This window comes from Secundilactobacillus malefermentans, from assembly GCF_008033155.1.
GTDB classification, from domain to species: Bacteria; Bacillota; Bacilli; order Lactobacillales; family Lactobacillaceae; genus Secundilactobacillus; species Secundilactobacillus malefermentans.
Genome location: NZ_CP042371.1, coordinates 749,728 through 807,398 on the forward strand (window position 1 = coordinate 749,728; position 57,671 = coordinate 807,398).

The 57,671-nt window shown below is 41.1% G+C and carries 56 protein-coding genes and 1 pseudogene (1 of these 57 running past the window's edge); 16 read left to right on the top strand and 41 right to left on the bottom strand.

Translation table 11 applies throughout. The annotated features are described in order from the left end of the window. Positions 1–179 precede the first annotated feature (179 nt). Entirely contained in the window at positions 180–1,127 is a 948-nt protein-coding gene (locus tag FGL90_RS03695; protein WP_010619231.1) for a sugar-binding transcriptional regulator, read from the top strand. Between the two features lie 43 nt (positions 1,128–1,170). On the opposite strand, the gene FGL90_RS03700 is transcribed toward FGL90_RS03695, so the two are convergent. The 8 genes from FGL90_RS03700 to FGL90_RS03735 form a co-directional block, all read right to left on the bottom strand. Next, positions 1,171–1,956 carry an alpha/beta fold hydrolase gene (locus FGL90_RS03700; protein WP_010619230.1) on the bottom strand — a complete coding sequence of 262 codons (786 nt, stop codon included), beginning with the start codon at positions 1,954–1,956 and terminating at the stop codon, positions 1,171–1,173. Between the two features lie 67 nt (positions 1,957–2,023). After that, the gene (locus FGL90_RS03705; RefSeq protein WP_010619229.1) at positions 2,024–3,445 is read right to left on the bottom strand and encodes an anion permease; all 1,422 of its coding nucleotides are present in this window, start codon (positions 3,443–3,445) and stop codon (positions 2,024–2,026) included. Positions 3,446–3,540: 95 nt separating this feature from the next. Then, positions 3,541–4,470 carry an L-lactate dehydrogenase gene (locus tag FGL90_RS03710; RefSeq protein WP_010619228.1) on the bottom strand — a complete coding sequence of 310 codons (930 nt, stop codon included), beginning with the start codon at positions 4,468–4,470 and terminating at the stop codon, positions 3,541–3,543. 278 nt (positions 4,471–4,748) lie between these two features. Then, a complete protein-coding gene (locus FGL90_RS03715) occupies positions 4,749–5,633 on the bottom strand; it encodes a LysR family transcriptional regulator (protein ID WP_010619227.1) in 885 nt (294 codons plus the stop codon). Between the two features lie 52 nt (positions 5,634–5,685). Continuing rightward, a complete protein-coding gene (locus FGL90_RS03720) occupies positions 5,686–7,104 on the bottom strand; it encodes an anion permease (protein ID WP_010619226.1) in 1,419 nt (472 codons plus the stop codon). Positions 7,105–7,143: 39 nt separating this feature from the next. Then, entirely contained in the window at positions 7,144–8,538 is a 1,395-nt protein-coding gene (locus FGL90_RS03725; RefSeq protein ID WP_010619225.1) for a flavocytochrome c, read from the bottom strand. A gap of 16 nt (positions 8,539–8,554) precedes the next feature. Continuing rightward, complete coding sequence (locus FGL90_RS03730; RefSeq protein WP_010619224.1) at positions 8,555–9,124, bottom strand: NADPH-dependent FMN reductase; 570 nt, start codon at positions 9,122–9,124, stop codon at positions 8,555–8,557. Between the two features lie 120 nt (positions 9,125–9,244). Further along, a complete protein-coding gene (locus FGL90_RS03735) occupies positions 9,245–10,633 on the bottom strand; it encodes a class II fumarate hydratase (protein ID WP_147656919.1) in 1,389 nt (462 codons plus the stop codon). A gap of 357 nt (positions 10,634–10,990) precedes the next feature. On the opposite strand from FGL90_RS03735, the gene FGL90_RS03740 reads away from it, so the two are divergent. Beyond that, on the top strand, positions 10,991–11,437 hold the full coding sequence (locus FGL90_RS03740) for a DUF2188 domain-containing protein (RefSeq protein WP_010619222.1): 447 nt from the start codon (positions 10,991–10,993) through the stop codon (positions 11,435–11,437). Positions 11,438–11,481: 44 nt separating this feature from the next. Here the strand turns inward: FGL90_RS03740 and budA are convergent, their stop codons facing one another. From budA to FGL90_RS03765, 5 genes are all read right to left on the bottom strand, one after another. After that, entirely contained in the window at positions 11,482–12,195 is a 714-nt protein-coding gene (gene budA, locus FGL90_RS03745; protein WP_010619221.1) for an acetolactate decarboxylase, read from the bottom strand. Positions 12,196–12,280: 85 nt separating this feature from the next. Further along, on the bottom strand, positions 12,281–13,465 hold the full coding sequence (locus tag FGL90_RS03750; protein WP_147656921.1) for a hypothetical protein: 1,185 nt from the start codon (positions 13,463–13,465) through the stop codon (positions 12,281–12,283). 15 nt (positions 13,466–13,480) lie between these two features. Further along, positions 13,481–14,428 carry a hypothetical protein gene (locus FGL90_RS03755; RefSeq protein WP_147656923.1) on the bottom strand — a complete coding sequence of 316 codons (948 nt, stop codon included), beginning with the start codon at positions 14,426–14,428 and terminating at the stop codon, positions 13,481–13,483. A 22-nt stretch (positions 14,429–14,450) separates the two neighbouring features. After that, complete coding sequence (locus FGL90_RS03760) at positions 14,451–14,897, bottom strand: hypothetical protein (RefSeq protein ID WP_010619217.1); 447 nt, start codon at positions 14,895–14,897, stop codon at positions 14,451–14,453. A gap of 144 nt (positions 14,898–15,041) precedes the next feature. Next, complete coding sequence (locus FGL90_RS03765) at positions 15,042–15,779, bottom strand: glucose 1-dehydrogenase (RefSeq protein ID WP_010619216.1); 738 nt, start codon at positions 15,777–15,779, stop codon at positions 15,042–15,044. A 158-nt stretch (positions 15,780–15,937) separates the two neighbouring features. Here FGL90_RS03765 and FGL90_RS03770 point away from each other — a divergent pair, with 158 nt between their 5' ends. Then, entirely contained in the window at positions 15,938–16,258 is a 321-nt protein-coding gene (locus FGL90_RS03770; RefSeq protein ID WP_147656925.1) for a type II toxin-antitoxin system RelB/DinJ family antitoxin, read from the top strand. Continuing rightward, positions 16,245–16,553, top strand: a complete 309-nt coding sequence (locus FGL90_RS10655) for a type II toxin-antitoxin system RelE/ParE family toxin (protein ID WP_147656927.1) — start codon at positions 16,245–16,247, stop codon at positions 16,551–16,553. The genes FGL90_RS03770 and FGL90_RS10655 overlap by 14 nt, the downstream gene beginning before the upstream one ends. Positions 16,554–16,609: 56 nt before the next feature. On the opposite strand, the gene FGL90_RS03780 is transcribed toward FGL90_RS10655, so the two are convergent. Together FGL90_RS03780 and argF are read right to left on the bottom strand one after the other, a co-directional pair. Continuing rightward, complete coding sequence (locus tag FGL90_RS03780) at positions 16,610–18,187, bottom strand: YfcC family protein (protein WP_147656929.1); 1,578 nt, start codon at positions 18,185–18,187, stop codon at positions 16,610–16,612. A gap of 102 nt (positions 18,188–18,289) precedes the next feature. After that, a complete protein-coding gene (argF, locus tag FGL90_RS03785) occupies positions 18,290–19,288 on the bottom strand; it encodes an ornithine carbamoyltransferase (RefSeq protein WP_147656931.1) in 999 nt (332 codons plus the stop codon). A 101-nt stretch (positions 19,289–19,389) separates the two neighbouring features. Here argF and FGL90_RS03790 point away from each other — a divergent pair, with 101 nt between their 5' ends. Both FGL90_RS03790 and FGL90_RS03795 read left to right on the top strand, forming a co-directional pair. Then, a complete protein-coding gene (locus tag FGL90_RS03790; RefSeq protein ID WP_010619211.1) occupies positions 19,390–20,688 on the top strand; it encodes a sensor histidine kinase in 1,299 nt (432 codons plus the stop codon). Further along, complete coding sequence (locus FGL90_RS03795; protein ID WP_147656933.1) at positions 20,685–21,518, top strand: DNA-binding domain-containing protein; 834 nt, start codon at positions 20,685–20,687, stop codon at positions 21,516–21,518. The genes FGL90_RS03790 and FGL90_RS03795 overlap by 4 nt, the downstream gene beginning before the upstream one ends. 47 nt (positions 21,519–21,565) lie before the next feature. On the opposite strand, the gene FGL90_RS03800 is transcribed toward FGL90_RS03795, so the two are convergent. Further along, positions 21,566–22,102, bottom strand: a complete 537-nt coding sequence (locus FGL90_RS03800) for a phenolic acid decarboxylase (protein ID WP_010619209.1) — start codon at positions 22,100–22,102, stop codon at positions 21,566–21,568. 101 nt (positions 22,103–22,203) lie between these two features. Between FGL90_RS03800 and FGL90_RS03805 the strand changes: the two genes are divergently transcribed. After that, positions 22,204–22,749: a PadR family transcriptional regulator gene (locus FGL90_RS03805; RefSeq protein WP_010619208.1), complete on the top strand. Its 546-nt coding sequence runs from the start codon at positions 22,204–22,206 to the stop codon at positions 22,747–22,749. A 48-nt stretch (positions 22,750–22,797) separates the two neighbouring features. On the opposite strand, the gene FGL90_RS03810 is transcribed toward FGL90_RS03805, so the two are convergent. The 10 genes and pseudogenes from FGL90_RS03810 to FGL90_RS03855 all read right to left on the bottom strand — a co-directional run bounded on the left by FGL90_RS03810 (position 22,798) and on the right by FGL90_RS03855 (position 33,764). Beyond that, positions 22,798–24,492, bottom strand: a complete 1,695-nt coding sequence (locus FGL90_RS03810; RefSeq protein ID WP_010619207.1) for an oleate hydratase — start codon at positions 24,490–24,492, stop codon at positions 22,798–22,800. Between the two features lie 166 nt (positions 24,493–24,658). Further along, a complete protein-coding gene (locus tag FGL90_RS10395) occupies positions 24,659–24,826 on the bottom strand; it encodes a hypothetical protein (RefSeq protein WP_155801530.1) in 168 nt (55 codons plus the stop codon). A gap of 36 nt (positions 24,827–24,862) precedes the next feature. Next, entirely contained in the window at positions 24,863–25,852 is a 990-nt protein-coding gene (locus FGL90_RS03815) for an MFS transporter (protein WP_147656935.1), read from the bottom strand. A gap of 210 nt (positions 25,853–26,062) precedes the next feature. Next, positions 26,063–26,847, bottom strand: a pseudogene (locus tag FGL90_RS10480) (GGDEF domain-containing protein). 387 nt (positions 26,848–27,234) lie between these two features. Then, positions 27,235–28,593, bottom strand: coding sequence for an FAD-dependent oxidoreductase (locus tag FGL90_RS03830; protein WP_147656939.1), 1,359 nt, complete (start codon positions 28,591–28,593; stop codon positions 27,235–27,237). A 24-nt stretch (positions 28,594–28,617) separates the two neighbouring features. Next, positions 28,618–29,298: an EAL domain-containing protein gene (locus FGL90_RS03835; RefSeq protein ID WP_147656942.1), complete on the bottom strand. Its 681-nt coding sequence runs from the start codon at positions 29,296–29,298 to the stop codon at positions 28,618–28,620. A gap of 64 nt (positions 29,299–29,362) precedes the next feature. Next, complete coding sequence (locus FGL90_RS03840) at positions 29,363–30,676, bottom strand: glycosyltransferase family 2 protein (RefSeq protein WP_147657883.1); 1,314 nt, start codon at positions 30,674–30,676, stop codon at positions 29,363–29,365. Continuing rightward, a complete protein-coding gene (locus FGL90_RS03845; RefSeq protein WP_147656945.1) occupies positions 30,669–31,178 on the bottom strand; it encodes an exosortase/archaeosortase family protein in 510 nt (169 codons plus the stop codon). The genes FGL90_RS03840 and FGL90_RS03845 overlap by 8 nt, the downstream gene beginning before the upstream one ends. A 12-nt stretch (positions 31,179–31,190) precedes the next feature. Next, positions 31,191–31,952: an EAL domain-containing protein gene (locus tag FGL90_RS03850; protein ID WP_187240455.1), complete on the bottom strand. Its 762-nt coding sequence runs from the start codon at positions 31,950–31,952 to the stop codon at positions 31,191–31,193. Positions 31,953–32,120: 168 nt separating this feature from the next. Then, entirely contained in the window at positions 32,121–33,764 is a 1,644-nt protein-coding gene (locus FGL90_RS03855) for a malolactic enzyme (RefSeq protein WP_404814663.1), read from the bottom strand. A 112-nt stretch (positions 33,765–33,876) separates the two neighbouring features. Between FGL90_RS03855 and FGL90_RS03860 the strand changes: the two genes are divergently transcribed. From FGL90_RS03860 to FGL90_RS03870, 3 genes are all read left to right on the top strand, one after another. Continuing rightward, entirely contained in the window at positions 33,877–34,749 is an 873-nt protein-coding gene (locus FGL90_RS03860) for a LysR family transcriptional regulator (RefSeq protein ID WP_147656951.1), read from the top strand. Between the two features lie 114 nt (positions 34,750–34,863). Continuing rightward, positions 34,864–35,133: a 30S ribosomal protein S14 gene (gene rpsN, locus FGL90_RS03865; RefSeq protein ID WP_010619196.1), complete on the top strand. Its 270-nt coding sequence runs from the start codon at positions 34,864–34,866 to the stop codon at positions 35,131–35,133. A gap of 354 nt (positions 35,134–35,487) precedes the next feature. Beyond that, positions 35,488–36,771, top strand: coding sequence for an ISL3 family transposase (locus tag FGL90_RS03870; protein ID WP_147656504.1), 1,284 nt, complete (start codon positions 35,488–35,490; stop codon positions 36,769–36,771). Here FGL90_RS03870 and FGL90_RS03875 read toward each other — a convergent pair. Beyond that, on the bottom strand, positions 36,713–37,099 hold the full coding sequence (locus FGL90_RS03875; protein WP_187240438.1) for a type II toxin-antitoxin system RelE family toxin: 387 nt from the start codon (positions 37,097–37,099) through the stop codon (positions 36,713–36,715). The two genes, FGL90_RS03870 and FGL90_RS03875, sit on opposite strands and share 59 nt — an antisense overlap. Next, positions 37,089–37,313: a type II toxin-antitoxin system RelB family antitoxin gene (relB, locus tag FGL90_RS03880; protein WP_147656953.1), complete on the bottom strand. Its 225-nt coding sequence runs from the start codon at positions 37,311–37,313 to the stop codon at positions 37,089–37,091. Before relB ends, FGL90_RS03875 begins: the two co-directional genes overlap by 11 nt. 208 nt (positions 37,314–37,521) lie before the next feature. Between relB and FGL90_RS03885 the strand changes: the two genes are divergently transcribed. Continuing rightward, the gene (locus tag FGL90_RS03885) at positions 37,522–37,791 is read left to right on the top strand and encodes a hypothetical protein (RefSeq protein WP_010619195.1); all 270 of its coding nucleotides are present in this window, start codon (positions 37,522–37,524) and stop codon (positions 37,789–37,791) included. 377 nt (positions 37,792–38,168) lie between these two features. Beyond that, entirely contained in the window at positions 38,169–39,545 is a 1,377-nt protein-coding gene (brnQ, locus tag FGL90_RS03890; RefSeq protein WP_147656955.1) for a branched-chain amino acid transport system II carrier protein, read from the top strand. A gap of 69 nt (positions 39,546–39,614) precedes the next feature. Here the strand turns inward: brnQ and FGL90_RS03895 are convergent, their stop codons facing one another. Then, positions 39,615–40,376 (bottom strand): acetoin reductase, encoded by a 762-nt coding sequence (locus FGL90_RS03895; protein WP_010619193.1) that lies wholly within the window; start codon positions 40,374–40,376, stop codon positions 39,615–39,617. A gap of 234 nt (positions 40,377–40,610) precedes the next feature. Continuing rightward, positions 40,611–41,132 carry a restriction endonuclease subunit S domain-containing protein gene (locus FGL90_RS03900; RefSeq protein ID WP_147656956.1) on the bottom strand — a complete coding sequence of 174 codons (522 nt, stop codon included), beginning with the start codon at positions 41,130–41,132 and terminating at the stop codon, positions 40,611–40,613. 50 nt (positions 41,133–41,182) lie between these two features. Between FGL90_RS03900 and FGL90_RS03905 the strand changes: the two genes are divergently transcribed. Next, complete coding sequence (locus FGL90_RS03905) at positions 41,183–41,737, top strand: restriction endonuclease subunit S (RefSeq protein ID WP_147656958.1); 555 nt, start codon at positions 41,183–41,185, stop codon at positions 41,735–41,737. Here the strand turns inward: FGL90_RS03905 and FGL90_RS03910 are convergent. The 4 genes from FGL90_RS03910 to FGL90_RS03925 all read right to left on the bottom strand — a co-directional run bounded on the left by FGL90_RS03910 (position 41,724) and on the right by FGL90_RS03925 (position 48,461). After that, the gene (locus FGL90_RS03910; protein ID WP_147656960.1) at positions 41,724–42,641 is read right to left on the bottom strand and encodes a site-specific integrase; all 918 of its coding nucleotides are present in this window, start codon (positions 42,639–42,641) and stop codon (positions 41,724–41,726) included. The two genes, FGL90_RS03905 and FGL90_RS03910, sit on opposite strands and share 14 nt — an antisense overlap. Before the next feature lie 144 nt (positions 42,642–42,785). After that, the gene (locus FGL90_RS03915) at positions 42,786–43,988 is read right to left on the bottom strand and encodes a restriction endonuclease subunit S (RefSeq protein ID WP_147656962.1); all 1,203 of its coding nucleotides are present in this window, start codon (positions 43,986–43,988) and stop codon (positions 42,786–42,788) included. Then, complete coding sequence (locus tag FGL90_RS03920; RefSeq protein WP_147656964.1) at positions 43,988–45,577, bottom strand: type I restriction-modification system subunit M; 1,590 nt, start codon at positions 45,575–45,577, stop codon at positions 43,988–43,990. Before FGL90_RS03920 ends, FGL90_RS03915 begins: the two co-directional genes overlap by 1 nt. A 16-nt stretch (positions 45,578–45,593) precedes the next feature. Beyond that, on the bottom strand, positions 45,594–48,461 hold the full coding sequence (locus tag FGL90_RS03925; RefSeq protein ID WP_147656966.1) for a type I restriction endonuclease subunit R: 2,868 nt from the start codon (positions 48,459–48,461) through the stop codon (positions 45,594–45,596). A 237-nt stretch (positions 48,462–48,698) separates the two neighbouring features. Here FGL90_RS03925 and FGL90_RS03930 point away from each other — a divergent pair, with 237 nt between their 5' ends. Together FGL90_RS03930 and FGL90_RS03935 are read left to right on the top strand one after the other, a co-directional pair. After that, a complete protein-coding gene (locus tag FGL90_RS03930) occupies positions 48,699–49,472 on the top strand; it encodes an SDR family NAD(P)-dependent oxidoreductase (protein ID WP_147656968.1) in 774 nt (257 codons plus the stop codon). A gap of 241 nt (positions 49,473–49,713) precedes the next feature. After that, positions 49,714–50,823 carry an NAD(P)-dependent alcohol dehydrogenase gene (locus FGL90_RS03935; protein ID WP_147656970.1) on the top strand — a complete coding sequence of 370 codons (1,110 nt, stop codon included), beginning with the start codon at positions 49,714–49,716 and terminating at the stop codon, positions 50,821–50,823. Here FGL90_RS03935 and FGL90_RS03940 read toward each other — a convergent pair. The 5 genes from FGL90_RS03940 to FGL90_RS03960 form a co-directional block, all read right to left on the bottom strand. Next, positions 50,820–51,359, bottom strand: a complete 540-nt coding sequence (locus FGL90_RS03940; protein WP_010619178.1) for a TetR/AcrR family transcriptional regulator — start codon at positions 51,357–51,359, stop codon at positions 50,820–50,822. The two genes, FGL90_RS03935 and FGL90_RS03940, sit on opposite strands and share 4 nt — an antisense overlap. A gap of 364 nt (positions 51,360–51,723) precedes the next feature. Next, the gene (locus FGL90_RS03945; RefSeq protein WP_010619177.1) at positions 51,724–52,203 is read right to left on the bottom strand and encodes a PTS system mannose/fructose/N-acetylgalactosamine-transporter subunit IIB; all 480 of its coding nucleotides are present in this window, start codon (positions 52,201–52,203) and stop codon (positions 51,724–51,726) included. Then, positions 52,175–52,606, bottom strand: a complete 432-nt coding sequence (locus FGL90_RS03950) for a PTS sugar transporter subunit IIA (protein ID WP_010619176.1) — start codon at positions 52,604–52,606, stop codon at positions 52,175–52,177. Before FGL90_RS03950 ends, FGL90_RS03945 begins: the two co-directional genes overlap by 29 nt. A 28-nt stretch (positions 52,607–52,634) precedes the next feature. Beyond that, on the bottom strand, positions 52,635–54,317 hold the full coding sequence (locus FGL90_RS03955) for a PTS system mannose/fructose/sorbose family transporter subunit IID (RefSeq protein ID WP_010619175.1): 1,683 nt from the start codon (positions 54,315–54,317) through the stop codon (positions 52,635–52,637). A 17-nt stretch (positions 54,318–54,334) separates the two neighbouring features. Then, a complete protein-coding gene (locus tag FGL90_RS03960; protein ID WP_147656972.1) occupies positions 54,335–55,045 on the bottom strand; it encodes a transaldolase in 711 nt (236 codons plus the stop codon). Positions 55,046–55,243: 198 nt separating this feature from the next. Between FGL90_RS03960 and FGL90_RS03965 the strand changes: the two genes are divergently transcribed. Then, positions 55,244–56,272: a LacI family DNA-binding transcriptional regulator gene (locus FGL90_RS03965; RefSeq protein ID WP_147656974.1), complete on the top strand. Its 1,029-nt coding sequence runs from the start codon at positions 55,244–55,246 to the stop codon at positions 56,270–56,272. Between the two features lie 75 nt (positions 56,273–56,347). On the opposite strand, the gene FGL90_RS03970 is transcribed toward FGL90_RS03965, so the two are convergent. Both FGL90_RS03970 and FGL90_RS03975 read right to left on the bottom strand, forming a co-directional pair. Then, positions 56,348–57,274 carry an IS3 family transposase gene (locus FGL90_RS03970; protein WP_147656976.1) on the bottom strand — a complete coding sequence of 309 codons (927 nt, stop codon included), beginning with the start codon at positions 57,272–57,274 and terminating at the stop codon, positions 56,348–56,350. Then, positions 57,217–57,671 carry the 3' portion of a helix-turn-helix domain-containing protein gene (locus FGL90_RS03975; RefSeq protein ID WP_033445309.1) on the bottom strand. It continues 34 nt past the right edge of the window, so 455 of the gene's 489 nt are visible here — the last part of the coding sequence; the start codon falls outside the window, past its right edge — the gene reads right to left on this strand; the stop codon is at positions 57,217–57,219. Before FGL90_RS03975 ends, FGL90_RS03970 begins: the two co-directional genes overlap by 58 nt.

The following is a 57,671-nucleotide window of genomic DNA, read 5'->3' on the forward strand; positions in this document are numbered from 1 at the left end:
ATGTATTTGCTCATTTATATTCAATCTTCTCAACGTCTTAAGTGTACAACTATTTTTAATATTTTTCAAATTTTCATTTATTTTTTTATAATTTTAAAAAATCTTTTTAGTTATTCCAACTCGATTCACATTTGGTGTATGATTGAGGTAACTAATATTTATTTATCGGAGGTGTCACAATGGCCACAGCTAAGGATCGTGAACAATTAGCTAACGTTGCGCGAGATTACTACTTATCGAAGCTCACAATTGCAGAAATTTCAAAGAAATATAATTTAAGCCGCTATTTAATTACCAAGGCATTAGATGATGCCCTTGAAAGTGGTCTTGTAAAAATTAACATCAATGCCCCCATTGATCGAAATCTTGAACTAGAAGCCAAATTCAAAAAAATGTTTAATCTCCAAAATGCCTTTATTATTAAGGATTCAGACACATCGGATGAAGATAACGAGAACATCGTCGAATTTGCAGCCGAAACAATTGAAGAAAAGATTAATCAAAACCGAATTATCGGTGTTTCATGGGGTGGAACGGTTTTAAGCACCATCAATCATATTCAGCCCAAAGTAAAAGATGACCTCATATTCACTCAATTTATGGGTGACAACCTGAAATATGATTCTGCGTCTGGATCAACACCCCTTGTTCAAAAAGCGGCCGCTAAATTTGGTGCAAAGTACTTAACGGTTCCCGGACCGCTCTACATTTTAAACGATGATGTGCGGAAATCTCTCGCAACTGAGCCCGCTCTTATTCCCGCCTTTAATATGATGTCAAAAATGGATTTAATTTTCAGTGGTATTGGCACAATGGCATCCATTGATTCAATTGCGACATGGCGCCAACATAAGCAAGAAATTTTCAAAGGAATTGATTTAAGTCAGGTTGCTGGAATGCTCTATGGCCGCCCATTTGATATTGATGGAAATTTATTGACATCGGGTAATGATAAATTCTTCGGTGCCTCAATTGATACAATCTTGGCAGTTCCTTCTAGAATCGGAATCGTAAAGAGCCGCTTCAAGGGTCGCGCACTTTTAGGTGCCTTACGTGGTGGACTACTCACGGACTTCGTTACAAATGAAGCAGTTGCCAACCGAGTCTTGGTAGAAATGAATGCATAAAAATAATCCTTCCGAGTGGTAAGCACACCGGAAGGATTATTTTTTAACTATTTTCATTTAAAAATTTTAAAAGCCGTTGGTTAAATTCATTCGGTTGCTCAACCATGACCAGATGCCCACAGTTTCCAATAACCGTTGACTCGCCTTTCTTTGCAATGCTTGCAGTCACTTCAGCAAATTTTGCATCAAAGTAAGGTGAGTTTTCACCAGCCATGACTAAAAATGGCACATCAAGTGATTGGACGACATCACGCCAATCTTGCGCCGTATGATCCACGCGTAATGGAAAATTGAGTTCGCGGTCATAAGGGTGGGCTTCCCTCGCCTTGTTTACTAGCTCATACGTTTCATCATCTACTGGATTGACGTTTGCTTTATCGAGTGGCAACTTTAACGCCTGGGGGTAATCAGCCCAGCCAAGTCCCTTAAAGCCAAATTTCCAGGTGTCATCGCTGATCATCTTGGGACTTTGATCAATATCAATTAATGCAGCAAGCTTTGCGGTTCCCACTAGCGAAACGTAGGAAAATAACGTTGCGGCACCCATTGAATTTCCCACACCAACAAACTGTTTAATTTGTAAATGACTCATCAGTTCATTTAGATCCATTCCGTGTCGGCTAATTCTACGACCATGAATCGTATGCTCAGAACTTCCTTGATTTCGTTCATCCAAACAAATAACGCGATATCCATTTTGCAGAAGGAACCTTTTAGTTAAATTCCAAATTTCCTTATAACTGCCAAGTCCCGATAAAAGCACAATTGGTTGTCCTGTTCCTTCATCAGTGTAGTCTAATCTGACATTGTCGCTTGTCACAAACTTCATGCTTATTCTCCAATTCTTATTATTGATTCTAAAAAAGCAGTCCGCATAATCCGGACTGCTTTCTATTTTACCAGAGACCTATAATCTTCATCCAAAGTGATCCAAATCCGATCCAAATAATCAGATAAACAATCCCTAAAATAAAGTTCATCTTCCACCAGTCTTTTTGGTCAATAAATCCTGAACCAAACATTGCTGAGGCTGAACCACTAGCGTAATGAGTGGTTGAACTAAATAGTGAAGCCGTGTAGCCAAGCATTAGTGCTGACATTGTAGCTGGCGCACCAGCTGCAATCGCAACACCCAGCAAAGCACCATACATAGCGGAAACATGTGCAGTTCCACTAGCAAATAGGTAGTGAATGTAGAAATAGAATACACAGAGAATTGCTAAAACAAGTCCCCAACTTAAGCCGTGAAGTGAAGTCGCAATCGTATGTGATAACCAAGGAATAAAACCAAGTTTAGTTAATTCGTTAGCCATGAAAATTAAAATTGAGAACCAAACAACAACGTTCCAGGCCCCTTTTTCATTTAGGACATCATTAATCGTAATGACTCCTGTTAAAAGAAGAAGTGAAACAGCGATAAAGGCAACCAGGGTTGCTTCCATACCAATGAAGCTAGATAAAATCCAAAGAACAAGCGCAATGACGAAAATACCAGCCATCAACTTTTCAGCTAACGACATCTTTCCCATTTTGGCTAATTCATCTTCAGCCCATTGCTTTGCATTTGGCGTATCTTTAATTTCTGGTGGATACATTTTATAAATAATAAATGGCACAATCAGGAAGCTAAGAATACCAGGAACAATACTTGCTGCAAGCCAGCTGAACCACGTAATGTGAACATGGAAAGCAGTTGCTAAAGCAACGGATACAAGGTTTGGCGCCATCGCTGTTAAGAAAATAGCACTATCAATGACGTTACCATGAAAGGCCGTATAAACTAAAAACGAACCAATTTTTCGACCAGTACCATCATTTGCATGAGAGCCAAATGAATCAGCAATTGAGTCAATAATAGGAAGAACAATTCCTCCAGAACGTGCTGTATTACTTGGAGTAGCTGGTGAAAGAACTAAATCGACACCCATTAGTGCATAGGCCAAGCCAAGCGTCCTCTTACCAAACAATTTAACGAATGTAAGTCCAATTCTTTTACCAAAACCAGTTTTGATAAAACCACGAGATAGAATGTAAGCCATCGCGATCATCCAAACCGTTCCATTACCAAATGCCAACATCGCATCATCTAATGGAACAATTCCGAATAGAATTGTTAGCGTAATTCCTATTAGTGATACTCCCGCAATGGGTAGCGGCTGAGTAATACAGCCCAAGATAGTTGCAACGAAAATTGCTAAGATATGCCAACCAGCCATTGAAACGCTAGCCGGTTTAATTGGTGATGCAAACCAGATTATTAAGCCAACAACAACGGGCAAAATAAACTTTTTGTAATCAACTTTTGAAAGTTGTGACATGATTTTCACTCCCTGATTTTTTGTTTTATTTAGTAAAGCATTTAAGCACTTGTTACTTATTTAACATGCATCTTCAAATTTTTTATTTTTTTAACTTATTTAACTGCCATTAACACTTCGTTCATCTTTTCAGCAGAATTCGTCATCTTATGTGACTCCTCTTCTGATAAAGGAACCTCAATAACTTGTTGAATTCCGTTGCCATCAATAATTGCTAAAGTACCTAAATATAAATCGTTGATTCCATATTCACCAGTTAATGGTGCGGAAATTGGAAGTGCAACATCTTCATTATTCAAAATTGCCTTACAAATCTTAGACAAACTCATTGCGACGCCGTAGAAAGTTGCGCCCTTCAATCCAATGATTTGACCGCCCTTTTTCTTGACGCTTTCTTCAATTTCGGCGAGGCTGTCTGCACTTAACGCAGAGTATTCGCTAAGTGGTTTACCTGAAACCGTTGCTTCATCGTAATTAGCAAACGAACTATCACCGTGTTCACCAAAGACATAAGCGTTAACTTCATTGACATCCACATTTAATTTGTGGGCAAGCGCTACTTGTAACCTTGCGGAGTCTAAAGAAGTACCCGTTCCAATAACCCGTTCCTTAGGAAATCCAGAAAGTCTCTGAGTGATCGTGGTTAAAATATCCACTGGGTTAGCTGAAACAACGAAGCACCCATCAAACCCGCTCTTTACAACTGGCTGAACGATTGAATCGAGAATCTTCGTATTCTTATTTACTAAGTCTAAGCGACTTTCACCTGGTTTGCGGGGAATTCCTGCAGTAATCACAACGATATCTGCATCGGCTGCATCTTCATACTCCCCAGTGTGAATCTTAGCAGGACCAGCAAAAGGTGTGACATCCTCTAAATCCAAGGCATCCCCTTCAGTATGATCTTTTTTTATATCAACAATAACGAGTTCAGTCGCGCTGACATTTTGTAGTAATGAAAACGCAAATGATGAGCCAACAGCTCCATCGCCAACTAAAACGACCTTACGATTACTTTCTGACATATAAGCACTCTCCTAACATATATACTATAAAAGCAGTTTATTTGCTTTTAATATCACATAAAGTATAACAGGTTTTTCACAAAAATGTTTAACTTTTTAAAATTTTAATCTATTTTTTGATATATTTTAAAAATATGATTGATTAATTTATAAAAAAACGTTTTCATTTATTAATTATAAATCCTAAACTCAGAATTTTTTTGATAATTTGTTCACTAGTTGCTGCGACCAAAATAAATAGCCACCTAATCAACAATTTTTAGGTGACTACTAAGTAACTAATCTATTTGCATTTCACTCATCACATTAATGAATTGATCTTCCAACTCGGTCAGTGGATAGCCTTTTCTAATGACGATTGAAATGTTGAACCGCTCAGGCACTGGGTCACTAACTGGTATCGTCACCAATCGATCATCAGTGTTAACAACATCTTTCACGATTAGACTGATTCCTAAATTGGCCTCTACTAAACTCTTTACCCAAGCGATATCCGGCGTACTATATATTGTTTCTGGGCTAATTCCAGCAAACTCACTAAATGCCTTAAAAGCGATTGGGTGGACATATTTACCATCTAGTCCAATAAATTTCTCATCCTTTAATTCAGAAAAGGCAATCTGCTTTTTCCTCGATATCGGATTATCAGGACTCGCGATAATATTGAATGGCCGACTTCCCAAATGAATCGCAGTAACGTCATCATAATTGATTGGTCGAACAGAGCCTAAAAGGGCGATATCAATATCGCCCTTCCTTAAATCAGATAGTAATTTACCAGAACCAGTTTCATTAACACTCGTTTTTTGAAGAATTCCCTCTTGCAGCAGTTTGCCCGCAATTTGGGGGAAATAAAGAGTGCCAATTATTGGCGGTAATCCAAATTTAATCTTTTCTTGTTTTGCATCCTCAATTTCAAGGTGCGCCAAATTTAAATTCTCTTGTATATGCTGGGCATTTTTATAGAGCAACCGTCCAGCTCGGGTAATGATGGTTTGCTGATGAACCCGGTCCTGTTCTACCAAACTAACACCAAATTCGCGTTCTAACCGCTGAATTGCTTGAGTTACGGAAGGTTGGGACACCGAAAAAGCCGCAGCAACCCGCGTATATTTTCGAAATTCTACTAACGCCATAAAGTACTCAAGATCTCGTGTATTCATCGGTAGCACCCATCCTAGTCAATGTAATTGCAACTATTATACCATTGACCCCTTACCACATACCGAGTAATTTCATCCAAATCGAACCTGCACCTAACCAAATAACGAGGTACACGACACCAAGAATTGCGTTCATCTTCCACCACTCACCTTGGGTAACGTAACCAGATCCAAATAGAATTGGGGCTGGCCCGTTACCATAGTGTGTCGTTGAACCAAATAGGTTACCAAAGAATGCAAGCATCAATGCAGCTAACATCGTTGGAACACCAGCTGAAATTGCGACTGCCAATAATGCGCTGTACATTGCACTAATATGGGCCGTTGCACTCGCAAACAAGTAATGACTGTAGAAGTATGCCAAAATGACAACAACTAATACAATCACCCAATTAAGCCCTTGTAGTGAGCTAGCAATTGTCTTACTCAACCAAGGGATAAACCCAAGTTCGTTCAGTTGACCAGCCATCATCACGAGAACTGAGAACCAAACTAACGTGTTCCACGCACCAGTTTCGTGCGTCACATCACTCCATGAGAGTACCCCAGTAATTAACAGTAAAGCCAATGCAATAAATGCAGTTAACGTTGCGTCCACATTAATAATTGAACCCGTAATCCACAAAAGCAATGCAATCACAAATACACCAGCCATGAATTTTTCCGATAAGCTAAGTGGTCCCATTTTTTTAAGGCCATCCTCAGCCCACTTTTTGGCATGAGGCGTTTCCTTAACTTCTGGTGGATACATTTTATAAATGATAAATGGAACAAGAATTAATGAAATTAAACCAGGGACAATTCCCGCCATGAACCATTTCATCCACGTAATATGGATACCAAGGCTTGCGGCAAGGGATTGAGCAAGGGGGTTACCAGCCATTGCTGTCATGAACATAGCGGCGGTAATGATGTCCCCCTGGAACTCAGCGAATACCAAGAACGACCCAATTTTGCGCTGCGTACCGTCCTTCGGTGATGATCCAAATGATTCGGCTAACGAATTAATGATTGGGTACATAATTCCACCAGCACGTGCCGTGTTACTTGGCGTGGCGGGCGCGAGAATTAAATCGACACCAATTAGTGAATAAGCTAGCCCCAAGGTTCGCTTACCAAATAACCGGACAAATATTAATGCAATTCTGTGTCCAAGACCCGTTTTAATGAATCCCCTAGAAATAAAGAAAGCCATGGCGATTAGCCAGATACTATTGTTACCAAAACCTGTAATAGCAGTTTCCATTGGCACTTCTTTAGTCAAAACTGTTGTTGCAAATCCAATAATAGCAACACCACCAATTGGTAGTGGTTGAGTAATACAGCCAATAATCGTTGCAACGAAGATGGCAAACATATGCCACGCTACGAGCGATACCCCGACCGGCTTGATTGGTGATAAGAACCAAATAATGAGCCCAACTAATATGGGAGCGATAAACTTTTTATACTTAACGTTCTCTAAGGCCATAGTTTTCTCCTCTAGAATCCCTATTTAGATATTCAATTTTTAGTTATTTAGATACTTAAAGACTTGTTGTCCAGCTTGACGACCAAAGATAACTGTTTCAGCAATTGAGTTCCCACCAATTCGGTTATTTCCGTGTAAGCCACCAACAATTTCTCCAGCTGCATAAAGGCCAGGAATTACTTGACCGTCTTCTTTGAGAACTTGAGTGTCCTTGTTGATTGAAACGCCACCCATTGTGTAGTGAACGGCTGGTGCAATGTGGATTGTGTAGAATGGGCCGGTAACAACGCTACGTTCCATCCCAGTTGTTCTGCCAAATTCACTATCATCATGATCGTCAACAGCTTTGTTCCAAGTTGCGACCGTTTGCTTCAAGTTGTCAGCATCTAATCCAGTTTCTTTGGCGACGTCTTCAAGTGTTTCACCCGTCTTAACCAAACCAACGTGATCGTAGAATTCAATGGCCTTTACTCGGTCACGAATGCCGCGGTCAAAGACAAGGTAGGCACCTGTGCCGCCGAGACCGTCGATAGCTGCTGTAACATTCTTACGAGTGTCTAATTCATTGACGAAACGCTTGCCTTCGTTGTTCACGAGGATTGCGCCTTCACCACGAACAGCTTCACCAATCAAGAATACGTGATCAAAGTCTTGTTGAACCGTTGGGTGAACTTGGACTTGATCCATGTCGACAACGCCGGCACCAATTGCAGTTGCTAAGTTGATTCCATCACCAGTAGCACCTGGTTGGTTTGTCGTCTTGTAGCCCTTTAAATCAGGACGATACTTCGTCAATAAGTCTTGGTTAGCACCAAAACCACCAGAAGCTAAGACAACGGCATCTGCGTTGAGCGTCTTTTCGTTACCGGCAACAGTTGCCTTCAAGCCAGTGACTTTGCCATCTGCAGCGGTTAATAATTCCGTTACTTTAACATCGTTGAACACTGGAATTTCGAGTTTTTGGACAAGCTTCAATAATTCAGTGACCAAAAATGCACCAATTGGGGCCATTGAGCTAGGACGGTGAGTTCGCATCTTACTCATCCCACCAGTAATGGTAATGTCATCCAAAATAATGTTGTGGTCAGCTAACCAATCAATTGCTAAAGCAGCATGTTGGGTAAAGTACTTGAGCAATTCAGTATTGTTGCGTTCCCCGCCACCCTTGTAGGTTTCAGCGTAGAATTCATCAAAACTATCAACAATCTTATGGTTTAATTGAACATCCGTTTCGGCGGCGTTCATCCCTGAAGAAGCTCGATTAGTGTTACCACCTAAGTTGTCCATTTTTTCTAAAATAACTGGGTTCAAGCCTAATTCGTGGGCTTGGATGGCAGCAGTCATTCCTGCACCACCAGATCCAACAACGATTAAATCGTAGTTGTCTTTCAATTCACTAGCATCTTTTGGTTCAAATCTAAATTTTTCTGCCATGATTAATCTCCTATTTTTAGTGAAGGACTGCGTTGGCGTCATTACCAATTTTTGAGTAGGTCAGGAAGTTGTTCATGCAACTATCCAAGAACTTGATGGTTCCCTCATCAGTAATTTCACCGTTTTCGTTAAATTTATCTTTTACGTTTGAAAGCATGAACTCATTTCCAGGTAAAACATTTGCGTTAACCCCTGGTGGATCAAGAACTTGGCGTAAATTCATTTGGGATCTAACGGTTCCCTGAATACCATATGAAGCGCCCACAATCATCACGTGCTGATCGTTAAATGGGTGCCGTGCACTTGATAGCCATTCAATAACGCTCTTTAATGCAGCTGGAATTGCATGGTCATATTCTGGTGCAGCAATGATTACACCGTCTGCATCTTCAATCTTATCCGCCATTTCGTTCACAATTGCGGGTGGTGTCTTCATTTCATTTTCACAGAATAGTGGCACACCATTAATTTCTTGAATCTCAATGTCCACTGTTTCTGCAAAGTGACGCTTCATATACTGTAATAAAATTCTGTTGAAGGAGAAGTCGGCATTACTGCCAACGATCCCAATTAGTTTTGGTCTCATGCTGTTGTCCTCTTCCTATTCTTCGTCTTCTTTTTCTCTTAAAAAAATCAATAAACACCCAGTTGCTAATCCGATGAAACATAGTCCTAGAAGTAATAGTGATTCCATAAGTGTGCCTCGTTACTTTCCTTGATCGATGTTTGTCATCTTAAGTGGATCAACCCATTCGTCAAATTGCTCAGCGGTTACTTTGCCAGAATCAACTGCGGCTTCCTTGAGCTTCAGTCCGCGTTTGTCAGCATCTTGCGCAATTAGGGCACTGTCATGGTAACCAATGTGTGGTGAAAGGGCCGTAACCGTCATCAATGAGTTATCAACCAATTCTTCCATTCGATCGGCGTTAACCGTCAAACCATGAATCATCTTGTCGGCAAATCCAGTAATGGTTCCTTGAAGCAAGTCAGCTGATTCCAAGAAGGCATCAATCATCACTGGCTTGAACACGTTCAATTGGAAATTACCTTGTGATGACGCCATTGTGACAACAACGTCGTTACCCATTACTCGAACGGCTGCCATCGTAAGGGATTCCGTTTGCGTTGGGTTAACTTTACCAGGCATGATTGATGAACCAGGTTCGTTAGCTGGAATGTTTAATTCGTCGTAACCGGCACGGGGGCCGCTAGCTAAGAATCGAACATCGTTACCAATCTTCATCACGTCAGCTGCCAATGCCTTCATAGCACCGTGGACAGCGTTCATACCTGAGTGAGCTTCCAAGCCGTAGAACTTGTTAGTGTCAGCGTTAAATGTAATGCCATATTCTTTTGAAATTCGTTTGGCAATTTCAACATCAAAACCTGGTGCAGCATTTAAGCCAGTACCAACTGCAGTTCCGCCCATTGGAAATTCAGCAACTGATTCGTCCAACGCCTTTAATGAAGTTAAATCATGTTCAAGCATGCTGACCCAGCCACTCACTTCTTGACCAAATGTCAATGGAGTTGCATCTTGCAAGTGGGTCCGGCCGATTTTAACAACGCGCCAGTACTTTTCTTGCTTAACTTTTAATTCATCGATTAAATGTTGGATTGCTTTTTCGAGCTTCTTAACCGCAACGCTTGCCGTAATGTTCATGGCCGTTGGGAAGATATCATTCGAACTTTGACCTTTGTTAACGTCATCGTTTGGTAAAATTTCGATATCTGAATTTAATTTGGCTGCTTCGTGAGAAACAACTTCGTTAACGTTCATGTTTGTTTGAGTTCCTGAACCAGTTTGGTAAACCTTTAATGGGAAGTCTTTACGCAAGTCTTCGTCAGAAAGCTTCAATAATTCATCAATTGCGTCCACAATGAGTGAACCCTTTTCCTTGCTGATTTGATCGAGCTCTTGGTTCGCTTGAGCTGCAGCTTTCTTGATTTGAAGTAACGCACGGATAACGTCGATAGGCATGAATTGCCCGGTTGGAAAGTTGTTACGGCTCCGTTCTGTTTGTGGTCCCCACAAAGCAGTTGATGGAATCTTTACGTCTCCGATGGTGTCAGCTTCAATACGATAGTCTTGCATAATTATTCCCTCCAATTAATATAAAGCGTTATCACGAAATGTGAAAATAGTAACATATGGTGACAAATAAATACTTACAACGGCAGTTTATGATGAATAGAGGCTTATAGTCAAATAGTGGGATACCTATAACGCTTGCTTATTTACCCTGATATATCAGCATTCTTTTCGCTATATTTTGAAATGGTCCTTATTAAAATAATTCAAGTAACAAAAGTTTGTACATTCACGTTCAATGTTTTTGAGTGACTAATTATGAAAAGTTCGGCAGATAAGCACTTTTCTTTCCCCGCAACCCCATTTCTCGTTACACTTATCCCAATGACAGTCCCCATCAATTTGCAGGAGGTTGCCCTTATGCCATGGAATATGCAAGATTATCCAAATTCAATGAAGAACATGCCCCATTTGGAACGCAAAAAGGCCATTGATATGGCAAACGCAATGGTCGCAGACGGTTATCCGGAAGACCGGGCAATTCCAATCGCCATGTCGCAAGCCGGAAAATGGTATGAAAATGCTACTGACAAAGAAATTCGGGAATTGCGACGGGAAGGTAATCCTGGTAAGCACGACCAGCATGACGGTGATCCCGAGCATAGCCGATTGATCGATGCTGACGAAATCGTTCAGCACCAAGAAGATGGCTGGGCAGTTATGGCAAAAGGTGCCAAGCAGGCAAGTCACATTTTCGATACGAAAAAAGAAGCCGTCAAACGTGCACGCGAGATTGCGGACAATAAAGACTCTAGCGTCAGAGTTTATCGCAAAAACGGCACGTTGCAGGAAGTTGTGACGCCATAACGAAGAAGTGGCCAGACAATCACCCTTGTCTGACCGCTTCTTTTTTAATTTTCTGCTTTTTTGATATCCGAAAGGACGGCTTCATCATCTAAATCAGCCTTCAGAAATTCACTATTTTCATCGGGCAGATGTAACTGCAATTGATTTAGTGGTTGAATCGCCAGCTCGCCATCAGTCAGCTGACAATCTAACACATGACCGCCCATTTCGTGAGTATCGCTTAAGAAATGTAAATGGAAACCAGGTGACGTCACCCCAGCATACAATGCTGGAGAATAATACCCCGTTAAGGTCCCAGTAACATTAGCCGCGTCAAAGATTTCTTGTTGCGAAGCAGTCTCAGTCAAGGTTGGATACGGTGGTTGCTGACCATGAACAACCCGCGTCTTCATACTCGAAAAAGTGCCATGAACGCTCAGGTAGCTGAACAAGTTCTGTGACTTCAGCCGCTTAGTGGCAACGTCTTTCAGTTCTAGATAGGTTAAATTTGCTATGGGTGTTGACTCCTCCAAGTGAACAAAATGCACGTTCGCAAATGGCACCTTGGCATCCCCATCTACTTTCACAACCTCACCACTCGCCGTTGCCTGATAAACAACGCCATTTAAAATAATGAGTTCGCCGTTCAACCCATCCATCGTTCCGATTCCGGTATCGCCATGCTTAAGTAGCTCATTGACGGTAAGGGTTCCTGCAAATAAACCTGGAACTAAAGCGGCGAGGGTTCCGTGTTGATAAAGTGACTGATTGTTCTCCATTTGATGACTTCCCTTCAAACTACCTCTTTAGTTTAAATCAGAATATCGCAAAAACACATCCTAGATTTAGGATGTGCCAAGATGATTATTCGGAATAAGAATCGGAAACAACTGACCAGCCATTCAAGTCATTTTCTAGTTCACCGCTACCGTTAATTCGGTAATGGGCTATTGTCGGATTAACGCTTGGATCACCACCAGCTGCTTTCATTCTCGCTGTACTATGATTCTCTTTTACATCAACATACAAAAGACCATCTGCTGTTCGTGTATCAAATATAAAGTCACTCATTTTAAAATCTTTTCCTTCATAAATAGTGGCCATCAAATCTGACCACACCCACGCCTTTACCTGCTGCTTTGTTAAGTTCGTCGTATCTACTGCACCGGAATTTGGCACGACATAGTCTTGGCCAGCATTAACTTTTTTCAAAGAAATAGGGACAGTTCCAAAGTTCATTTGGATTTCTCGGCTATTGATATATTGAACTTTATACACACCAAACAACGAGTTACCAGAATACGACTTCAGCAAATAGGTGTTGGTGGCAACCTTTTTGGACATTAAACCTTCATTTATGCCCCAACCGCTACCTTCTACCTTTGTCTGCTTATCGCGCTTGTATTCAATATTACCGCCTTCCAAACTACCCGGCTTGATGCTGAAGGTCACTTTTGTATACGGATAATCTGAATTCTGATTGCCCACGATATCTTCCGTTTTCTCGAAGCCTGACCGCCAGCTTGCCTGTAACTTTGCGGGTGCACTGTCAGTCCATTTACCATCCGTATCACCAACGATATACGTCCCTTTAATATCTTTGTAACTTGTTTGCACGGTATAATATTCGCCCACAACTGTGAGTTTCAGCGAATAAGAATCACCAGTTGAGCTCGTCAACTTTAGGATGTCTGGATTTCCATTTTTGCCGTTAGAAATGGCAGACACTTTGCCGTTCGCAATTGTCCCGCGTTTAACTGAAGTCAATGCCCAGTGCCAAGCTTTCCCTTTCCAATAAAAATTTGAATAGGTTAGTTCGCCACCATTGGTTCTTGTTTGCTGATCCTCCGCAAATTTACCCTTAAGACCGTCTAGAGTCGTTGTGATCGAAGACGGCACTGGTGCATTTACTTTGGATTTTTTAGTCGTTTTCGTGACACTGGCTGATGAAGATTCTTTTATGCTCGCTTTATCCTGCGTTTTGGCATGACAGCCCCCCAAGATGAGCACCACCATTAGTCCAGTAATGAGTAAAACTTTCTTTTTCATAAGGCTCCCCCAAAATTAAAACTGATAAGTTCCGTTCACTGATTGGAAATTAGTCTTTAAGTTATAATCCCCATTTGAAATTGCCGTATTAATGGTGATTGTAAATTCATCATTGTAATCCGGATACCCCATATTTTGTGCGGTTAACGTCACAAAGGTTCCATCATGACTCACCGTTCCAGAGATAATTTGGGCGCTAATAACCGTTCCCCGTTTGGAAGAATCTAAATCCCAGAACCAGTCTCCTGCATAGTATTCAAAATGTGAGCCAGTCACATCGCCACCATTGGTTCGAGTCTCTGGAATTTCCATTGCCTCACCGTCAACATTCTCCTTCAACCAGTCGTAATAGTTGCCCGACGTGGATGTGGAAACATCATTGGCACTGCTGTAACTACTGAGGGCGTCATTTCCAAACGTATAGTCTCCATTTATACTTTTAAAACTCGTATTAAAATTGTAATTGGTATGATCTGAATTATTCCAATGAATTTTGGCTTCATAACTCGTACCTGATTCGTATTTTTCACTGATCAATTGGACCACATAGTCAGCGCTATCTCGCTTAACACTCGTGGCTCTAGCGTTCTCAATTTGGCCTCGCTTGTCAGAACTAAAGCTCCAGTACCAATTATTATCGCTATCCAAATAAAACTGCGAATACGTCACATCCCCGCCATTAGTTCTGGTATCCGGATCCTCAACCGCACTCTGTGAAAAATTGGCGAGCTGCCCAATTCCTGCAGTTGCATGATGAACTTGGACTGTCGCCTGCTTTGTCGAAGACGATGAGGATGCTTTAGATGATTCAACGCTTGTTTTATCAGCATCATCCGTCTTACTGCGACTTTGATTAACAACGATTACTGCAAGCAACACTAAAATAACTGCCGCTAGTACAGAAATAATGATTTTGTTCAGGTTAGATTTGTGTGGTCCCTGGTGCTTTCCCCTAGTCATCATGATTACAACCTACTCCCCTATTTTATCGAGCGCCTCTATACAAATAGCTCCACTTTGATTGAAAATGGGCTTTGCCATGCTCATAATAGCCCGCATTTATACCAAGTTTATTCTTGCTAATCTTCTTGATTTTTAAAGGAACTTTCTCATAATTAGGATCAAATTTACCGACAACATAGTAGTGATGCTTTGACGTCGTTTTATATTTAAAATTGTGTAGACCATGATATGGAAATCTAAATTTCACTGTTTTAGAATACGTATTCCACCCACTAATTCTCGTCATATACGAATGCCGGCCAATAACAAAAGTATTGGTCTTATTATGCCATTTTCCCTTTATCGTCTTGGGTAAGACATTTTTGTGCCAAGTAGCAGCTTTGGCACTATCTACTGAGCTTATTTCTAAACTAAACATAGCCAACAAAGCAATCCCAATTCCTAGTAAAAAGCGATTAATTTTTCCCATAATATCCTCCAAATATTATCGATTATTTTTATAACAATTCTAATGAAAGCATAACATAATTACCCTGCCAATTATAGATAAGAGAGGACTTAAGCCCACAAAAAATACGTGATGAAATTTGCCATCACGCATCCTTATAATTGGTTATTGTGCCGTAATTCCGCCATCAACCACGAACTCTGATCCCGTGGAGTAACTGGCTTCATCAGATGCCAGATAAAGGACCATGTTTGCGACCTCTTCTGGTTCCGCAATTCGTTGCAATGGAATTGATTTGGCAAACTGCTTAATTAAATCTTCTGAATCACCCTGATGAATCATTGGGGTTGAAATAACGCCCGGGTGAACTGAATTGACCCGAATGCCATAGCGAGCAAGTTCAAGAGCAGTGGCTTTTGTCATTCCTCGTACCGCAAACTTGGTATCAGTATAGCCAATGGCGCCACCCACTAGCCCGTTAATGGAAGAAACGTTGACGATACTTCCTTTGCCGTCCTTCTTCATTTCGGTGGCTGCATACTTCGTTCCTAAGAAGACGCTAAGTTGGTTAATTCCAACAATTTTCAAATATTCCTCGGTTGTCATCGTTAGGACCGATTGGGCAACTGAAATACCAGCATTATTGACCAAGACATCAATCTTATCGAATTTATCCAGTGTCGCCTTAATAACCGCTTTCCAATCGTCCTCACTCGAAACATCCTGTTTGACGAAAATAGCGTTGTCACCAAGCTCATCAGCCAGTGCTTGACCTTTTTCAACATCGATATCCGTGATGACCACTTTGGCCCCTTCAGCAACAAATAACCTTGCGTGAGCAGCACCCATTCCTTGTGAGCCACCAGTAATAATTGCAACCTTGTCTTTGAGTCGATTTGTCATGTCAAACACTCCCTCGTGAATTATTGAACTAGTGTAAGTATAACATGCTGACTTTTAATTTATGAGGAAAATAAAATCGTATTTAAGACTGTACAGTGCCTAAACGACACCATATCGATGTATAATGAGCACAGATACGCGCAGAAAGGATGATTCTTATGTCTAAACAACTATCAAAAACACGAATTTCCGAAACAATTGATCCTAAGTTAAAAGAGGATGCCACCAAGGTTCTATCATCATTACAGTTAGACATGTCGACCGCAATCAATGTGTTTTTAGCACAAGTCGTCAAACAAAATAAAATTCCATTTGAGATTACGAATGAAACGGCAGAAGAAAGAAGAACGAGAGAAATAAAAGAATCAATTGCAAGAGGGTTATCACAAGCAAAGCATGGTGAAGGTGCTGATGTATCGATATTAATAAAAGAAGCGCAGGCACAAGAACAAAAATTACTAAGGGATGAGAATTTATAAAGTACAGATTAGTGATGAGGCCCTTCAAGAAATTGAATCAACAGCAAACTACATTAGAGTAACCTTTAAAAATTCAATTTTAGCTAATCGCTTTCGTATCAAAGTTTTCCAGACTATCAGCTCCTTATCAATGAATCCCAACCGCTTTACAATTCTTGACGCCAAGTATGATTCTCCTAAAACAGATAAGCTTCGAAAATTGATCATCGATCATTATGTCGCCGTTTATTGGGTAGATGAACCTTCAAACTCCGTACACATCTTAGCTTTTTACAACCAATTACAAAATTATTAGCTTTCACGCAAAAGCACCTCAACCGCCCACTTAAGGCCATTGAGGTGCTCATTATTTTAATAAATTAACACTTGCGCAACTAAAATACTGCCACCAAATACCAGAACGAAGACGACAACTGGCCAAACAAACTTCAACCAATGGGAATACTTCATGTCCAACATTTGTAGGGTTGCCATTACTAAGCCGGTTGGGGCCAGAAATAGCATTGCGTATTGTCCAAATTGATAGGCGGTAACGACCACGAAACGTGGAATATTCACGCTATCAGCAAGTGGTGCCAGGATTGGCATTGAAAGAACTGCTAAACCAGATGACGATGGCACGATAAAACCAAGAATGAAGAAAATGAACAGCATCACTAGAATGAAGAAGGGTCCGTTCATGTTAGCAACAAGTGATGATGAGAACTGAAGCATTGTATCAGAAATCATCCCTTCGTTTAAAACAAGGTTAATCCCTCGAGCTAACCCGATGATGAGTGAAACGCCGACTAGACTTGATGCCCCATTGACGAAGGCATCCACAACGCCCTTTTCACCGATACCAAATTCTCCCGTCCCAGTTAGGAACATGATGATGATGGCAAATAATAGGAATGATGAGGCCATGGTTGGGAACCACCAGCCTTGCGACATAACTCCCCAGACCATAATTGGAAATGTGACAACGAACAGCACTAGAATCAGCTTTTTCCGAACCGTAAAGGCGGCCTTCTTAATCTTAACTTCGTTTGATTCTCCAGAGAATTTTTCTTCTGCAGAAACTGACCACATTTTGTCGAAAGATTTTTTATCTTCGTATGAGTAGGAAAATTCTGGATTGGCTTTAACCTTTTTGCTATACCAGTGCAGGTAGAAGATGACAAATATCGCAGCGACCGCACAACCGAAGATCCGCCAATCGAGTCCCTGCGTGAAATTAGTCCCTGCAGCATTTGACGCGATTACGACTGAGAACGGATTAATCGTTGAAAATGAAGTTCCGACCGAACTTGCGAGGAATATGGCTCCGACACAGACAATCGAGTCGTAACCCATCGCAATGAAAATCGGTACCAAAATTGGGTAAAAGGCCACCGCCTCTTCCTCAATCCCACAAAGCGTTCCACCAAGAACCATTAAAATGGCGACAAAGAAAATGAGCAAAAATTCGTGACCCTTAGTTTTCTTCGTCAACGCAAGCAAGCCGGACTCAAACGCCCCACTCGCCTTCACAACTCCAATCAAACCACCAAGAACAAAAATGAATACCATGATATCAACCGCTTGAATTGTCCCACGAACCATACTACCGGTGACATCCCACAAACTAGCCGGGCGCTGTTTTAAGCGCTGATATGTGTTTGGAATTGAAACCGCCTGAGTGATTCCCCCATTTGTAAACTGTGAAATCTTAATCTTAACCCCTAAGTTGTCCAATTGTTGCTGGGTTGCCGGAACCTTTTTGTCGCCCCCATTTGGCTGCTGAATGACTAGTTCTGAGCTAGCCTTATCGTATGAAAGCTTGGAATACGATCCAGCTGGAACAGCCCAGGTTGCAACAACCGCAATGATTGTCAGGATAAATAATATGACAAAGGCGCCGGGCATCCTTAATTTGAATTTCTTCTTTTTATTCACCGTTGCATCCATGATTTTCCCCCATCTTTCGAATAATAATAATAATTGCAAAATAAAAACACGATTCAAGGAGTATGACTCGCCCATTGAACCGTGTTATTTGAAAATTAGGCTTTAATCCCCTAATGTAGCGACCATCACTGATTTAATGGTATGCATTCTGTTTTCTGCTTCACGGAAGACAACTGAAGCTGTACTTTCGAAAACTTCGTCGGTAACTTCCATTTCGGTCAAGCCAAATTTCTCAGAAATTTCTTTACCCACCGCGGTTTCAGCGTTATGGAATGAAGGCAAGCAGTGTTCGAAGATGACGTTTGGATTCTTCGTCTTAGCCATCATTTCGCTGTTAACCTGGTATGGCTGCAGAATCTTAATTCGATCTGCCCAAACTGAATCAGGTTCGCCCATAGACACCCAAACATCGGTGTAAATCACGTCTGAATGAAGGACACCTTCATCAATATCGCTGGTGACCATGATTTCGGCGCCAGTCTTTTTCGCAATATCCTCACATTGCTTCAATAATTTTTGGGTGGGACGCAATTCCTTTGGACAAACGATGTGGAAAGTCATCCCCATAATGGCTGCTCCAATCATCAAGGCGTTGGCCACGTTGTTACGACCATCACCAACGTAAGTAAAGTTAATCTCGTTGTATGGTTTCTTCAAAACTTCTTTAGCCGTTAAGAAGTCCGCCAACACTTGGGTTGGATGATCCTCATCAGTCAAGCCGTTCCAAACGGGAACCCCTGAGAACTCAGCCAAAGTTTCGACTGTCCGCTGTGAGTAGCCGCGGTATTCGATGCCGTCGTACATGCCGCCCAAAACCCGTGCCGTATCTTTTGCGGTTTCCTTCTTGCCCATTTGTGTTCCGGTAGGGCCAAGGTAAGTCACGTGAGCTCCTTGATCATAAGCAGCAACTTCAAATGCGCATCGGGTACGCGTTGAGTTCTTTTCAAAAATTAAGGCAACGTTCTTGCCCTTTAATTTTGGTTGTTCCGTTCCTGTGTATTTAGCTTTCTTCAAATCTTCCGCTAGCTGGAGTAAGTGTCCCATTTCGCGGGGTGTGTAGTCTAAAAGGGTCAAAAAACTTCTATTTCTTAAATTAAACATTGTGTCATCCTCCTCTGTTCTTTACAATATCAGTATAGGAAGCGGTTTCACAAAACTTCATAAAGCTTCAATTTGTGAAGAATTTATTTTAGGAGTTCTCAATGTTTAAACAAACCAGATTTATCATGCACGAACGGTATCAGCGAATCCTGATTGCCGCAACCTGCATTGCGTTAGCTTCACAGGTCAACTTTCAAACGTACACGCCGGGATTTATTCTGACCCTTTCAGTCTTTTTATTGCCCGTCTTCTTGTACTTCAATGCTGACTTAAACCCAATCCAGCTTACTTTGGCGATTGCCCTAGCCTCCCCAATCTTCCGAGGAATTTTGCTGTTTATCGGTCAAGATGCCAGCACCACCAAAATTTTACAATTCATCGCAACTGACATGGTTTTCTATCTCAGCTACGGCATCATTTACTATCTCCTGTACTGGCGGCGGGGCCAGCGCAACAACAGCTCGTTCTTGCTGACGATTATTATTTGCGATTACGTCTCTAACCTATTGGAAGTGAGCTTACTAACTGGCTTCTCAAATTACAGCTACCGCCTCTTCCAAATTTTGTTTGTCGCAGCTCTAGTGCGGAGTCTCTGCAGCTGTCTGCTGGCTTTTCTGTACCACTACTTTACCTTAATGTTGCGCGATGAAAATCACGAGCAACGCTACTACCACTTCATTTGGGTGGCATCATCGGTTAAGAGTGAAGTCTACTTCATGCAAAAGAACATCACAGAAATCGAAAACATCATGAAAAATGCCTACCTCTTGAACCAAGATCTTCAGAAATTAGACGTTGGCCAAAAGCAAAAGACCATGGCCCTCGATATCGCCCGCGACGTTCATGAAGTCAAAAAAGATTATCAAAATGTGATCCGGGGGCTCGGTGACTCCTTCAGTGACGAGCAAAATGAACCCATGCAACTCGCTGACATTTTAAAAGTCACCACAAACTATATTCGCGAATCAATCAAAACGAAGCACCAAAGCGTGGTCATTGACGTACATAATCATGTTGATTTGATTATCCCAAATCACTACTATGTCGTATCCGTTATCTCCAATTTGATATTTAACGGGGTTGATGCGCTTGAAAACATCCCCAACGGTAAGATTCGCATCACCATCACCGATGACGGTAGCAACGTTCTCATCGATATCTCTGACAATGGCAGCGGGATGGATGAGCAGACGCTCGCGATGATTTTTCAGCCCGGATTTACCACCAAATTCAATGAGACCACCGGAAACGTTTACCGCGGAATCGGTCTGTCCCACGTCAAAATCATTGTCGAAGAACAGTTTGGCGGTCATATTAGCGTTGAATCAGAACTCAAAAAGGGCACCGTTTTTCACTTAATCTTAAGTAAGCAAAAATTGCTTCAGGAGGTGGCATCATGAACTTCTACATCGTTGACGACGACCCATCCATTCCAATGATTCTTCAACAAATTATCGAAAAAAACATGACCAACACGGTGGTCGGCACCGCTCCAGATGCAGACAAAGCGCTCACTGATTTGGTGCACCTCGACGTTAACATCATGCTAGTGGATTTGCTGATGCCCGGAATTTCCGGAATTGAGCTCATCAAAAAGGTCCACCAGTTAAAGCCCACGATCCGCTTCATCATGATTTCTCAGGTTAAAGACAGCGACCTCCGCGCCGAGGCGTATGAGGCCGGAATCGAATTTTTCATTGATAAGCCAATCAACGTGATTGAGGTCAAAACCGTTGTGGAGAAGGTCTCCCAAAATATCCAAATGACCCAAAAGTTGGAAAATATTCAATCACTGGTCGGAGGCGGTGCAACTCCCGCTCCCCCGCAACATGACCAGCAATCCGTCAACCGAGAAACAGTGCTATCCATTCTGCGATTTCTTGGAATCACGTCCGAGGCTGGTTCCTCTGATATTTTGGCAATCAGTCAAATCATGCAGGAACAAAACCTCAGTTTCAGAGAAATTGACTTTGAAGCCCAATATCATATCGACGACCGCGAGAAGAAAATTATGTTTCAACGAATTCGCCGGGCCATCAAAACTGGATTAACCAATTTGGCCACCCTTTGTATGGATGATATGGGGGACGAAATCGTCGTGGAATATGCCAATACTCTGTATGAATATAAAAACGTTCGAAATGAGATGTTATATTTGGAGGGAACCCGTTCGACTGGCGGCAAGACTTCGCTGAAACACTTCTTTGATGGATTGGTGCAGGAAAGATAAGTATAAAAATACCAAACCAAAATTAATTGGTTTGGTATTTTTATTATCTACTTGTTCACTCTCTTGTAGTTCTCATCAAAATACTTGCCGGCACGAATATCATCTGGCATTGAAGCATAAGGTGCTTCGCTAATGACGTCTTCATTATTTTGACCAGCGTCACCCATGTAGGTGATTTTAGCAAATTCAGGCACAACGAGCTTTGGATACGTCTCGTACTTTTCGCGAGATTCTTCCATCAAATCGATGTGTTCGTTTTGATAAGTAACCGTAATTTCTGGATGCTCTTCGACCCACTTTGGGAAGAAAATGGTACCGTGAATCTTATTTTCGTTAGGTAGGAAATCAAGCGCAACGTCGGTTCCAGTTGGCTCTGTCCAAGAAATATTGTAGATTCCTGCAGTCAACATTACGATGTTTGCTTCTTGGTCAGTTACCCAACGGCCAGCGACCATCCCGCCGTGAATTCGGTAATCAACCGTGTGATCATTCTTAGCGTACCATTCATATTCCCAGCCGTTATCATAAGTATAAATGAAATGGGTTCCTAAAAAGTCGTCGAGTGTTTCAAATTTTTTTGTCATTTTAAATGCCTCCGTTATTTTTATACATGTAAATATTTACATGTTTTTGATTACTTGATTATGGTAGACTTAAGTTAATAAATTGTCAAGGGAGGTTACTCATGGCTCAGCGAAACCAGTTAAAGTTTATTATTTTAGGATTACTAAGTGAAAATGATTTAACAGGGTACGATATTACGAAGGCGTTTGAATCGGACATTGGCGAATTCTGGTCGGCGAATCACAGCCAGATTTACCCCCTTTTGAAACGACTCGAGGACGAGCAACTCATCTCGCATAAGTTAGAAGTGGTCGGAGAAAAGCTCGAAAAGAAGTTGTACTCCATCACCCAGTCCGGCAAAGAGGTGCTCCGCCAATGGCTTAGCGAACCAACTCCTGAATTATCGGCAACCAAGGATGAATTCATTTTAAAACTCTACTTTATCCATACTGCTGATGATCCTCTGTTGATGCCCATGCTGACGGAACAACATCAACTTCATGAAGCGAAATTACACCATTTGCAGGAACAAATGGCCAAAAAGTTCCCTGACCATACCAGCCAAAACAACCTAGGACACTTTCTCATTTTACAGCACGCTATCCAGCGAGAAACGCGTTACACCGCCTGGTTAGTGGATCTCATTGAGAAAATCAAGACAGACTAAAAGCACTTCACATTTGTGAAGTGCTTTTTTGGTGTTTGGCACACCGCTCTACATAAACATCTTCTTCGTGGCCTTTGCCAACGTCTTCGGATCCTTATCATATCGAGGGTTCTTAACCAATTTCTCCATTGGAACGCCTGCAAAGTGGAAGGCTGCAACTTCACCCGAACGAACAGCACTTTGTTCCGTGAAAATCATTTGGTAAGGCTGCTCAACAAACTCACCCGTAAAGGCTAAGTTTGTTGAATGTTCTGGGATAACTTCGGGACGATCTGTCTTAGCTCGGTTATTAAATAGGGCTGAGGCGTATGGCATGTAAACTGGAATATTGTTAATAACGCTGTCGTAAATTTCAGTTTCTTTTTCGCGAATGTTAGTTGGACCAGGATCAACCTTTGATAATTGGCCAATCAATTCGGTCAACATTTCCTTACCAGTCATCTCAATGTAAGGCTTCTCGACAAATTCACCCTTACGTCGTGGATAGAGGAAGTAGCCCCAGATAACTGATTCGTTAGGCTTTTGGGTCGTGAAATGTGGTTGATGATGCACCACAATCGACATGTTGATATCCTGATGCCCTAGTGGTGTGATTTTTTTAGTTGATAGGAAGGAGTTCAGCGCATTTCCGGGTACCTGGGTGGTAATCCGGGTAATCTCATTTAGTAAAATATGGTCCTTGGTTGTCAAAGTGAAGCTGACCCACTCGCTGGCATTTCTGTCCGCAAAGAACTTATCTGGGTTGCCTAAGTTGTAGAAGTGGTCAGTGGCTTTCTTCCAAAGTCCAGCCGCAGCACCGTAGTCCATGTTTTCGGGTGCTGGCGTATTGTAGTCGCCCTGAGTAGCAGAATCAGTGATTGAGCCGTTTGTGAAGATCACGGCAGTGTCTTCTGGTACTTCAACCGTTTCAGTTTCACCGGTCTCGACATTTTCCATGACTAATCCAGTCACGGTGATTTCGTCTTGCATCGTTGTTTCTTTAAACTGCCAATCCGTCACACGGCGGTTTAAGACAAACTTGCAGCCGTGATCCTTCAAATAGTTGATAAGTGGCAACATGATACTTTCAAATTGGTTATAGCGGGTTCGGTTAACGCCAACCAAGTGTTCAATTTGTGTAAATTCATAGATCATTTGGTGCATGTAACGACGGAGTTCTTGAACCGAGCTCTGCGTCCTGAATGCAAACGTGGTCTCCCACATATACCAGAAATTAGTCTGGAAAATATGCGGTGTTTCCTTGAAATATTGTGCAATCGTGATGTTATCTAATTTTTGCTCTTTATCATCTGGCATCAAAACTAATCGACTCAGATAAATTCGGTCCTTATTATTCAATCCTAGGTGACCACCATTGATGATCCCTTTGCCACCTTGTAACAGGCGGGCCTTATCAAAGGTTCGATGCTTGCTATCAAAGTCATAGGTATCCTCAGCAGCCGTCATGTTTGGCTCAGTTGTCGAGGGAATTCTGGACATCAAATCCATCAAATCAACGTAGGTCCGATAGTTCAACATTCGGCCACCACGGGCAACGTACCCTTTGGTATTCTCCATTGGGTGGTTCTTATTCCAATACTCGTCTGTGGTTGAATCAGTTGGCGCTCCGTCGTTTGAACCATGGTCATCCAACGCATAAAAGGTGATCTGATCACCCTTCCAGTGTCCCTCTTGAATGAAGTACACCGCTGACGCCATATTTGACAATCCTGCACCAATCATAATTGCTTTGCTTTTTGTCATAACGCACACCTCCGACTAAAGATTGAATTCGCTTACATTCTCATTATAGAATTTTTGTGAACACCTGTCTAGTAAAAACGGCAAAGCTTTAGAAACTATTTTGCTTTCATTGTTTAACTACGAAATAAAAGCCCTTATCCACGTAGGATAAGAGCAAATTATTAAATTAGACTACTTTTTTTAAATACCAACCAGCTGCCAACAACAGCAGGCCGCCACACAGAAAGAATAGCCACTTCATTGGGAAAACATCCGCTAACGGGCCCAATCCAAGGCTCCCGATTAGCAACATGATATTTCCGACCATTTGAAAAGCCGCAAACGTGCGCCCCATGTACTCCGGCGCCGCCTCCGTTTGAATAATGACTGCCTAAGTTGTCATATAGTACGGCGAGCACACCCCTAGGGCAAACATCGCCGCAAAATAGATCCCAATTACTGGTGAAAATCCCATCAGCATCATGATGAAGGCAAACGCCGCAATCGCCATCCCTAGCACTTTTGCATTGTTCTTAAATTCTTTATGTTTGGCCACCATCAAGCCACTCAGGACTGAACCACCCGCCCAGAAAATTTCCTGTAGGGTTAAGTTCGTTACCGATGCACCGAATTCTCGTTGCACAAATAGAAGACTGAGCACCGTGGCTGGCGTCATCATCAAAAAGCCAATTCCCGCCAAAATAAATAACTGACGTAGCTTGGTGTTTTGATAAAGGTATTTGATACCCGATAATAAATCTTGTTCATTTTGCTTAATCGATTCTTCAACCGCCTCGACAGTTTGTCGCACGGCCTTTAGTTTGATTTTCGTCATACAGGCCAGCTCAATGATTGCTGTAAAGACATCGACCATCAACGCCCAAACTAAATTGAAATTGGCGAGAATAATTCCGCCAAGCACCGGTGACAATAGTGTTGCCAGTGACATGACGGTTTGATTAATCCCATTGATTCGGGTTAACTCATCCTCCGGTACCAGTTGCGGGTAGGCTGAACTGACTGCCGGTTGCTGAATTCCTTGCCCGATTGACCGCAACACTGAAAAGCCCAGTAACAGCCAGATTGACTGGTGTCCCGTTCCCCAAATGATAGCGAGAATCAGCGTCAATAGTGCAATACTTCCATCCGCACCCATAATCAACCATTTGCGCGAATACTTGTCCGCCCATGCGCCACCAACCAGACTAATTAAAATCTGCGGTAAAAGATAACACACCGTTGCAAGTGCCAGCCACAATCCTGATCCCGTTTTCAAACTGATGTACCAGGTAATTGCGTACCCCGTCACCATTGTGCCAAATAGCGAGATATTTTGACTCGCTAAAAATAAATAACCTTGTTTCTGCCAATGTGGTTCCATCGTGTTCTCCTTTTAGATAGCGAAGCCACTGGCAACGCTAGAATTAAATTAGGTTAACCGTTGCGCGTTTTACAACAAAAATCTTTGGCATTCAAATCGCTCCTTTGGCCGGTTGCCGGCATGTTTAAGGCCTAATATACAGAAGTGAAACCCGTTAGGCAACAAAAGGATATCCACCTAATGGATATCCTCAGCTTTAATGCTATTCTTTTATAATTCTGACGTAATTTGGTTTCTACCTTGCCCCTTTGAACGATACAACAACTGATCCGCCCGTTCATAGAAGTCGTTTGGCGTCTTATCATTTTCGTTCAGCGTTGCAACACCCAGTGAAGCGGTCACGTTAATCGACCCCTTATTGGTCTCAATCGGCGTCGTCTCGATTTTGTTCTTAAGTCTGCGAGCCACACGATCGGCTTCCAAAATATCAACGTTTGGTAGCAACATATTGAATTCCTCGCCGCCGACTCGATAGACTAAGGCATCCTTATACGCCATTCGTTCCTGCTTCAGCAGCGTTCCCAGCTGAATCAAGACCGCATCCCAGCCAAATGCCCATACTGATCATTAATTCGTTTGAAATGGTCAATATCAACTGCAATCATCGTGATTGGATCGTGCTTTTCCTCAAAAGTATCAAACCACTTTTCAAAATCAGCTTTAAAGACTGCGTAATTTTTCAAATTGGTCAACGGATCCGTTGTCGCCCGATGCGTCACACTGACGAGGTAATCATTTTCATCATTTAGACTGTTCAACCCGTAGTAAAGTAGCATATTCATGATAAAGAAGCTACCCCAGTAGAAGATTGCCTGGGACCAGGAAACTTCGCCAAAGTTGAGCCATTTGTAGTAATGGAAGAAAATCCAAAAAATTGCCGTCAATGCATCATAGAAAAGGATGATTGAGATGGGCGGTAGTTTATGTTTCGCAACGTATATAGAAATGCCAATTGCAATCAGATACATCGTAAGACCAAATCCTAGATAGCCCATCGTTCCAATCGACCAGCCCCAAAACACGATGCGCGCCAACGCATTCACGACCGCAATCGCGAAGCTTGCCTTCCGACTCAGATAAATAACCACGAAGAATAGCAACAGTAATCGAAAATCCACGAACTCAACGTCTCGACCAAGGTGGGATGCTTCGTATTCAAAGTAAATTCCCAGCAATCCAAAATAGTTCACGCTAAAAAAATTCAGCCAACCGACTGAATAATTTAATTTGGTTTCCCGAAGATTAAAGTATTGAATGACTGATCGAATAATCAATTGGTAGAGCAAAATAATGCCCAATACCACAAAGGCACCCGTAAATAAAGGCTGCAGAAGCCATTCACTTTGCGTAAAGATTGTTCACGTTCTTTCTAAATTTTTCCATTACGATTCAGCGTTAGCCCGTTCCTTTTCAATCGCCATTTGAGCCACCAAGTTTAAGTAGTTGTATGCCTTATCGTAGTGCGGATTGAACAGCATATCTACGTAAGCCAGGTCATCAATGGTGTTCTTGTTTTGAATGCAGACGGAAATCGTGTTCGCCGACTGCGAAACATCGTACTTACTAAACAACTGTGTACCTATGATTCTACGCGTTGTTTTGTCATATACCAGCATAATTTTGATATTTTGTGGTTCCGGCATAAAGTCATACCGATAATCGTCGTCAAATAGAACCGCATCAGCATCAATCCCGGCATTTTTCGCATTTCGTAGTGTGAGACCGCTTGACGCCATCGTATAACCAAAAATCTTGATGGCCGATGTGGCTTGCGTCCCCATTTTCTTTTGAATATTACCAAAAATGTTAAGGCCCGCAAGTGTTCCTTGGCGAACCGCGTTGGTTGCCAACGGAATGTAAGATTCAGTATCTTCTGGATTGAAATGACTCACACACGCATCCCCAGCCGCGTAAATATCTGGGTCTGACGTTTGCAAATAGTCGTTGACCAATAAGGCTCCCCGACGATCCATCTCTACTTGTCCCTGAACCAACTCCGTATTTGCCATAAATCCAGTGCAAACAATTACCAAATCGGCCTCAATTGTGCGGTGGTCCGTTTCAATATCAACTTTATCCGCCTCATCGTCGCCTTCAAAACCAGTCACGCGCTCGTCCAAAATAACGTTAACGCCGTGATCTCCCAACAATTTGGCAACCTCGTCCGACATAATCGGGTCAATATAGTTGTTCAAAACTTGATCACTACTTTGAATGAGTGTGACCTCGTGATTGGTACTGCTATAACTGTCAGCTAGTTCAACGCCAACGTAGCCACCACCAACAATGGTAATCCGTTTGTGGGTTTGGGCAGATTTGTAAATTGCTTGGGCCTGTTCGTAATTTTTACATAGCAAAACGCGAGAATCATCAATCCCAACAAGTGGGGGCACAATTACGTACGACCCAGTTGCCATAACCAATTTATCGTATGTATCCGTAAAAATTTCATCCGTTTCCAAGTTTTCACAGACTATTTTTTTAGCTTCTGAATCAACCTTCAAAACGTCATGGCGAAGCCGAACAGTTGCGCCCATTTCGCTAAGTTGTTCTGGGCTGGAATAGAACATATCCTCCAACTTATCAACTTTATGAGACAAATATAGTGGAATGCCACATGATAAAAACGAGACGTTATCATTTCGCTCATATACGGTTACTTCCGTATCTGGGTGATTCTTTAAAATTTCGGTAACCGCCGCTACTCCAGCATGCGTACAGCCAATTATAACCACTTTCATTTTACACTCTCTCTTCCGAGTCCATTACTCAGGATCATCTTTATTTAATTTTACCAAATGGGGCTTCCCATAATAGTAGCCCTGACGGACACCAATATCTAAAGCATCTGCCAACTGATCATCCGCTTCATTCTCAATCCCCTCAAGAATAAAACGAAGATGTCGTTCTGCCGCAAAATCGCGCCACTTAACCACTAAGGCCTGAATTTCAGGATCTTGGAAATCCGCATCAAAATTTTGTAACGCAAACTTTATTTCCGATGCATACGGTAACAATGGCTGAATCGCGGTCATACTATTTTCACCCGTCCCAACGTCATCAATGCAAACTTCCATTCCTCGATCCGTAAACTTTTTAATCACCGGAAGTAGCTGCTCATCCGATATCTTAATATGGGTAGGTTGTTCAGTAAGCTCCACGTTCAACTTCAGCGGTCTTAACTGATGCTGTGATTTGATTAGTGCTTCACAAATCAACGGATTCACCATCTGAACCCGATTTAAATTAACTGAGACAGAGCCAACTTTTAACACTAACTTCGCGGTGGTTTCCACCAATCGGTCCGCAATCTCCCTAACTGGGACCTTAGCAAAGCATTCTGGCGGTCGCCACCCTTGATCGGTATGAATTTTTATTAGCAGTTCATAGCCAATCAATGATTGCGTCATCTTATTTAGCTCTGGTTGAATAAAGTATCTATACAAGTCGTTCGCCCCCTACAATGATTAGTTCCATTATAAGCCATTTTTGGTCATTTATACGGGGTTATTACTTATGAAGCGACTTTCGCTTCGGACTGACCCACGACCCCGAACCGCTTCCCATAATCGTCTTAATGGCCGGAATCAGCGTCATCACAACGGTTACCGGGTTTACCATCCAGTAAACAAGCATGTATAGCGGAGCAAAAGGTAAATACCGCATTTTGACCCCATTTTTGTCCATTAACAGTGCTGTCAACAGCTGCATGAACCCCGCGACCATTTCAAACGACACCATGATAAACGACAGCCAAATAGTGGTTAATGCCTCCTGTATCTGGCCCGTCACCAAGTAATAGACAATCAACATAATGAAGAAAAGTGTCGAAATTAGGAAGAAAAACGACCAAAGAATCGACAACGTGGAGTCAATGAACATTGAAATCTGGAACCGGTGTTTAATTGGGTGAAACAGAAACTTAGTGAAGTTTGTTAACCAAACCTCCGTGCCGCCTTGCGCCCACCGTTTGCGCTTATGATACAAATCACGAATTGTTTCCGGAACATTCATGTGAAAAATGATGTTCGGTGCAAACTGCGGCACGCTTCCTTGAACCTGCTGATCCCAGGCAATACTGATATCTTCAGTCGTCCGATCTTGCCGAAACCCACCCACGTCAATTAATGAATTTTTACGATACATCGTATTGGCGCCACTGTAGGCGTACATGGAATCGTTGACCGCGGATTGGCTCCGTTTGATAACGCCAACGATGCTCGAAAACTCCACCGTCTGCGATTTGCCGAGCAGGGTTGAGCGATTGGAAACGTCCATGTTTGCGGTAACGGCGGCCGTGTTCATATCCTGATCATGAATGAAGAAGTTCATGTACTTCATCAAGGCGTCCGGTTCCGGGATCGTATCCGCATCATTGCTTAGCACATACTCCCCTTTGGCGAAAAACATCCCAATGTTGAACGCATGCGCCTTCCCTTTGTTCTTCAAAATATTGATCGTTCGTAATCGCGGATAGTCTTCCTGTAACCGCTTAATAATTTTAGCTGTATCATCAGTCGACCCATCGTTCATCACGAGAATTTCGTAGTTCGTGTAATTGATCTCCTCCAGCAAAAATTTCAAGGTCGATTCAATCATTATTTCTTCGTTGTGAGCCGGAATCATAATTGTGACAAACGGTTGCTTTTCGGGCGGTAATGCGACCCACTCGGTATCTCGTTTGTTGGTTTTTAAAAAGCGATAACTCAACGCGCCCCAAAACCAGAGAAACGCGCCAGTGATGGGATACAAAATGAGAATGAGAAACATGAGAGTCACCAATTTTGTCAAAAGCGGGGATGAACCAAATAGCTGGCTAATCATCTTGGTCACCCGCTTTCTCATGCCGGAACAACCGTTTGAATTCGTCCGTATCCAAATTCTTCTCTGGCTGAACGTCGTAATTTCGGACTGATTCCCGAGATTTGGCGTCTCCAAAGCGCTCATCCATGAAATCGTTCAACTCATTTTTGCGTTGCTTTTGCATGATTGGATCAAACGTTGGCCACTGTTCAACCACTCGCGCCCGCTTACGATTTTGAATAATGGCCATTGAAATCGTAAAGATAGCCGACATCACAAAGGCAAACAGGATCAGTAACCCAAAAAACTGCAGCTCATCGATCCCCACATGCGTGTGCCAAAATCCCAGAACGTGCGGTTGATAGTACCCAACCGCTGAAATAACGGTGACCAGAATGGGGACGATAACGCCAACCCAGCCTAAAATAGCGGCCAGCGTTTGCCTGATTTTTAGCCAGATATGCCCCTTTTCAAAGTAAGCATCCGTATACGATTGTGATGCATCTGTTTCATTTTTCTTCATTGATAACCGCCCCTACAGCTTGCCAGTCCCCATTGGCTTTCCAAATAAATAGCCCTGGCGCCAGTTAATTTTTAATTGTTCCGCTAACGCTTCATCCTGCTCGTCCTCGACTCCCATCAAGACTAGTTGAATGTTGTGGTCTTTTGCAAGTTTATTCCAAAATTGTAAATTTAAATCAAGCCAAACTGCCGGATCATCCTTGCGGAAACTGCGCATCGAGCACTTTAAAATATCAACCTCAGACAACAACGGTTCGATGTTTTTCAAATTACTCAGCTTTGACCCAACGTTATCGATGGCAAATTGCATGCCGTACGCTTTTGCTGTCTCTATTTTTCGTTTAAATTGATACTCGCGAACCCGGGCCCGCTTGCGATCAATGTGTAACTCAACGGCCAGCTGCATCGGCTCAATTTTGCTAATGGCCCAGCGCACAAAGTAGTTAAACTCCGGACTCATGATTTGCTCATACGATAAGTTGATGGAGAGCGTAATTTTTTCTTCCGGCAATGACTTGAAGGTTTCCTCCAGCAGGAAAATCACGCGTTGCAGCGGCATCTCATCCATTGCCTTTGGTAAGCTCCACGTATCGTCCTGATTGTGCTGTCGTAATAAGCATTCATAGCCGATCACCTGTTGATTATAATCCACCTGTTTTTGGATGAAGTAGCGCAATTCCAAGTCCTGTTTGTCAAAATAATTATTGGAACGTTTGCGGGTTTTTGCGTATGAAACGCCAATGACGACGAGACAAATCGCTAAAAAGACAATCATGATCAGTGTCAAAACGAACGCCAAATGTGCAATCACAGCTACTCTCCCCTTTTTTTCTAACTTGTTAGTGCATTGACTGACTATTATGGGCAATAATACTTGATTTAGCAAGTCTTAAAAAACAAAAAAAGACTGGTTAGCAACTATTGCTAATCAGTCTTATAAGCGTTATTTAAGACGCAGTGTTTGATATTCTGGTTCCCACTTAATATTTTCAACTGCTTCCACGGGATTCTTGGTCTCCACGCGGGCAATTCCTTGATCAATTGCGCTCTTGGCAACTGCTTGGGCAACCGTTTGAGAAAATTCTGCCAAACGGGTGACGGGTGGCAGCACTGCGGCGCCCGGCTTCGATGAATCAACGATACCACCCAGTGAGTGGGCTGCAGCTGAAATCATTTCGTCGTTCAGAACCGTGGCCTTTGCTGCCATCGTTCCCAATCCGAGTCCGGGATAAATGAGCGCGTTGTTCCCTTGGCCAATTTGGTAGGTAACGCCCTTGTACGTGACGTCATCAGCTGGGATTCCCGTGGCAATCAACCCTTTGCCATCGGTCCACTTGATTAAATCTTCCGCTTTGGCTTCCGCCAAAACAGTTGGATTCGACAATGGGAAAATGATTGGGCGTTCCGTATGCGCCGCCATATCCTTCACGATGGCTTCCGTAAAGGTGTCGGGTTGCGTTGAGGTGCCGACCAAAATGGTTGGGTGAATAGCACTCACTGCCGCTGCCAAACTAGTTAGCTGATCCGCATTCGCAAATTCGCTTCGTTTGCGGGCGAAAGGTTTCTGCTCCGGCGTCAACGTGTCGTCATCATCAAACAGCAAGCCCTGCTTGTCCACCATGTAGAAGTGACTGCGGGCTTCGTCTTCGCTCAAGCCTTGCTCAACCATTTCATCAAAAATGCGTTTCGTGATTCCGGCACCAGCAGTTCCGGCACCAAAGGAAAGGTAACGTTGATCTGCCAGCTTTTGCTTAGAAATCTGAAGCGCGCCAAGGATTCCGGCTAGCACAATAATTCCCGTCCCTTGAATGTCATCGTTGAAGGTCACCATTTTATCTTTGTACTTGTTCAAAATTTTAGCAGCGTTTGAGCGGCCAAAATCTTCCCAGTGTAGGTAGACGTCTGGGAACAATCCCTTCGTCGTTTGAACAAATTGGTCCACGAAATCGAAGTATTGGTCACCGCGAACCCGTTTGTGCTGATTACCCAAGTAAACTGGGCTGTCTAACAGCTTCTGATTGTTCGTACCAACGTCGAGGACGACTGGCAAAACTTTGCTTGGATCGACGCCAGCTGCTGCCGTATAGACCATCAGCTTGCCGACCGCAATGTCGACACCGTCCGTGCCCCAGTCGCCAATACCGAGGATTCCCTCTGCATCAGTGACAACGATCAATTGGATGTCTCGGCCGTTTGCGGCGTTTTTTAAACTTTCCTTCATTGAATCTGGATCGTCGATTGATAAAAAGGCGGCGTTCTCGGGGTTCATGTAAAGGGATGAATAGTGCTCAATCGAGTCGGCAATCGTTGGGTCATACACGATCGGCATGAATTCAGCTACGTGTTCACTGAATAATTTATAGTACAAAATCCGATTGGTATTGAAGATTTCCATCAAAAATAAGCGTTTCTCTAAATTGCTGTCCTTACTTTCCACTTGTTTGTACGTGAAGTCGGTTTGCTCACGAAGACTTCTGATTTGCGCTGGAATGAGTCCAGTTAGGTGGTATTGCTTTCTTTCAGCTTCAGTAAATGCGGTGCCTTTATTTAAAAATGGGTCATTTAATATTTCATTTGGGGTCAAAATTTGGTTCCTCGCTTTCCTTATCTACATCTGTACCTTAATCCTTGCACAAAATTATAGTCAACTTCACCATCTGTGATAAAATATATTTATATGAGCAAACGAGGTGAGTACTTTGAATAGTCGCGATTTAGCCTATTTTAAACAGTTAGTTATTGATCGAAATTACACCAAAACCGCCGAACACTTTGGCGTGACGCAACCGACCATCACGTACGCTATCAAACGGTTAGAGGCCGAGTTAGCCGCGCCACTTTTTATTCGCAACCGGTCGCACCGGGAACTGACTTTGACCCTCTCTGGCAAAAGTTTCAGCAAACACGCTAATAAAATACTGAAGGAACTCGAAACTGCCAAAGCCGACTTGCTTGCGATTACCCACGAGAAAGTTCGCTTTGGATTGCCACCGATTATCGGGACCTACTACTTTCCCCAATTGGCGAACCGCTTAATCAGGGCCGACTTAATGGTGCACATGGACACGATTGATGCCGGATCGGTCACCCTGCAACAGCAGCTCATCGACAAACAGTTAGACGTGGCACTGCTCGGCGTGATTCACCCAGAACCCATTGCCGGAATTAAGACGATGACGCTTGCCCAGACGAAATTTAAAATCATCACGAGTCCGATTCACCATTTGGCGACTCAGAGTGAGATTGCATTTGGTCAACTAAAAAATGAACCCTTCATCACGCTAAAGGAAGGATTCATCCACTCGGCCGCTTTCCAGCAGTTAGCGGATAAGAGTCAGTTTCAGCCAAACGTGGTGTACACAACGCCGGACATCGATGTGCTCAAGGGCATGGTCCGCGAAAATGTGGGCGTCGGCTTTTTGACCGAGCTGGCTATTGCCAATGATCAAACGGTGCACTCGCTGGCGTTAACGGATGCCGACCAGCGCCACTTTGATATTGTGCTGGCCTATCGTGAGCAAACCAATCCGCTCGTGAAGCAACTCGTGAGTGTGCTGCAGGAACCCATTTGAGGACATAATCCTTGACCTGAGAATTTGTTGCGGTATGTTAGTAAGGCGGAATCGCAAATGATAAGTTTTAAGCTCCAGTTGGACGTCACACTATCTAATTTTGGAGGTGCCATTTTGGCAAAGAAATCAAAGATTGAAAAGGCAAAGCGCATTGAGCAGACTATTGCGCGCTATGCTGACAAACGGGCAGAAATGATTAAGAACCACGATTACGTGGGATTGAGCACGCTGCCGAGGGATGCATCACCGACACGTCGCCATAACCGGGACGAGCTGGATGGTCGTCCACACGCTTACATGCGTAAGTTCCAGTTGTCGCGTCTGAATTTCCGGGAGTTGGCGCATAAGGGCCAGATTCCTGGAGTGCGGAAGGCAAGCTGGTAAAGTAAAAGTTGTGAAAAATAGCGATTAGATACCAATCTATAAGTAGAACACGAAAGCAGGGACTTGTTCCTGCGGGTGTTTTGCTTATAGGTTGGTATTTGCTGTTTTGAGCACGTTAATAAAGTGAGTGCGAACACGTTATAGCTATATAGACTTTCCACACACAAAAGCCGTTATCACACCCGTGATAACGGCTTTTTCTATTTCTCAAAATAAGTGGTTCTATACTTTTTCCTGTTGATGGATTGCCAGAGTGGTAATCTATTAACAGGATTTTTTTGTAAATTAAAAGCCCACAGGTCCCCATCCAATAAAATCCACCCACTACAGCATCATTAAAGGAGATAAGAACCCATGAACCCTATTGATAATACCATAAAGTTCGTCCTAAGCATAACTGACGAGAACGTTAACTTTTTTGCTTATAAAAGCCAATCTATTAAAAACAAACAATCTAAGATTTACATCGCCAACGTTAAAGTTAACTGTGTGAGATGTCCCCAATGTGGTTTCAATCATCTAAACCATAATGGTCACTACATTGCGCGTACTTCGTACCCGTCAGCCAATGCCAGTGAGCCAGTGTACCTTGAGCTGCATAAGGAACGATTAGTTTGTAAAGACTGTGGTGCTTCAATAATGGCATCCACTAGTCTAGTTGATAAATATTGCAACATTTCGCAAGCCACACGACAGAAAATATTCATGCATTTGCAGGACGACCGGACTCAGGCCAGCATCGCCTTAGATAATTGTGTATCACCAAGTACAATTTGTCGCTATTTAGATAATTACGATGATTTATTCCGCCGGAATTATGATTACTTACCAGAGCATTTAGCGATGGATGAAGTTCGCGGTGTTGGTGGTCAATTACACTTTATCTGTATTAACGGTGCCAGCAACCATGAAATTCAACAAATCTTGCCGGATCGCTATAAAAAAAGCATTATTGAGTACTTTAATAAATTCCATATCAATACCCGAAAACGGGTTCAAACCGTAACTCTGGATCTCAATAGTTACTATAAAGATATCGTTAAGGAAATGTTTCCAAACGCAGAAATTGTCGTTGATCGATTCCACATTATCGCCATGATGACGCGGGCATTCAACCAGACTAGAGTTCAGACAATGAAAAAATATGACAAGAAATCTATCGAATATCGACTGCTTAAGTTCTCATGGAAACTATATTTGAAGCACATTGATGAACTAGAAGTCAGCCAAACTTTCTATGATCGTCATTTACGACAGCAGTTAACTCAACAAGGGCGAGTACAAATGGGGCTTGACACTGATGACACTATTTCGAGCACATACGATGCGCTGCAAGGTATCATGTCCTGTCTTAAAAATCATGACAAAGATGGCATTGTCCACTATCTCTACAAAAATGAAAACCTAAGTTTTCAAATGAAGGAAACACTAAAAACGTTTAAAAGTAATCTGAAAATTGTCTTGAATGCCAGTGAATCTAAGTATTCTAACGGCCCAATTGAAGGTATTAATCGGATGATTAAGCAGATTCAGCGGACTGCGTTTGGATTTAGAAATTTCCATCATTTAATCTCGCGGATCAAACTTCAACAAATGAGAACAAAACCAAATACAAAAACAGAACTAGAAGCCGCTTAGCTTCTAGTTCTGTAAAACTATCTATCAACAGGATTTGACAGAGAGCCAAATAAGTTTCAGATAATTTATAGCTATCTTTCCGATGCCCTAGTAACAAAACATTGATCGTCACAACTTCCTCGTCAATTGAACAAATCAGCCGATAGTCCAAAACTCGGTACCGCCAAAGTCCAATCAACTCAGCACTCAACGCTTTACCATGAAAGTAAGGATTTTTAGTTCCTTGTAAATTCTTGGCAATCCAAGTAACAATGATCTTTGCAGTATTTTTATCCAATTTTTTTAGCTGTTTACGTGCTTTTTTTGAAAATACGACTCTATAACTCAACGTCAAGTTCCTTCGCAACGGCGTCAAATGGAATTCTAGTTCCATCATCGGTTTTAAGGAACTCTTGATACGCTTTTATATCAATTTCATCTTCAATCTTTTCCACTATATTCTCGTGTACTAGCTGACTAAAGGTTTTACCAGTTGCTTTAATATAAGCGTCCACAAGCTTTTCGTCGTTCTCATTAAAACGAACGGTTTTTGTTGTTCCCATAGCTGCACTTCCTTTCGTCAAATTTAGTGTAACACATTTGTCTTACATTTCTTGATAAACCACCTGCAAGTCCATCATTTTTTAAATTCGTTATTTATCTAGAATTATAATTAAATTTCTTACTCCTTAAAGAATCCTAAATGCGGTTGTCTCAGCCGCCAAACTCCGATATGATTGATTAAAGCATAGGAAAATGAGGAAAATTAAGATGGCATCTGATGCAGAAAAAAGTAACGAAGAGTTAGCCAGGCGATTAGTTCACGGAAATCACGGATTTTCAGCCGGGTTCAGTTCCAATCTTGCGCGTAAAGAATTGACCAAGCGCGCAGAGTCTGGGGATACGGAAGCTGAACGACTTTTAAATGAATTCGACATGAAATGGGAACAAGAAGAAGCCCAACGTAAGCAAAATTTGAAGGAATATCTCGAACATTCCGATCCAGCACCCATTACCTTCAAATTTACGTTGAAGAAATAAATTCTCATTTGACATTCAGTTTCATCCGTTCTACAATGACAATCATTAGATATAAATGAGAAAACCGTGTGGAAGTTTTCATGGAGTATGAACTAGCGAATTTTTAGAAAGTGCTTGGCGCTGCGAAGGCACATTTCCTAGTTTTGAAAGATGAAGATGAGCGGCATCATCGTAAAGATGATGATGGTTGCACCCAATATCGTGCCAGTGTATCACCTATTTTTGACGAAAAATAAGGCGTACATGGTAAGATGAGTTTTGTGAAAAGCTCGTAAATTAAGGTGGTAACGCGTGTAAACGTCCTTTGGATTATTAATCCAAGGGGCGTTTTTTTATTTCTCATTTAAAAATATAGAATCTGAAAGGAAGCTCTAAAAATGGAACAAACTCGTAAATTTACCTGGAAAGAACTTATTGTCGTTGCTTCAATGCTCTTTGGAATGTATTTTGGTGCTTCTAACTTAACGTTCCCCGTCCAAATTGGTCAGCAATCAGGTTCAGCATTTATTTCTTCAATTATTGGCTTCATTATTACCGGAACAATTTTGCCACTCCTCGGCGTTGCCGCAATCGCCATCACCAGAACGCATGGTGTCTTCGAATTAGCGCAACCCATTGGCAAAACGTACGCTTTAATTTTTACCGTTATTTTGTACATCGCCATCGGCCCCGCTTTTGCCACGCCACGGACCGCAACTGTTCCATTTGAATTTGGAATTGCAACTCATGTTAGTGCAGCCTCAGCCCCATTTTGGCTCCTCATCTATTCAGCTTGTTTCTTCACGGCTGTCATCTTTCTTTCACTCAATCGACATAAAGTCGTTGACTATGTGGGCCGCTATTTAAACCCCGCCTTCATCATCATGGTCGTGATCTTAATTGCCGTTGCCATCTTCAAGCCAATGGGCACCACCGCTGGTCAAGCAGTTACTGGCGCTTGGCGAAGTGGTTCTACAACAAACGGAATCATTCAAGGTTATCAAACGATGGACGCCCTTGCTTCCGTTGAATTTGGAATCGTCGTTATCACAGCTATCAAAGCCCTCGGCGTCAAAAAGGAATCCACTGTCGCTCATTTGACCGTTAAAGCCGGAATCATTGCGGCAAGTGCTATGGCCGTTATCTATACTGGCTTGGCATACATTGGTGCCACCAGCCTGGGCCATTTCAAAATTGCTGCCGATGGTGGGATTGCCCTTGGCCAAATCACCCAGTTCTTCTTTGGTAACGCTGGCGTCTACATCCTCGCAATCATGGCAACCATCACCTGTTTGACGACTGCCGTTGGGGTGACCACCTCGTTTGCTACAGCGTTCAGTGGGCTCTTCCCCAAGTTTGGCTACAAAACCTATGTAATCGCCGTTTCGATCATTTCATTTGGCGTTTCTAACTTCGGTTTTGCAACGATTATTGCGATTGCCATGCCATTCTTGATGTTCATTTACCCACTATGTATTACGTTGATTCTGCTTTCTCTAGCATCACCCCTATTCCATCGTGCCAGAGTTGTTTACATTTGCACGACCATTTTCACCATTGTGCCAGCCCTTATCGATGGCCTGAATGCGGGTCCTGCCTTTATCGCAAAGTCAGCCTTTGTCCAAGCCCTTACTGGATTTGAGAGCAAATATGTGCCATTCTTCGCGCAAGGATTTGCATGGCTTGTGCCAGCAATCATTGGATTCGTGATTGGAATTGGTGTGTATGAGGTGAAGAGAGTGAGAGTGGGTAAGACGGTGAGTGAGACGGAATAGAAGAATAACTTACACAAAAATGGTTATCTACTGTAAATTGTAGATAACCATTTTTTGATTCACTTTACTCTATGCAAAATTAATTCCACCATCAACCATAATTGATTGACCCGTAATGTAATCTGATTTCTTATCAGCAAGGAATGATACTAAATTAGCAACATCGGCTGGTTGTTCACCACGGCCTAATGCAATTCCATCGATATATTTCTGTAAGGTATCACCCAACGGAACATCGTAAATTTTTGCCATTTCAGCATCAATTTGATCCCACATTGGCGTCAATACGATTCCAGGGCAATAGGCATTTACAGTAATTTGATCCTTTGCCAACTCTTTTGCAGCAGCTTGTGTTAGACCACGTACAGCAAATTTCGTAGCTGAGTAAATTCCCAATAATTCAAATCCTTCATGACCTGCAATTGAGCAAGCATTGATAATTTTGCCACCATTGCCTTGTTTCTTAAATTGAGTAGCCGCTGCCTGAATTCCATAAATATCACCGTTAACATTAATTTGGAAAATTTTATTAATATCTTCCTCAGAGGCATCAATAACTGCTCCAATTTCTGCGATACCAGCGTTATTCACCATGACGTCTAGTTGACCAAAGTCTTTCACAACAGCGTCTACTAAATCGAACACAGCCTGTTTCTTAGCTACGTCAACATAGTAGCCCTTTGCGCCACCACCAATTTCAGCAGCGACTTTTTCAGCATTCCCCTGATTTAAGTCAGCAACCGCTACAGTTAATCCATCTGAAGCAAGTTGTTTCGCGATACCCTCGCCGATACCTTGTCCGCCACCGGTTACAATTGCAATTCTTGTCATGATGAAAGCCTCCTGAAAGTGATTAATTATTTTTGTAAGCGCTTTAAATATACTATATAGAAGATTAAGAAACAATATGTTTGGAAAAATGTACTATGAGAATAAGAAAAAGCGCTCAATCAGAAAATTGAGCGCTTAATTAGTTACTATAAATGTGCCAACATTTAAATTTTTAAAAAAAATGATAAACATAGTGAAATCTTTTTCTATATAATCGGAGATTACTATAATTCATTACTTATACTTTAACCCCACATTCAGATTGTTCATTTTATAGCAAAAATGCTTACTTTGATTGGCAGCGATAAGGTAATCAAAAGAAATCAGTAACTCGCTAATTTTTTTCTGCTCAGAAACGATTGGCGCAAAAAAATCAATTTGTTTAAGCTGGGGATACTTTAAGTTCCAAGTATCTGAAGTTAATCCTTGAGAATATTTTTGAAAAACATTCAACTGTTTTCTTCTTTTAAAACTATAGCCAAAAAATCTAGAATCAACGTTAACCTGTGGAATTAGTACTGTATACGCTGGACTTAGAATTCCGTCGAATTGCGAGACCCCGCTTGCGCCTTGCCACATTCGCATGGAATTATATGCTATATCGTTGATTTTAACTTGTTTATAATTTGACTTATCCCTACTGGAATTATCTTTTCTTTTGATCGATTTTGCTTCCACAACACCATCGTTTATGGTTACCGATATTAAATTACCAATTGCAGCTCTTGTATTCCTTTCTAAAAAGTATTTTCCCAACTTACGCTGTTCCCAAACATACGTAAAATAACCCTTGGGAACAGCGTAAGTTGGAGAATATTGCTTTAGAAACCTATGGTGGGGGTACACCCACTACAAAAAAGAAAGACTTTTGGGATGGAGATATTCCTTGGATTCAAAGTTCAAATTTGAGGGTTGATAATCTATATAGTGTAGAACCTGGAGGATTTGTAACTCAAGATGCTATACAGCAATCAGCAGCAAAGATCATACCTAAAAATTCGATAGCCATAGTAACCAGAGTTGGAGTAGGTAAAGCTGCATTAATACCGTATAATTATTCGACTAGTCAGGATTTTTTATCTTTAAGTGGATTGAAGGTCGATATATTTTTTGCGATTTATAATATTTATCGACATTTACAGCAACTAACTCAAAACTTGCAGGGTACCTCGATTAAAGGAATCACCAAAAAAGAATTATTAAATACCAAAACGTTAATTCCTAATAATCAAAGAGAGCAGAAATTAATTGGCCAATACTTTAAAGTCTTAGATACCCTTATCGCTGCCAATCAACGTCAGCAAAAAGCCATGATTCGCTTAAGAATCATGGCATATAATGCAGAACTTATACTAAACTAGCCAGATGTTTCATGACTTTATCGTTATCCTGATTTTCTAATTCTTGAATAATGTGTAAATAGGTTTGCTGGGTGGTCGTCATATTGGAATGCCCCAGTCGTCTCGCCACTGAAGCAATACTTACGCCGGCATAGAGCAATAAAGACGCATGCGTATGTCGCAATCCATGCACTGAAATTACCGGAATATTAGCTTTCTTGCAAAGTCGTTCCAAGTAATGATTAACAGTATCATTGTAAACCTTACTTTTGACGAAAATAGGCTGATCCTCAGGCAGATTCTTTGCTAACTGAGAAAATTGAATCACAGTTTGCCAGTCTAATTGCACTTTCCTTACCGAAGAGTGGTTTTTAGTTGGTGCAAATCCAGACATCGCAGACTTGTAATTCCACGTTTTACTAATATTAAGATATTGATGAGCAAAGTCAAAATCCTTTGGTGTCACAGCAAGTGCTTCAGAGAATCTCAAGCCGGTCTTTGCTATCAACAAAATAAAATAGTCCCAATTAACGCCTTCGTCTAGTACTAGTGTATTTAATAGTCCTTGAACCTCATGCTGATTCAGAAATTTTGTCTTATGTTGTCGATGCCGCGTCCCTTTGATTATGGCTTTCCGGGTAGGATCCCGATCAATTAAGTCCTCTTCCAGGGCATCAATTAACGAGCTCTTTAGATGCCGGTGAAAATCCATTACCGTTTGACGCTCATGTGTTTCAGCATAATCATTCAGTAGCTGTTGGTAAGTTAGCCTCGTGAGCTCACTCATCTTTAAATCAGGGGCTAATGAAATGAGCTGTTTATGTGTCATTTCATATTTCTGGTAGGTAACTTCCCGTACTGCATCAAGCTTGTAGAGCTGCATCCACTGAAAAAAATATTTGTGTAGCTTAATCTCTTGTGTCATAACGACACCTCCATAAAAAATTAGGAAGCCGTTAAACAGCTTCCTAATTAAAGAATACAGATTAATATTTTTTCTACCCTTGATAAGAATCCAAAAATTGCATTTCACTCATCAGCAGCGTAAATGGTTCAAATATATCTAAAACTAAACGAACATATTTTGCATGAGCCATTTTTTCATTTCTTTTAGCTGATCTACCTTATCCTGATTGGCAGCGATAAGGTTTTCTAAATTTAGTAATATTTTACTGATCCCTTTTTGCTCTGTATAATCAGGAAGGAAAAATGCAAATCTCCCTAAATTCGAAAACGTAATTCCAAACACTTTCATACCAGTTCCTACTTTGTATCCGTAATGCTTAAACTTTCTAGATTTTAATAAATAATAAATGTATCGACCATCAGTTTTATCTGGTCGTAGGGCAATAGTATGCAGTCCAGACACAATTCGATTAATTGGATTTGTAGTAATAATCGCTGGCTCAGCAATACCCTCATAATCTTCAGAAGCATCAGCAACGATAATATCAAATTGCTGTAGTTGTTCATAGTCACCAGGAATAATGTTAGGCAATTTATTTTCATCTCTGACATCTTGGGCTACCCCTGTATGAATATCTCCATAATGAATATACTTAGTTCCAGTTTGTTCATATGTTTCATTACTTCTTGATAATGAATAAGATTTAACTCTTACGGTTACCTCGCTCAGCTTACGCTGTTCCCAAGGGTCAGTAAATCCTGAAAAACGCCATTGTTGGTCAAAAATCTTTAGCATAAGTAGCTTTTTTACTTCTTTTAGCTGATCAAGCTTATCCTGATTGGCAGCGATAAGGTGATCAAAAGAATTAAGTAGCTCGCTAATTTTTTTCTGCTCAGAAACGCTTGGCGCAAAAAAATCAATTTGTTTAAGCTGGGGATACTTTAAGTTCCAAGTATCTGAAGTTAATCCTTGAGAATATTTTTGAAAAACATTCAACTGTTTTCTTCTTTTAAAACTATAGCCAAAAAATCTAGAATCAACGTTAACCTGTGGAATTAGTACTGTATACGCTGGACTTAGAATTCCGTCGAATTGCGAGACCCCGCTTGCGCCTTGCCACATTCGCATGGAATTATATGCTATATCGTTGATTTTAACTTGTTTATAATTTGACTTATCCCTACTGGAATTATCTTTTCTTTTGATCGATTTTGCTTCCACAACACCATCGTTTATGGTTACCGATATTAAATTACCAATTGCAGCTCTTGTATTCCTTTCTAAAAAGTATTTTCCCAACTTACGCTGTTCCCAAGGGTCAGTAAAACCCTTAAATCTCACTTTTGGCTGATTTTCATCATTCATTATTTGAACAACTCCTTCAACTTCGTAAGCTGCTGTTGAGCGTCAGCATCTGGGCTCACTAAATCAGCCAGCATCCCTTTAAACTCAGCCTCTAGCTGTCCAATTTGTTGGTCAGTTTTCTGCATATCTGCACTTAATTTATCAACATCTACTGGTGGTTCTTCTTCAAACGTATCTACATAACGGGGAATGTTTAAGTTAAATTCATTCTCTTTGATTTCATCTAAAGCGGCTTTGTGCGCATATTTTTCAACATCTTCGCGTTTTTTGTATGTAGCCACAATTTTGTCAGTCTGCTGATCAGTTAAATTATTCTGATTCTTGCCCTTTTCAAAATCGTTCGAAGCATCAATAAAGAAAACATCGCTGTTAGTACGATTCTTTTTGAATACCAGAACGATTGTAGGAATAGAAGTCCCATAGAATAGGTTTGCTGGTAATCCGATAACAGCATCAAGCACATTATCATTTTCAATCATGTACTGGCGAATTTTGCCTTCAGCCGCGCCACGGAATAGAACACCATGAGGTAATACAACTGCCATTGAGCCATCGTTATTCAAGTGATAAAGCATATGCTCAACAAAGGCAAAGTCGGCCTTAGATTTAGGCGCCGTTTTGCCATACTTTCTAAAGCGTTCATCATCCAGCTTACCGTCTGGATTCCAGTTAGCGGAATAAGGCGGGTTAGCAACCACCGCATCAAACATTTTTTCTGGAAAACGGTCATCTTCCAGAGTGTCCCCTTGTTGCATATCAAATCGAGTATAACTAACACCATGCATCAACATGTTCATTCGAGCCAAGTTATAGGTAGTTCCATTTAATTCTTGACCGTAGTAGTTAGCTACTTTGGTATAGTCTCCAACCCGAAGAAGTAATGATCCGGATCCCATGGTTGGATCATAAACACTGCGAATTTCATCCCGACCCAAAGTCACTAATCTAGATAATAATTTTGAAACTTGTTGGGGGGTGTAGAATTCTCCAGCCTTTTTGCCAGCAGAAGCAGCAAATTGAGAAATCAAATATTCATACGCATCCCCCAAAACATCAATTTCCATGTCATCATCTGAAAACGGGATATCTGCTAAGTTAAGCATGACTTTCGCCATCAACTCACTACGTTTGGCAACCGTATTACCTAATCGCGATGACGATAAATCCATGTCTTCAAACAAGCCGCGGAAATCGTCCTCAGATTCGTAACCAATAGTTGAATTTTGAACTTCATTTACGGCGGTTTGCAACTGTTCAATATCAAAGTTTCCAGCCTTGATGGCCTCAATTAACGTACTAAAAAGAAACTTAGGCTCTATGAAGAACCCAATTGTTTGTGTCACTTCTTTTTCTAGATCAGCTTTCAAACTTTCATCAGCATATGCCTGTGCAAAAGTTAAATTATCATTCTCCAATAGGGAGTTTGCGTAGCTTTGAACTCGATCAGATAGGAACCGATAAAAGATTAAACCAAGTATATAGTTTCTAAATTCGCTTGCATCCATGTTTCCCCGTAGATCATTAGCAATTGACCAAAGCTGCTTTTGTAGATCAGCTTGTTGCGTTTGTGCATTATTTGATTCAGACATTCATTAGTTCCCCACTTTAGGCCATCGTAAACCGATCAATTGTATCGAGTACGAATGATTTTATTTTTTGTTTTAAATTAATTTTTTCCTTAAATCCATAACCAGCGTCATTCAAGACGTTAGTTACTTCTTTCGAGTTTGTGTGACCGTAAAAATTGTAGTTCTCCATTTGCTCGTTTACAAAGTTGCTTGGCACATTGTTCTCTTCAGCAAACTTATAAATTTCCTCGGTACGCTTTTTAGCAAGATACTTGTTTAATTCAGTACCAACATTAGCATCCGAAGAAAGCGTTGGTACTACCTCATCCAAGAATGCTGCTAAAAGATCAGCCTTAGATTTCAGCTCAGGACCATCTGCATTTCCCAACAAACGTTTAATTTTGTTTCTATCTGCATCCGTATTAGCCTTTGAATCTAAGTTGATTGTTTTAATTAAGTTAACAATGTATTGCACATCAATCTTATCTGTTTCAAGTAACGTAATCTCAAAGTCAATATCATCTAAAATTGAAGCATTGTCTCCTTTATCATGCTTATCTTCAATATGATGATAAGCATCATAGTATTTACCTCGATATGATTCCATGTCCTGTTGAGTAAAGACTTTTGCAAAATTTTCCCACTTAAATTCATCATAAACTTGAATCTTATTTTGAACCCGCAGCACTTCTCTAAACGCTAGGACAAATTTCTCCAACGCGTCATCCCCAAGATTGAATAGCTGATCCACATCTGCTGGTTTAGGCGTTATTTCATGAAGATCGCTTATCGCATCCGCGTACTGCCCCGCCAGTTCATCATAGCTTGGCACAAAGAACTTTTCTTTTGAGCCAGCCGAGAATAGCTTAACAGCCTCATCAGTTGCTTCTTTATTATTTCTATAAGAAACGATATTTCCAAATGGCTTCGTTTCTTTTTCAATCCGATTAGTCCGCGAGAAAGCTTGAATAAGGCCTTGATATCTTAGTTTCTTATCAACGTAGAGGGTCGATAATTTTGGTGAATCAAAACCGGTCAAGAACATATTAACAACAATTAAAACATCAATATTTTCATCTGGTGTTTGATCGCTGTGTTCCTTCATTCGTTTGGAAACATCTGCAAAATAATCTGAGAAGTGGTCCGTACTAAATGAGGTTCCATAGGTATCGTTATAGTCATCTACTACTTTATCTAACCCACGGCGCGAGCTGGTAATGTCTTTGTCCTGCTTCTCTTCAGCATCATCTTCATTTGGTTGCCAAGTAAAAATTGTCGTTACTTTAAGCCGATGTTCAGGGTCCAGCTCACGAAAGAGCTCGTAATACTGTAATGCAAACTTAGTGTCAGGAACCGTCAAGATAGCATTATACTTTCGTTTTTTTGTAATTTGATCATGATTCAGTAAAATATGCTGCACAATTAGTTTCAGTCGGTCTTCACTTTCAAAGACTTCCCTGGTATCAATTCCAGGAACCTTCTCATCGTCAGCCTGAATCGCTTTCCCCTTAAACGTGCTGATATACTGAATGCTGAATCCAAGCACATTTCCGTCCCGAATCGCATCTTTAATCAAATATTGATGAAGTTCTTTATCGTATAGGGTTTTAGTTGTGCGCCCATCAGCGCCCACATTCTCAGCAAATATAGGCGTTCCAGTAAAGCCAAAATGTTCAGCATTTTTAAACCATTGATTAATATTTTTACGCATTTCGCCAAACTGACTTCGATGAGCTTCATCTTCAATGAAGATTACGCGTTTATCATGGTAAGGCGTTAAGACATTTTTATACCTATCACCAGTGACCGCATTATTTAATTTTTGAATGGTCGTAATGATTAATTGTGAGTCATTCGACTTCAATTGCTTAACCAAACTGTACGTATTATTAGTACGATCTAAAGCTGGTTCATTGCTGACTGATCTTGGTAAATATGAGTTAAAATTCTTAGCTGTTTGCAGGTCTAAATCCGTACGGTCAATCATAAAGATGACTTTGGTTGCGTCAGTATTTCGGGCCAATAGTTGACTCGATTTGAACGAGGTAATTGTCTTACCTGATCCAGTCGTATGCCAAATATAACCATTTTCATCTGGATGCGTCTGTGCTTGTTCCAAAATTGCTTCTGCCGCATAAACTTGATAAGGGCGCATAATGAGCATTCGCCCATTTGAATGATCAAAAATTGTATATTTCGCAATTAAACTATGTAATCTTCTTGGTTCAAAGAATGACGCCGTAAATGCATCGATATCATTTAACCAATTATTCTTTTCATCCGTCCAATAGAACATAAAATTAGAATTTAATTTCCCGTCTCCATTGGCGAAATAACGCGTATTTCCGCCATTTGAAACAACAAAAAGTTGAACGAATCGAAATAGATTTCTAAATGATTCATCACGATAGCGAATAATCTGGTGGAAGGCTTGCGTAAAATCAACACCACGACGTTTAAGTTCCACTTGGACCACTGGCAATCCATTAATCAAAACAGTCACATCATATCTATTTTCGTGAGCGCCTATTATTGTTATTTGATGGGTTACTTCATAAATGTTGTTTTCCCAATCATGACCATCAAATATTTCTAAATACAAGGTAGAGTTATCGTCTCGTTGAATATTGATTTTACCGTAAGGCTGCACATCTGAACCGCGCAGCTCTTCGGCAATTTCGTATAGTGTTCTTGAGCCCACCATTTCATTAATAACCCGGTTAAATTCAGAATCAGTGAGCGCTTCACCATTCAAGTTTTTGCTGTTTCGTTGATTGAGCACTTCTCTAAAATGCAAAATCAATGAATTTTCGTCGCGAATATTGACCGTCTTGTAGCCAATAGCGTTCAAACGGCGTATGAATTTAATTTCTAATTGTTCTTCGGATTCGTAATCATTTGCCATTTCCCCATACTCCTCAAATAATCTCATTATGTTGGTAAGCTTATTTTCACTGACAACGATAGTGTTTATATATAGGTAATATTAGCATGATATGGAGCTGATTTGAAGCGTTCACAGATTTGAATGCAACTTTAGAACTAAAAATGTGGTCAAAAATATGTCAACTTAGTTTTAAAATATGTTATTCCTATTTTTTGTGATAGACTGAGCTTTAATAAACCGTATGGAGGCGTTTACATGAAAACATTTCCTTTATTAGAAGACAAAGTTGCTATTATTACTGGTGCTGCAAAAGGTATGGGAGAAGCTACCGCAAAACTCTTTGCTGAAGCAAAAGCAAAAGTAATTGTCGCAGATTTAGACGACGATTTAGGCCAAAAAGTTGCTGATGAAATCAACGCAGCTGGAAATACGGCCACTTACGTTCATACAAATATTTCAGATAGTAAACAAGTACAAGCACTCATAAAGTCAACAGTTGATACTTATGGAAAATTAGATGTAGCAATAAATAATGCCGCTCTAATGCCTGACAATGCACCCGTTACAGAATTTGACGAAGACTATTGGGATAAGTTAATTGCTGTTGACCTTAAGGGAACTGCTCTCTGCTTGAAGTACGAGCTTCAGCAGATGATTAAGCAAGGAAACGGTGGATCAATTGTTAATATTTCCTCTGTATCTGGCTTCCGACCACAACCAAATAATCTAATTTATGTCGCAGCCAAGCACGGCGTTCGTGGCATGACCAAGGTTGCTGCTCTAGAGAACGGAAAGTACAACATTAGAGTTAATAGTTTAGCACCCGGGGCGATTGATACGCCAATGCTGCACGACTCTTTGAAACTAACTGGTCAAGATCCTAAAGAATTGGCAAATGCACTAAGCGAACTCGGACGATTTGGTGATCCACGTGAGATTGCTCAAGGTAGTCTATATCTTGCTTCAGATATGGCATCATATGTGACAGGAACAACACTTGCAGTTGACGCAGGATTTACAAATATGTAATCCTCAAATACTAAAAACGGATCAATTCTTCCTGAATTGGTCCGTTTTTCATGAGAGATATTAGTTATTGAGAAGACATTATCTACGTTACTCAGTAATCTGCATTAGTATTGCCATATTCAGTTTCAAACCTGAGATTCGATTTTGAAATCGTTTACAAATCCCCCAATCTGTCCAGTAACTTCACTTAAATCTTTCATATAATATACCTGTGAATAATTTATCAAAGTGAGGGATAACTATGAAAATTAAAGCAGCAGTTTCACTCGTTCAAGATGATCCACTGGTTATGAAGACGGTGGATTTAGATGATCATTTAAACGGACACGAAGTTTTAATCAAAACAGTTGGTAGTGGTATTTGTGGCGCGGATATTTCTGAAACCCACGGAGGACCTACTGGATACGCCCCTATTCCAATGATTATGGGTCATGAGGGTTCTGGGATTGTTGAAAAAGTTGGTAGTGATGTCGATGAATTCGTTCCCGGCGATCACGTCGTTGTTTCGTATGCGAGTTGTGGCACCTGTAAACAATGTGTTGAGGGTCGCCCATATGCCTGCGAACGGATGAATGAGCTTAATTTCGAAGGTAAGGATATGGATGGCGGTACCCGCTATTCACTAGAGGGCAAACCACTTAGCTCCTTCTTCCAAGCTTCCTCATTTGGCGACCATATGAAAGCTTTAGACCGGAACGTTGTTAAAGTAGATAAGGATGTCGATTTAACAATTCTTGGACCATTAGGATGTGGCCTGCAAACTGGATCTGGCACAGTTTTGAATTCCTTAAAACCTGCTCCGGGTGAAGGAATCATCATCTTTGGTACAGGTACAGTTGGCTTAGCAGCCATCATGGGTGCCAAAGTAGCTCACTGTGATCCAATCATCGCCGTTGATGTGTTTGATAGTCGTTTGGAAATGGCTAAAGAACTTGGCGCAACTCACGTAATTAATAGTAAAAATATTCCGGATGTGCCAACCGAAGTTCAAAAGATTGCCAAAGGTGGCGTCGAATATGGTGTCGTTTCAGCTGGCGTCAACGGTTTGGCTGAACAAGCTGTTCGTTCAGTTGGAATCCATGGCGAAGTTGCCATTGTTGGTGGCGCTATTGAAGGCAAATTCAACATGGCAATGGATTTCTTGGTTCCCGCCAAAACGGTCAAAGGTGTTCTTCAGGGAGACTCACTTCCAAAGATTTACATCCCCCGTTTAATCAATTTATACAAACAGGGACTATTCCCATTTGATAAACTCGTTAAATTCTATGATTTCGATGACATCAATCAAGCGATGGAAGATTCCTCGAATGGCAAGGTCGTCAAACCAATTCTGAAGATTGCTGAAGTTTAATTAAATAAATCTCGTCCATAATTTGTGATGGTCAGAAAAGTGCTGATAGCCTCCTTTTCTGGCCATTTTTTGTATTCGTCAATTAGGGTAAATTTCAAGAAACTAAAAGTAGCCCCAGCTAAGGTGCTGGAGATGAGTGGCGCATTTATTTTCGAAGTGTGGCTAAGTTGCATGATCCTAATGTTAAAATCACGTAAAATTGTCATAAACTCATTGTCCAACTTTGCCCAAATTAAAAGTCGAAATAAATCCATGTGCCCTAACCATCCCTGATAAAGCGTGGTGACCAATCTTTCGCCGTTGAAATCGGGTGCTTTTGCAAATTGCTCAAAGAAATTATCCACGTACCCTTGGACGGGAATTAAAATGATGCTTTCTAAATTTGCATAATGGTTATAAAAGGTTTGGCGCGAAATATGTGCCGCTTCAGCAATATCAGTGACCGTCAAGCCTTGAAAAGAAGCCCCATTTTGCATATAGGTCAGTAATGCCTCGTAGATTAATTGTTGCGTTTGGTTCGTCCGCTTATCGCTCATGTGAATCCCCCTAGATTCTTAGTGAAAACAATCTGATTATTTCTAATTAAAGAGGATTGTGGGTGGTAGGTCAAGGGGGGGTGAAGGTGGGGATAAATTAATTGGTGGTAATAAGTGCTGAATACCTACACAAATGGGTTAGTTAATATGCACCACTACTTGACATCATACTTGAACGTTGAACTATCTAGCATCACAACTGATAAAAGCAAAAATCAGTAAATGGCATATCTCCGAATGATTTTCGGAGGTATGCCATTCTAGAAAATATATAGTAATTTCAAGACTACTTTCATTTAAAATTTCTTAAAGAAAACGAAAGTATAGTACTTATACGATTCAATTTTATTCTAAAACAGATTCGTTATTTACCTTCCAACAAATCCTTCATCTCAACCTTGTCATTTTGCGGCATAATTTGAATAAAGACATGGACGCTTTTATCAATGAGATGCTTGAAAGATTCATTTTCCTCTGTGTTTGTTGAAATAGTATGGTAAATTCGTTCGCGATCATCCTTTGCGCCCATACCACCCAAATTGATTTCGCCAATATCTATGCCATTATCCACCAAATACTCGAGTGTTTGGGGCACCTTCACTAAGATAATGGTTGGCGCCTCCAATGGCTGTGACAAAAATTTCACGGCGTCTTCTTTATTAAAGACACCAATCGCCATATTTTCAGGAATCGCATTCTCCAAAACATTGATCATAAAGTCATCTTTTGCAACGCCATCATCGATGACTAAAACTTGTTCAGCGTGTGTCACACGACTCCAAGCAGTCATGATTTGTCCGTGAATAAGTCGATCATCAATCCTTGTTAAGACTAAGTTTTGCATGCTTTTTCCCTCCATTTTCTGAAAGATTAATTAATTCAATGCCTGCATTCAGTGGATCCAACGCAATCTTCGATAATTCCGCTACCGATGATTCTTCTGTCCTCATCGTCAGCACGCTGATGAGCATGGGTAAATTCATCCCTGTAATCAAGTCAAATGAATACTTGCTCTTTAGGAATCCGGCAGTATTATAGGGTGTTCCACCTTTTAGATCAATAAAGACCATCGTTTCGCCCCTTAATGCTACCAGTGCTTCATCAACCTTATCGCGATAATCATCAGGAGACTGCCCTGCGTGAAGTTGCAACGCCTGAATATTCTTTTGTGGACCAGCAATCATTTCCAGACTAGCTAATAGCCCTTCACAAAATGGTCCGTGACTTAATAGTAATATATTAACCATACTGTACCTTCCAATCTATGCTGCCTGACTACTTAACGATTCCTAAGATGTTTAAGTAGGAGAACAGGATCCCAATAATAAAGATTCCGATTATAATCCATGTTGGGTTTACTTTTTTAGCAACGAGCCACCATATTAGTAATGTTACACCCAAAGGAATGAGACCTGGCGCTAATGTGTTCAGGATTGACTGTAGTTTCATTGTACTCTTGCCAATTTCCCAAACTAATGGTGTCTTAACTGCGACTCTAGTAGCTGCCATGGCACCAACAACCATCAAGCCAACAATACTAAAGGCATTCGTCACCTTATCAATAACACCATTCTTTAAAATAGTAACAACTGAGCTCTTACCTTTTCTATAACCATACATAAAGAGTAGATACCCAATCACATAGATCACTAGTTCAAAAATGACAGTAAATAGAACTGGTCCTAAATAGTTACCTGCCAACGCCATAGAAGCCCCGACACTAGCTAAAATTGGGAAGAAAATACCTTGTTGAACGGTATCGCCAATTCCAGCTGCTGGTCCCATAAGACCTGTACGGACACCATTGATATCATCAGCAGAAACATCTTGATCATTTGCTCTTGCTTCTTCCATTGAAAGAGCAACACCATGAATGATTGGCCCAACCATGTGTGGCTCAGTGTTAAAGAAGACCATGTATTTCTTCAACTCTTCAGCTTGTCTCTGTGGATCCTTATAAAGTTTACGAATTGGATGAATCATCATGTTTGTGAGACCCAGCGCTTGTAACCGCTCGTAATTGTAGGCAGCTTCATCGGATTGCTCCCAAAGCCACGTTTTAACGAGATCGCCCTTGCTCAACTTGTGCTGATAGTCGGCGGGATCAATCGTTGCTTCAGCCGTGTCTACCGTTGCAGTGGATTGACTAACGCTATCTGTCTCGCCCGTTCGGTTATCTAATGTTAATCGACGAACCTTCTTAGTCTTTGGCTTTTCTTCACTATTCTTATGATTTGTTTGACTAACAAAGATCAAGAATGCGATGGCAGCTGAGAAAATGGCGATTGCCATGATATCTAGTTTCAGATAAACGGCTAAGAAAAATCCAATAATGAAAAATGCATTGAGACTTCGTTTGCCCAGATAATTGAGCAACATTGCAATACCTAATGCAGGCATCAAACCACCGACAACTTCTAGTGCCGTTGTTAGGTTTTGCGGAATTGCATCAATTAAGGCAGTTGCCCAACTCTTACCAAACAAGACTAAGCAAAACGCTGGAATTCCGTAAACAACCAGTGCGACTATGAATGATGGCAAATAATTGAGCCAGCGAATTGCTTTAACATTTCCGTTCTCGAGTGCCTTATCAGCACGGTGAACCCAGAACGAATTAAGTGTTTGATAGATTTGAACCATTAATAATCCAAGTAAGCTAAATGGAATTGCAAAAGTAACTGCTAAGGCTGGCTTGGCACCTGATAAAATAGTCAGTGCAGTTCCGTATATACCGGCAACCATTGTATTACTAGGCATGACACCACCAGCATTAATCCAGCCTAGGTAAACTAGCTGAATATTGGCACCAGCGAGCATTCCTAACATCGGATGTCCCATAAATATACCAACTAACACACCCGTTGTTAACGGATAGGTCATACATCTTGTAATAGGTGCAAAGAACCACCATTGAGAAATTAGTGCAAGTAATCCTACCAAAATTGCAGATAATAACATTAGTAACCCCCCTTTTATTAAAGAATTGAAAATCCTAAAGCTTCAACATCATTGTGGAATCCTTGAACCGTTTCCAACGATAGCTGTTTAGGATCCTTCCCGACCATTGATAACTTTTTAAGGACTGCATTTGTAACTGTAATAATATCGACACCAATTTCTTGTGCCTGAAAAATATTGAGAACCTCTCGACAACTGGCCCAAAGTAATTCGGCTTCAGGCGTTTGAGTTGTAAGAGCCACGGCTTGTTTCATGAGTGGAATAGGATCAATTCCTGTATCAGCAACACGACCTGCAAATACAGAGATAATATTATGCGTGCCTTGTTGCAGTACTTTCACGACCGAAGCCACCTGCTCTATCGTCAAAATTGCCGTAATATTTATTTGAACACCACTTTTTGATAACTTCTCGATTAGCGGAATTGATGACTCGCCCTTACTGTTCGTTATTGGTATCTTCACAAAAACATTGTCCCCCAGTTTGGCTAGCTTTTTAGCCTCTTCCTCCATCACTTCAAAATCATCAGAGAATACTTCGAATGACAGCGGCAAGCCATTTACAGCTGCTAGTGCATCTTTTGCAAATTGAACATAGTCCGTAATTCCAGCCTTTTTCATTAACGAAGGATTGGTGGTGAAGCCAGCCACATCCCATTTATCTCGTGCTTCTAGCATTCCATCAACGGATGCGCCGTCAGCATATACAGCAATTTTGAATTTAGACATAATAACACCTTCCATTTTTATTTGCGTAAACGTTACCGCAACGAGTATACTAAACGTGAGGCTTTCAAAAATATACAGCAATTGATAATTATCTGATGAAACCGTCTCCAGATGCGGTAACGTTTACGCAGTATTTCAAGGTCAATTAAACACCTTCTTTTCAGGAATGTCAACGCTTACATTAAGGATGGATCACATATGGGAAATTTTAAAAAAAATATTTCAATCAAAGATGTTGCTAGAATAAGTGGGGTTTCTGTCGCCACGGTTTCCAGAATCATCAATAATACCGGTAGATTCTCGAAAGAAACTCAAGAAAAAGTTAACAAAGTGATTAAGGAACTTGGTTATGGCCCCAATAAATTAGCCGTTAGCCTTCGGTCGCACATGTCCCATTCCGTTGGCATCTTAGTACCAGATATTACCAATGAATTTTATGCTGCCATCGTGAAAAAATGTGAGAGTCTACTATTCGAAAGCAATTTTTCGAGTATCATTTGTAATACAGAACGTAGCTCAGTTCGGGAAAAAGCTTATCTGCAGATGCTAATGGAACACCGAGTTGATGGCCTCATTATCATTTCCAGTAATATTAGCGGGGAATCTCTCGTTTCACAAAATTTAATTCCTACAATTTATATAGATCGAGAACCTGATAATAAAAATCGATTAATCATTTCTTCGGCTCACTATGAGGGTGGTCTTTTAGCAACTAACTTTCTGCTAAAGCAAAATCTGAGTCCTTTCTTAGTCATGACGAAAACAAAGTCATCATCAACTTTGGCACGTGTTCGTGCGTTTAAGGACGCTTTAAGGAAAGCTAAAATTAAAAATATCGATTCGCGGATATTATCTTTAAACATCACTTCCGATAATTTTATTGCTAGAAACATGGAATTAAATCAATTCATTAAAAATGCGATCAGCTCACCTGGAGTTCCTGGTGTGTTTGGTATTAACGATCACGTTGCTTATATGGTGATCAAATCCGCAAATGAACTTGGAATAAAAGTTCCGAATCAACTCAGTGTCATTGGCTTCGATGGAACTTATTTTTCAGACGTTTCCTCACCAAAGATTACCACGATTGTGCAGAACACTGATATTCTTGCAAAAAAAGCTTGCGATAGCTTGCTGAATTTGATTAGTAATACAACTAGCAAAGAAGCCCAATCAGGCGTGATTGAAGTCCCTGTGCATCTTGTAATAAAGGAAAGCACCATTTGATCTTTTATTTTTTCCAAATCATCAATTGAGAAAAAAGGACTAGTTTGAAGTGAACCCCAAATATTGGAGTTAATTTTAAGCACTGAATTGGTTGGAAAGATTTCGGTATTGAACCGGGGTCTTTCCAGCCAATTTTGTTCTAATTCTCTTATTGTTGTAATAGTCCACATATTTGGTAATGCCGATTTTAAGCTCTTCGTAAGAGGCATAATGATTATTATGCACTGTTCCAACTTTTAGAATATGGAAAAAACTTTCAACAACGGCATTATCCAGGCATGTCGCTTTGCGACTCATACTTTGGATGATGTGGTTTTCTTTTAGCTTTGAAACATAGCTACGATTCTGATATTGAAATCCCTGATCTGAATGAATCAGCATCTTATATGGTAGTTGTGGCTTTGATTTGATTAAATCTTTCAATGGAGTTGTAACAAAATCCACATTTGGGCTAAGCCCAAAGTTCCAAGACAATATCTCATTACTAAATAAATCCACAAAAGCGGTGAAGTAAGCTCGTTCATTAGTGGAACCGGTTCCCCATCTTAATTCAGTAACATCGGTGACTACTTTTTGATAAGGTCGATTCGTATTGAATCTACGCTTTAATTTATTCTTAGCTAGTTTGCCCACAGTTCCTCTATATGAGTTATACTTCCTGGTTTTCCTATCAAAGGCATGACAGAGAACGTTGTTCTGCTTCATGATTTTGAGTACGACCTTATGATTAATTCTCTTGCCTCTATTTTTTAATTCGGCAGTTACAGTGCGATAGCCAAAGTCAGGATTATCCAAGCTAATCTGGAGAATTTCAGCTACTAATTTGTGCGGATATTTAGAGTCATCTTTACGCCCAAGGGCGTAGTGAAAGCTACTACTAGCCATATTAATAACTTTGAGGATAAAGCTTAGTTGTTCGTTTAATTCTCGCCTCAGCTCAGTAACTATTTGCGCTTTTTCTTGGTTTGTAAGTCTTTCTTCTTCTGAGCCAAGGCGTGTAATTTTTCCAGATAAGCCACCCGAACCCTTAACACACGATTTTCTTCTTCTAGCTGTTCTTTAGATTTCTTTTCTACATCCTTATTGGACATTAATTTCGACCGCCTTTGATCAATATTGAGGCGTCCTTCTTTAAAAGCTTTTTCCCATTGCCAGATTACAGCTGGATGCTTGATTTTAAACTGCTTCGCAGTTTCAGGATAAGAGGCTCTTTGATTGAAACGCCATTTAATTACTTTCATTTTAAACGAATAATCAAAGTAAGTCTTGGTCTGTTTGTCTTGGAAACTCTCCACACCAAACTGATTAAAATGACGTTTCCACTCATATATAGTCGCAGACCCTTTAATTCCGTACTTTTTATTGATATAGCTTGGTGGAAGGCCCTGTGCTAATTCTA

Excerpts from the sequence above, each read along its gene's own strand:
- FGL90_RS03710 (WP_010619228.1), bottom strand. The coding sequence starts at position 4,470 with ATGTCAGAAAGTAATCGTAAGGTCGTTTTAGTTGGCGATGGAGCTGTT.
- FGL90_RS03925 (WP_147656966.1), bottom strand. The coding sequence starts at position 48,461 with ATGGCAAATGATTACGAATCCGAAGAACAATTAGAAATTAAATTCATA.
- FGL90_RS03910 (WP_147656960.1), bottom strand. The coding sequence starts at position 42,641 with ATGACACAAGAGATTAAGCTACACAAATATTTTTTTCAGTGGATGCAG.
- relB (WP_147656953.1), bottom strand. The coding sequence starts at position 37,313 with ATGGGAACAACAAAAACCGTTCGTTTTAATGAGAACGACGAAAAGCTT.
- FGL90_RS03935 (WP_147656970.1), top strand. The coding sequence starts at position 49,714 with ATGAAAATTAAAGCAGCAGTTTCACTCGTTCAAGATGATCCACTGGTT.
- FGL90_RS03845 (WP_147656945.1), bottom strand. The coding sequence starts at position 31,178 with ATGAAGAAAAATGAAACAGATGCATCACAATCGTATACGGATGCTTAC.
- FGL90_RS03720 (WP_010619226.1), bottom strand. The coding sequence starts at position 7,104 with ATGGCCTTAGAGAACGTTAAGTATAAAAAGTTTATCGCTCCCATATTA.
- FGL90_RS03940 (WP_010619178.1), bottom strand. The coding sequence starts at position 51,359 with ATGAGCGATAAGCGGACGAACCAAACGCAACAATTAATCTACGAGGCA.
- FGL90_RS10655 (WP_147656927.1), top strand. The coding sequence starts at position 16,245 with ATGAGAATTTATAAAGTACAGATTAGTGATGAGGCCCTTCAAGAAATT.
- FGL90_RS03895 (WP_010619193.1), bottom strand. The coding sequence starts at position 40,376 with ATGACAAGAATTGCAATTGTAACCGGTGGCGGACAAGGTATCGGCGAG.
- FGL90_RS03735 (WP_147656919.1), bottom strand. The coding sequence starts at position 10,633 with ATGCAAGACTATCGTATTGAAGCTGACACCATCGGAGACGTAAAGATT.
- FGL90_RS03950 (WP_010619176.1), bottom strand. The coding sequence starts at position 52,606 with ATGGTTAATATATTACTATTAAGTCACGGACCATTTTGTGAAGGGCTA.
- FGL90_RS03730 (WP_010619224.1), bottom strand. The coding sequence starts at position 9,124 with ATGAGACCAAAACTAATTGGGATCGTTGGCAGTAATGCCGACTTCTCC.
- FGL90_RS03930 (WP_147656968.1), top strand. The coding sequence starts at position 48,699 with ATGAAAACATTTCCTTTATTAGAAGACAAAGTTGCTATTATTACTGGT.
- FGL90_RS10395 (WP_155801530.1), bottom strand. The coding sequence starts at position 24,826 with ATGGGGCGCACGTTTGCGGCTTTTCAAATGGTCGGAAATATCATGTTG.
- FGL90_RS03715 (WP_010619227.1), bottom strand. The coding sequence starts at position 5,633 with ATGAATACACGAGATCTTGAGTACTTTATGGCGTTAGTAGAATTTCGA.
- FGL90_RS03850 (WP_187240455.1), bottom strand. The coding sequence starts at position 31,952 with ATGATTGTCTTTTTAGCGATTTGTCTCGTCGTCATTGGCGTTTCATAC.
- FGL90_RS03960 (WP_147656972.1), bottom strand. The coding sequence starts at position 55,045 with ATGTCTAAATTCAAAATTGCTGTATATGCTGACGGCGCATCCGTTGAT.
- FGL90_RS03920 (WP_147656964.1), bottom strand. The coding sequence starts at position 45,577 with ATGTCTGAATCAAATAATGCACAAACGCAACAAGCTGATCTACAAAAG.
- brnQ (WP_147656955.1), top strand. The coding sequence starts at position 38,169 with ATGGAACAAACTCGTAAATTTACCTGGAAAGAACTTATTGTCGTTGCT.
- FGL90_RS03810 (WP_010619207.1), bottom strand. The coding sequence starts at position 24,492 with ATGACAAAAAGCAAAGCAATTATGATTGGTGCAGGATTGTCAAATATG.
- FGL90_RS03915 (WP_147656962.1), bottom strand. The coding sequence starts at position 43,988 with ATGAATGATGAAAATCAGCCAAAAGTGAGATTTAAGGGTTTTACTGAC.
- FGL90_RS03945 (WP_010619177.1), bottom strand. The coding sequence starts at position 52,203 with ATGCAAAACTTAGTCTTAACAAGGATTGATGATCGACTTATTCACGGA.
- FGL90_RS03740 (WP_010619222.1), top strand. The coding sequence starts at position 10,991 with ATGCCATGGAATATGCAAGATTATCCAAATTCAATGAAGAACATGCCC.
- budA (WP_010619221.1), bottom strand. The coding sequence starts at position 12,195 with ATGGAGAACAATCAGTCACTTTATCAACACGGAACCCTCGCCGCTTTA.
- FGL90_RS03780 (WP_147656929.1), bottom strand. The coding sequence starts at position 18,187 with ATGGATGCAACGGTGAATAAAAAGAAGAAATTCAAATTAAGGATGCCC.
- FGL90_RS03800 (WP_010619209.1), bottom strand. The coding sequence starts at position 22,102 with ATGACAAAAAAATTTGAAACACTCGACGACTTTTTAGGAACCCATTTC.
- FGL90_RS03705 (WP_010619229.1), bottom strand. The coding sequence starts at position 3,445 with ATGTCACAACTTTCAAAAGTTGATTACAAAAAGTTTATTTTGCCCGTT.
- FGL90_RS03765 (WP_010619216.1), bottom strand. The coding sequence starts at position 15,779 with ATGACAAATCGACTCAAAGACAAGGTTGCAATTATTACTGGTGGCTCA.
- FGL90_RS03695 (WP_010619231.1), top strand. The coding sequence starts at position 180 with ATGGCCACAGCTAAGGATCGTGAACAATTAGCTAACGTTGCGCGAGAT.
- FGL90_RS03770 (WP_147656925.1), top strand. The coding sequence starts at position 15,938 with ATGTCTAAACAACTATCAAAAACACGAATTTCCGAAACAATTGATCCT.
- FGL90_RS03870 (WP_147656504.1), top strand. The coding sequence starts at position 35,488 with ATGAACCCTATTGATAATACCATAAAGTTCGTCCTAAGCATAACTGAC.
- FGL90_RS03965 (WP_147656974.1), top strand. The coding sequence starts at position 55,244 with ATGGGAAATTTTAAAAAAAATATTTCAATCAAAGATGTTGCTAGAATA.
- FGL90_RS03830 (WP_147656939.1), bottom strand. The coding sequence starts at position 28,593 with ATGAAAGTGGTTATAATTGGCTGTACGCATGCTGGAGTAGCGGCGGTT.
- FGL90_RS03790 (WP_010619211.1), top strand. The coding sequence starts at position 19,390 with ATGTTTAAACAAACCAGATTTATCATGCACGAACGGTATCAGCGAATC.
- FGL90_RS03700 (WP_010619230.1), bottom strand. The coding sequence starts at position 1,956 with ATGAAGTTTGTGACAAGCGACAATGTCAGATTAGACTACACTGATGAA.
- FGL90_RS03795 (WP_147656933.1), top strand. The coding sequence starts at position 20,685 with ATGAACTTCTACATCGTTGACGACGACCCATCCATTCCAATGATTCTT.
- FGL90_RS03885 (WP_010619195.1), top strand. The coding sequence starts at position 37,522 with ATGGCATCTGATGCAGAAAAAAGTAACGAAGAGTTAGCCAGGCGATTA.
- argF (WP_147656931.1), bottom strand. The coding sequence starts at position 19,288 with ATGTTTAATTTAAGAAATAGAAGTTTTTTGACCCTTTTAGACTACACA.
- FGL90_RS03760 (WP_010619217.1), bottom strand. The coding sequence starts at position 14,897 with ATGGGAAAAATTAATCGCTTTTTACTAGGAATTGGGATTGCTTTGTTG.
- FGL90_RS03955 (WP_010619175.1), bottom strand. The coding sequence starts at position 54,317 with ATGTTATTATCTGCAATTTTGGTAGGATTACTTGCACTAATTTCTCAA.
- FGL90_RS03805 (WP_010619208.1), top strand. The coding sequence starts at position 22,204 with ATGGCTCAGCGAAACCAGTTAAAGTTTATTATTTTAGGATTACTAAGT.
- FGL90_RS03815 (WP_147656935.1), bottom strand. The coding sequence starts at position 25,852 with ATGGAACCACATTGGCAGAAACAAGGTTATTTATTTTTAGCGAGTCAA.
- FGL90_RS03755 (WP_147656923.1), bottom strand. The coding sequence starts at position 14,428 with ATGATGACTAGGGGAAAGCACCAGGGACCACACAAATCTAACCTGAAC.
- FGL90_RS03840 (WP_147657883.1), bottom strand. The coding sequence starts at position 30,676 with ATGATTAGCCAGCTATTTGGTTCATCCCCGCTTTTGACAAAATTGGTG.
- FGL90_RS03725 (WP_010619225.1), bottom strand. The coding sequence starts at position 8,538 with ATGGCAGAAAAATTTAGATTTGAACCAAAAGATGCTAGTGAATTGAAA.
- FGL90_RS03750 (WP_147656921.1), bottom strand. The coding sequence starts at position 13,465 with ATGAAAAAGAAAGTTTTACTCATTACTGGACTAATGGTGGTGCTCATC.